This is a genomic window from Elstera sp. (assembly GCF_044372965.1).
GTDB lineage: Bacteria > Pseudomonadota > Alphaproteobacteria > Elsterales > Elsteraceae > Elstera.
Genome location: NZ_JBILQX010000009.1, coordinates 1 through 46387, shown reverse-complemented (window position 1 = coordinate 46387; position 46387 = coordinate 1). Strand labels below are relative to the sequence as shown.

General features: G+C 62.0%; 49 protein-coding genes and 1 tRNA gene. 25 read left to right on the top strand and 25 right to left on the bottom strand.

All coding sequences use genetic code 11. The features are described from left to right. Both ACIQ36_RS02730 and ACIQ36_RS02725 read left to right on the top strand, forming a co-directional pair. Nucleotides 1–2382 (top strand): DEAD/DEAH box helicase (locus ACIQ36_RS02730; RefSeq protein WP_395825481.1); only part of this gene is annotated, 2382 nt, incomplete at its 5' end. A gap of 96 nt (nucleotides 2383–2478) precedes the next feature. Beyond that, complete coding sequence (locus ACIQ36_RS02725; RefSeq protein WP_395825478.1) at nucleotides 2479–2862, top strand: HNH endonuclease; 384 nt, start codon at nucleotides 2479–2481, stop codon at nucleotides 2860–2862. 197 nt (nucleotides 2863–3059) lie between these two features. Here ACIQ36_RS02725 and ACIQ36_RS02720 read toward each other — a convergent pair. Beyond that, nucleotides 3060–3136: transfer RNA gene (locus ACIQ36_RS02720), tRNA-Arg, on the bottom strand. A gap of 330 nt (nucleotides 3137–3466) precedes the next feature. On the opposite strand from ACIQ36_RS02720, the gene ACIQ36_RS02715 reads away from it, so the two are divergent. The 4 genes from ACIQ36_RS02715 to ACIQ36_RS02700 all read left to right on the top strand — a co-directional run bounded on the left by ACIQ36_RS02715 (nucleotide 3467) and on the right by ACIQ36_RS02700 (nucleotide 6914). After that, nucleotides 3467–4597 carry a hypothetical protein gene (locus ACIQ36_RS02715; protein WP_395825474.1) on the top strand — a complete coding sequence of 377 codons (1131 nt, stop codon included), beginning with the start codon at nucleotides 3467–3469 and terminating at the stop codon, nucleotides 4595–4597. 73 nt (nucleotides 4598–4670) lie between these two features. After that, a complete protein-coding gene (locus tag ACIQ36_RS02710) occupies nucleotides 4671–5114 on the top strand; it encodes a DUF4864 domain-containing protein (protein ID WP_395825471.1) in 444 nt (147 codons plus the stop codon). Between the two features lie 103 nt (nucleotides 5115–5217). Next, nucleotides 5218–5712, top strand: coding sequence for a xanthine phosphoribosyltransferase (gene gpt / locus ACIQ36_RS02705; protein ID WP_395825468.1), 495 nt, complete (start codon nucleotides 5218–5220; stop codon nucleotides 5710–5712). Then, nucleotides 5709–6914, top strand: a complete 1206-nt coding sequence (locus ACIQ36_RS02700; protein WP_395825465.1) for a class I SAM-dependent rRNA methyltransferase — start codon at nucleotides 5709–5711, stop codon at nucleotides 6912–6914. The genes gpt and ACIQ36_RS02700 overlap by 4 nt, the downstream gene beginning before the upstream one ends. Before the next feature lie 163 nt (nucleotides 6915–7077). On the opposite strand, the gene ACIQ36_RS02695 is transcribed toward ACIQ36_RS02700, so the two are convergent. From ACIQ36_RS02695 to ACIQ36_RS02680, 4 genes are all read right to left on the bottom strand, one after another. Continuing rightward, on the bottom strand, nucleotides 7078–8019 hold the full coding sequence (locus ACIQ36_RS02695; protein ID WP_395825461.1) for an ornithine cyclodeaminase family protein: 942 nt from the start codon (nucleotides 8017–8019) through the stop codon (nucleotides 7078–7080). Nucleotide 8020: 1 nt separating this feature from the next. Further along, nucleotides 8021–8317: a lipopolysaccharide assembly protein LapA domain-containing protein gene (locus ACIQ36_RS02690; RefSeq protein ID WP_395825458.1), complete on the bottom strand. Its 297-nt coding sequence runs from the start codon at nucleotides 8315–8317 to the stop codon at nucleotides 8021–8023. Nucleotides 8318–8350: 33 nt separating this feature from the next. Next, nucleotides 8351–8671, bottom strand: a complete 321-nt coding sequence (gene ihfB / locus ACIQ36_RS02685) for an integration host factor subunit beta (protein ID WP_395825456.1) — start codon at nucleotides 8669–8671, stop codon at nucleotides 8351–8353. Between the two features lie 106 nt (nucleotides 8672–8777). Then, nucleotides 8778–9359, bottom strand: coding sequence for a DNA-3-methyladenine glycosylase I (locus ACIQ36_RS02680; protein WP_395825453.1), 582 nt, complete (start codon nucleotides 9357–9359; stop codon nucleotides 8778–8780). A 66-nt stretch (nucleotides 9360–9425) separates the two neighbouring features. Between ACIQ36_RS02680 and ACIQ36_RS02675 the strand changes: the two genes are divergently transcribed. Continuing rightward, nucleotides 9426–9569, top strand: coding sequence for a hypothetical protein (locus tag ACIQ36_RS02675; RefSeq protein WP_395825451.1), 144 nt, complete (start codon nucleotides 9426–9428; stop codon nucleotides 9567–9569). Nucleotides 9570–9665: 96 nt separating this feature from the next. Here ACIQ36_RS02675 and ACIQ36_RS02670 read toward each other — a convergent pair whose 3' ends face one another. From ACIQ36_RS02670 to ACIQ36_RS02640, 7 genes are all read right to left on the bottom strand, one after another. Continuing rightward, a complete protein-coding gene (locus ACIQ36_RS02670; RefSeq protein WP_395825448.1) occupies nucleotides 9666–10073 on the bottom strand; it encodes an EVE domain-containing protein in 408 nt (135 codons plus the stop codon). Nucleotides 10074–10088: 15 nt separating this feature from the next. After that, the gene (locus ACIQ36_RS02665; RefSeq protein ID WP_395825446.1) at nucleotides 10089–11108 is read right to left on the bottom strand and encodes an NAD(P)H-dependent glycerol-3-phosphate dehydrogenase; all 1020 of its coding nucleotides are present in this window, start codon (nucleotides 11106–11108) and stop codon (nucleotides 10089–10091) included. After that, complete coding sequence (gene tsaD / locus ACIQ36_RS02660) at nucleotides 11108–12136, bottom strand: tRNA (adenosine(37)-N6)-threonylcarbamoyltransferase complex transferase subunit TsaD (protein WP_395825443.1); 1029 nt, start codon at nucleotides 12134–12136, stop codon at nucleotides 11108–11110. Before tsaD ends, ACIQ36_RS02665 begins: the two co-directional genes overlap by 1 nt. Before the next feature lie 50 nt (nucleotides 12137–12186). After that, nucleotides 12187–13425 (bottom strand): multidrug effflux MFS transporter, encoded by a 1239-nt coding sequence (locus ACIQ36_RS02655; protein WP_395825440.1) that lies wholly within the window; start codon nucleotides 13423–13425, stop codon nucleotides 12187–12189. Further along, nucleotides 13418–14149, bottom strand: coding sequence for a M48 family metallopeptidase (locus ACIQ36_RS02650; protein WP_395825437.1), 732 nt, complete (start codon nucleotides 14147–14149; stop codon nucleotides 13418–13420). The genes ACIQ36_RS02655 and ACIQ36_RS02650 overlap by 8 nt, the downstream gene beginning before the upstream one ends. Before the next feature lie 20 nt (nucleotides 14150–14169). Further along, nucleotides 14170–15279, bottom strand: coding sequence for a flavodoxin-dependent (E)-4-hydroxy-3-methylbut-2-enyl-diphosphate synthase (gene ispG, locus ACIQ36_RS02645; protein ID WP_395825435.1), 1110 nt, complete (start codon nucleotides 15277–15279; stop codon nucleotides 14170–14172). 85 nt (nucleotides 15280–15364) lie between these two features. Then, nucleotides 15365–16510, bottom strand: coding sequence for a helix-turn-helix domain-containing protein (locus tag ACIQ36_RS02640; RefSeq protein WP_395825432.1), 1146 nt, complete (start codon nucleotides 16508–16510; stop codon nucleotides 15365–15367). A gap of 125 nt (nucleotides 16511–16635) precedes the next feature. On the opposite strand from ACIQ36_RS02640, the gene ACIQ36_RS02635 reads away from it, so the two are divergent. Beyond that, nucleotides 16636–16953: a type II toxin-antitoxin system HigB family toxin gene (locus tag ACIQ36_RS02635; RefSeq protein WP_395825429.1), complete on the top strand. Its 318-nt coding sequence runs from the start codon at nucleotides 16636–16638 to the stop codon at nucleotides 16951–16953. Further along, on the top strand, nucleotides 16950–17318 hold the full coding sequence (locus tag ACIQ36_RS02630; protein ID WP_395825426.1) for a type II toxin-antitoxin system HigA family antitoxin: 369 nt from the start codon (nucleotides 16950–16952) through the stop codon (nucleotides 17316–17318). The genes ACIQ36_RS02635 and ACIQ36_RS02630 overlap by 4 nt, the downstream gene beginning before the upstream one ends. 7 nt (nucleotides 17319–17325) lie before the next feature. On the opposite strand, the gene ptsP is transcribed toward ACIQ36_RS02630, so the two are convergent. From ptsP to ACIQ36_RS02615, 3 genes are read right to left on the bottom strand one after another with little or no spacing between them, the layout of a single operon-like run. Next, on the bottom strand, nucleotides 17326–19596 hold the full coding sequence (ptsP, locus tag ACIQ36_RS02625) for a phosphoenolpyruvate--protein phosphotransferase (protein WP_395825423.1): 2271 nt from the start codon (nucleotides 19594–19596) through the stop codon (nucleotides 17326–17328). Between the two features lies 1 nt (nucleotide 19597). Then, the gene (locus tag ACIQ36_RS02620) at nucleotides 19598–20656 is read right to left on the bottom strand and encodes an NAD(P)H-dependent flavin oxidoreductase (RefSeq protein WP_395825420.1); all 1059 of its coding nucleotides are present in this window, start codon (nucleotides 20654–20656) and stop codon (nucleotides 19598–19600) included. A gap of 18 nt (nucleotides 20657–20674) precedes the next feature. Next, nucleotides 20675–21898 (bottom strand): aspartate kinase, encoded by a 1224-nt coding sequence (locus tag ACIQ36_RS02615; protein WP_395825417.1) that lies wholly within the window; start codon nucleotides 21896–21898, stop codon nucleotides 20675–20677. Nucleotides 21899–22056: 158 nt separating this feature from the next. Here ACIQ36_RS02615 and ubiG point away from each other — a divergent pair, with 158 nt between their 5' ends. Together ubiG and ACIQ36_RS02605 are read left to right on the top strand one after the other, a co-directional pair. Then, entirely contained in the window at nucleotides 22057–22818 is a 762-nt protein-coding gene (ubiG, locus tag ACIQ36_RS02610) for a bifunctional 2-polyprenyl-6-hydroxyphenol methylase/3-demethylubiquinol 3-O-methyltransferase UbiG (protein ID WP_395825414.1), read from the top strand. Between the two features lie 22 nt (nucleotides 22819–22840). Continuing rightward, the gene (locus ACIQ36_RS02605; RefSeq protein WP_395825412.1) at nucleotides 22841–23056 is read left to right on the top strand and encodes a hypothetical protein; all 216 of its coding nucleotides are present in this window, start codon (nucleotides 22841–22843) and stop codon (nucleotides 23054–23056) included. Nucleotides 23057–23092: 36 nt separating this feature from the next. Here ACIQ36_RS02605 and ACIQ36_RS02600 read toward each other — a convergent pair whose 3' ends face one another. From ACIQ36_RS02600 to ACIQ36_RS02585, 4 genes are read right to left on the bottom strand one after another with little or no spacing between them, the layout of a single operon-like run. Then, nucleotides 23093–24346, bottom strand: coding sequence for a glycosyltransferase family 4 protein (locus tag ACIQ36_RS02600; RefSeq protein WP_395825409.1), 1254 nt, complete (start codon nucleotides 24344–24346; stop codon nucleotides 23093–23095). A gap of 5 nt (nucleotides 24347–24351) precedes the next feature. After that, nucleotides 24352–25335, bottom strand: a complete 984-nt coding sequence (galE, locus tag ACIQ36_RS02595) for a UDP-glucose 4-epimerase GalE (protein WP_395825406.1) — start codon at nucleotides 25333–25335, stop codon at nucleotides 24352–24354. Continuing rightward, nucleotides 25332–26549, bottom strand: a complete 1218-nt coding sequence (locus tag ACIQ36_RS02590) for a glycosyltransferase family 4 protein (RefSeq protein WP_395825404.1) — start codon at nucleotides 26547–26549, stop codon at nucleotides 25332–25334. Before ACIQ36_RS02590 ends, galE begins: the two co-directional genes overlap by 4 nt. Continuing rightward, a complete protein-coding gene (locus ACIQ36_RS02585; RefSeq protein WP_395825402.1) occupies nucleotides 26546–27655 on the bottom strand; it encodes a glycosyltransferase family 4 protein in 1110 nt (369 codons plus the stop codon). The genes ACIQ36_RS02590 and ACIQ36_RS02585 overlap by 4 nt, the downstream gene beginning before the upstream one ends. Nucleotides 27656–27805: 150 nt before the next feature. Here ACIQ36_RS02585 and ACIQ36_RS02580 point away from each other — a divergent pair, with 150 nt between their 5' ends. After that, nucleotides 27806–28624 (top strand): hypothetical protein, encoded by an 819-nt coding sequence (locus ACIQ36_RS02580; protein WP_395825399.1) that lies wholly within the window; start codon nucleotides 27806–27808, stop codon nucleotides 28622–28624. A gap of 67 nt (nucleotides 28625–28691) precedes the next feature. Here ACIQ36_RS02580 and ACIQ36_RS02575 read toward each other — a convergent pair whose 3' ends face one another. From ACIQ36_RS02575 to ACIQ36_RS02565, 3 genes are read right to left on the bottom strand one after another with little or no spacing between them, the layout of a single operon-like run. After that, nucleotides 28692–29846: a Fic family protein gene (locus tag ACIQ36_RS02575; RefSeq protein ID WP_395825396.1), complete on the bottom strand. Its 1155-nt coding sequence runs from the start codon at nucleotides 29844–29846 to the stop codon at nucleotides 28692–28694. A 43-nt stretch (nucleotides 29847–29889) separates the two neighbouring features. Beyond that, nucleotides 29890–31035 (bottom strand): glycosyltransferase family 4 protein, encoded by a 1146-nt coding sequence (locus ACIQ36_RS02570; protein WP_395825393.1) that lies wholly within the window; start codon nucleotides 31033–31035, stop codon nucleotides 29890–29892. Nucleotides 31036–31081: 46 nt separating this feature from the next. Next, on the bottom strand, nucleotides 31082–31729 hold the full coding sequence (locus ACIQ36_RS02565; protein ID WP_395825390.1) for a substrate-binding periplasmic protein: 648 nt from the start codon (nucleotides 31727–31729) through the stop codon (nucleotides 31082–31084). Between the two features lie 280 nt (nucleotides 31730–32009). Between ACIQ36_RS02565 and msbA the strand changes: the two genes are divergently transcribed. From msbA to ACIQ36_RS02520, 9 genes are all read left to right on the top strand, one after another. Continuing rightward, complete coding sequence (gene msbA, locus ACIQ36_RS02560) at nucleotides 32010–33782, top strand: lipid A export permease/ATP-binding protein MsbA (RefSeq protein WP_395825387.1); 1773 nt, start codon at nucleotides 32010–32012, stop codon at nucleotides 33780–33782. Continuing rightward, nucleotides 33779–34513: a lysophospholipid acyltransferase family protein gene (locus tag ACIQ36_RS02555; RefSeq protein ID WP_395825384.1), complete on the top strand. Its 735-nt coding sequence runs from the start codon at nucleotides 33779–33781 to the stop codon at nucleotides 34511–34513. The genes msbA and ACIQ36_RS02555 overlap by 4 nt, the downstream gene beginning before the upstream one ends. A gap of 3 nt (nucleotides 34514–34516) precedes the next feature. Then, nucleotides 34517–35497 (top strand): tetraacyldisaccharide 4'-kinase, encoded by a 981-nt coding sequence (lpxK, locus tag ACIQ36_RS02550; protein ID WP_395825381.1) that lies wholly within the window; start codon nucleotides 34517–34519, stop codon nucleotides 35495–35497. Beyond that, on the top strand, nucleotides 35494–36384 hold the full coding sequence (locus ACIQ36_RS02545; protein WP_395825378.1) for a lysophospholipid acyltransferase family protein: 891 nt from the start codon (nucleotides 35494–35496) through the stop codon (nucleotides 36382–36384). The genes lpxK and ACIQ36_RS02545 overlap by 4 nt, the downstream gene beginning before the upstream one ends. Nucleotides 36385–36496: 112 nt before the next feature. Continuing rightward, nucleotides 36497–36850, top strand: a complete 354-nt coding sequence (locus ACIQ36_RS02540) for an AtpZ/AtpI family protein (protein WP_395825375.1) — start codon at nucleotides 36497–36499, stop codon at nucleotides 36848–36850. Nucleotides 36851–36855: 5 nt separating this feature from the next. Continuing rightward, a complete protein-coding gene (locus ACIQ36_RS02535) occupies nucleotides 36856–37584 on the top strand; it encodes a F0F1 ATP synthase subunit A (protein ID WP_395825372.1) in 729 nt (242 codons plus the stop codon). A 62-nt stretch (nucleotides 37585–37646) separates the two neighbouring features. Continuing rightward, a complete protein-coding gene (locus tag ACIQ36_RS02530) occupies nucleotides 37647–37871 on the top strand; it encodes an ATP synthase subunit C family protein (RefSeq protein WP_045776850.1) in 225 nt (74 codons plus the stop codon). A gap of 89 nt (nucleotides 37872–37960) precedes the next feature. Then, nucleotides 37961–38455 carry a F0F1 ATP synthase subunit B' gene (locus ACIQ36_RS02525; RefSeq protein ID WP_395825369.1) on the top strand — a complete coding sequence of 165 codons (495 nt, stop codon included), beginning with the start codon at nucleotides 37961–37963 and terminating at the stop codon, nucleotides 38453–38455. Then, nucleotides 38455–38961, top strand: coding sequence for a F0F1 ATP synthase subunit B (locus ACIQ36_RS02520; protein ID WP_395825366.1), 507 nt, complete (start codon nucleotides 38455–38457; stop codon nucleotides 38959–38961). Before ACIQ36_RS02525 ends, ACIQ36_RS02520 begins: the two co-directional genes overlap by 1 nt. 101 nt (nucleotides 38962–39062) lie before the next feature. On the opposite strand, the gene ACIQ36_RS02515 is transcribed toward ACIQ36_RS02520, so the two are convergent. Genes ACIQ36_RS02515 through xth form a run of 3 tightly spaced genes read right to left on the bottom strand, consistent with a single transcriptional unit; the run spans nucleotide 39063 to nucleotide 41543 of the window. Continuing rightward, nucleotides 39063–40256 carry a phosphoglycerate kinase gene (locus tag ACIQ36_RS02515; protein ID WP_395825363.1) on the bottom strand — a complete coding sequence of 398 codons (1194 nt, stop codon included), beginning with the start codon at nucleotides 40254–40256 and terminating at the stop codon, nucleotides 39063–39065. Between the two features lie 13 nt (nucleotides 40257–40269). Next, entirely contained in the window at nucleotides 40270–40743 is a 474-nt protein-coding gene (locus tag ACIQ36_RS02510) for a hypothetical protein (RefSeq protein ID WP_395825361.1), read from the bottom strand. Further along, nucleotides 40740–41543, bottom strand: a complete 804-nt coding sequence (gene xth / locus ACIQ36_RS02505) for an exodeoxyribonuclease III (RefSeq protein ID WP_395825358.1) — start codon at nucleotides 41541–41543, stop codon at nucleotides 40740–40742. Before xth ends, ACIQ36_RS02510 begins: the two co-directional genes overlap by 4 nt. Nucleotides 41544–41814: 271 nt before the next feature. Here xth and gpmI point away from each other — a divergent pair, with 271 nt between their 5' ends. The 4 genes from gpmI to ACIQ36_RS02485 all read left to right on the top strand — a co-directional run. Beyond that, on the top strand, nucleotides 41815–43371 hold the full coding sequence (gene gpmI, locus ACIQ36_RS02500; RefSeq protein ID WP_395825355.1) for a 2,3-bisphosphoglycerate-independent phosphoglycerate mutase: 1557 nt from the start codon (nucleotides 41815–41817) through the stop codon (nucleotides 43369–43371). Between the two features lies 1 nt (nucleotide 43372). Continuing rightward, the gene (locus ACIQ36_RS02495) at nucleotides 43373–44608 is read left to right on the top strand and encodes a murein hydrolase activator EnvC family protein (RefSeq protein ID WP_395825352.1); all 1236 of its coding nucleotides are present in this window, start codon (nucleotides 43373–43375) and stop codon (nucleotides 44606–44608) included. Between the two features lie 8 nt (nucleotides 44609–44616). Then, nucleotides 44617–46023 (top strand): S41 family peptidase, encoded by a 1407-nt coding sequence (locus tag ACIQ36_RS02490; protein ID WP_395825349.1) that lies wholly within the window; start codon nucleotides 44617–44619, stop codon nucleotides 46021–46023. 35 nt (nucleotides 46024–46058) lie between these two features. Beyond that, nucleotides 46059–46387: hypothetical protein (locus tag ACIQ36_RS02485; protein ID WP_395825346.1), on the top strand; the 329-nt coding region annotated here is incomplete at its 3' end.

Here is a 46387-nt window from a genome sequence, read left to right as displayed (position 1 = left end):
CCCTTTTCTCCCCGCCGGGATGGAAGCAATCGGCCTGTGCCGAACGCGGTGCTGAAGGTGCCGACCGGCGGCGGTAAAACATGGCTGGCAGTTTCCGCCGTCTCGCGCATTCTGGGGCGTTACCTAAACCGCAATACCGGGTTTGTGCTGTGGGTTGTGCCGAACGAGGCGATCTATTCCCAAACCTTGAAGCGCCTGAAAGACCGGGAGCACCCTTACCGGCAAGCGCTGGATAGGGCGGCGGCGGGCCGCGTGCGCGTTCTGGAAAAAGGCGATAGCCTGAACCGCCGCGACGTGGAAGAGCATCTCTGCGTCATGCTGCTGATGCTCCAATCGTCCAACCGGGAGAATCAGGACACGCTGAAAATGTTCCAGGACCGGGGCGATGTGCATGGCTTCGTTCCGGCGGAAGGCGAGCAAGACAAGCATCGGGCGCTATTGGAGGCAATTCCCAACCTATCTGCCTATGAGGGGATGTTTGCCTGCGTCAAATCCTCGCTGGGGAATGCCTTGCGGATTATCCGCCCGTTGGTGGTGATGGACGAAGGCCACCGCGCAATTTCCGACCTCGCCTTTAGCACGCTGTATGGCTTCAATCCCTGCTTCGTTCTGGAGTTGACCGCAACCCCCCAGGATGTGCAGCCTCGCGGTGGCAAAAGCCCCCGCGAGGGCCGCTATGCTAATGTGCTGGTGGAAGTGACGGGCCGGGAGTTGGACCGGGAGGGCATGATTAAAATGCCGCTCAATCTCGATCCTAGGCAGGGCACCGATTGGCGGGCGACGCTGGAAGCCGCGCTTACCCGGCTCAATTCGCTTCAAGCCGAGGCCGAGCGGTTGCGGGCTGATACGGGGCGCTACATTCGCCCGATCATGCTGATTCAGGTGGAACGAACCGGGGCAGACCAGCGGGAGAGCACTCACATTCACGCCGAAGATGTGAAAGAGTGGCTGCGCACGGCGGGCCTTGATGAGGCTGAAATCGCCATTAAGACCGCTCAACAGAATGATCTAAACGACCCAGAAAACCAAGACCTGCTCGCGCCCATCAACCGCGTGCGGGCGATCATTACCAAGCAAGCGCTGCAAGAAGGGTGGGATTGCCCCTTTGCCTACGTCCTGTGCGGGCTCGCGGCTAGTTCCAACCTCAAGGCGATGACGCAGCTTGTCGGGCGGATTTTGCGCCAACCCGGCGCGGCAAAAACGGGTATCGAGGCGCTGGACGAATGCCACGTTATCACTCATCACGCCAAAACGGCGGATGTGGTGGATGCCATTAAGAACGGCTTGGAACAGGATGGGCTAGGGGATTTGGTTCTGCATGTGACGCAGGCCGATAGCAGCGGCGGGGGGAAGCAGGTCCGCAAACTCAACCGACGCCCCGCCTTTCAATCCGACAAAATCTATTTACCGAAGGTGCAAGTGGTCGCGGGAACCGAGGTGCGCGACCTTGACTATGAAACCGATATTCTCGCCCGGATCGACTGGCGCGGCTATGACCCGGCGGAAACTGCCGCCCGCATTCCTGAGAACGCTCAAGCGGCAGAAAGCCAACTTCAACGCATTCGGTTGGCTAATGAGGGCGATACGCGCTTCATTGGCGAGACAATCGCGCCAAACCGTGAAGCCTTGCGGTTTGATCCGTCCTATGTCGTGCGGATGATCTCCGACATCGTTCTGAACCCCTTCGTGGGGTGGGAAGTCGTGACGCAGTTGGTTGCCGCTTTGCGGGAGCGGGGCTTTGATGACGCGCGCCTGGGCTCCCTCTCAAGCTTAGTTATCGAAGAGTTGCGGCGCGGGCTGGATGCCGAGCGAACCCGGCGCGCGGAAACCCTGTTTAAGGCCGATGTTGCTGCCGGGCGCATTCAGTTCCGCTTGCGCCTGGATGGGCGGAATTGGCAGATGCCCCAGACTATCGACACGGCGGAACCCGAAACCGCACGCCAACTTCTCAACGGCGCGGGCGGACCACTGGAACGCAGCTTGTTCGCGCCCGTCTATGAAAGTGAGTTAAACCGCGACGAACGCGATGTTGCCGTTTATCTCGACGGTGAGGCCGCATTGATCTGGTGGCACCGAAATGTCGCCCGTAGCCAATATGGGATTCAGGGGTGGCGGAAAGCAAAAATCTATCCTGACTTCATTTTCGCGGTGAAGCAGGAAGGCGACGCAAAGCGGATCACAGTCCTGGAAACCAAAGGCGACCAGTTAGATAATCTCGATACGGCCTATAAGCGGGAGGTTCTATCGTATCTCTCCGAGCATTTCCAATGGGATGACACGAAGCCTGTGGGTGAGCTCGAGCTGGTGAAGGGTGGGGAAACGGTTCAGGGCACACTGATTCTCATGAGTGAGTGGCGGGCAAAGTTACCGGAGTGGCTATAAGCCCGTTGCCGGTTATTCGTGTCTCTTTTTTATAGACGCCAAAAACCCCCTAGGTCGGGTTTTTGGAATACCCCTAGATAAGGGAGAGGCGAAAAAATGCGTTCTGGCAAGACCCGCGCCTTATGCCGGGAGAAGCACGCCGTGATCTGTGCGATCTGTGGTTTTACCCAGGAAGCGGCGCTGCAAGCCTGTCATATCGATAACGTGCGTAGCAATGACGATGCCGATAACCTCGTGTGGCTGTGTCAGACCCATCATGTGATGATGGACCGGGGCATGTATCCCCTACCTCTCGTAAAGGCGCTTCGGGATCATTGGAACGAGTGGTTTCGAACCGGGCAGCAGCCGAAGCCCATTAGCCGGATACGGGACGGGGCGATACGCGCGGGGCTGACCCGGCACAAAAGTGCGATTGCCCGTCGCGCCTGGGCAACCCGCCGGGCGGCGCAAACAGGCCCCGACAGCGAAAGCGACGGCTGACCCGTCATTCAGAAATCAGAAGGATGCCGATTAATTTGCTCTCGGGGGATGCCCCGCTGGGGTGAAGCGGCGCTTTATCGTCGCAGCGTCCAGCGTCTGCGAAAAGCCGATTGGTGGAACCCCGGTGGAACCTCAAAATCATCTTTTTAGAATTTCTCAAACGGCGTGCGGCCAACCCTTTGATATTTAAGGGAAAATGGCGCGCCCGGAAGGACTTGAACCTCCAACCCCCAGATTCGTAGTCTGGTGCTCTATCCAGTTGAGCTACGGGCGCCCGCCGTTGAGGTGGCGGAAATTAGCGAGAGCGCGCGGGCAGCGCAAGAGGAAAAATGAATGGCGCTGCCAATCGTTCAACAGAAGCGCTTGGAAGGCGGTCTCGACCCCGTAAATCCACCAGAAGCTTTAGGAATCGGTGCGGTGCGGTGCAAGGGGGGCTTGGAATGGGCAAAACCTTCCGATAGTATCCCGACCCATTAGGGTACCTTCCGTTTATCCAGTTGGTGCCGTTTCAAGCCCCCGATCCTGGCGACAGGATTGCGGTTGAAATGGTTCAGGGTCGCAAGGGGGTACCATTGTATCTGTCCGGGGAAGGTGCTCCGACCACATGCCCGTGTTTATGGCCGCTCATCCGTTCCGCAAAGTAGCCTTCTCGCTGCTTTCCGTCGCGCTTCTCACCGCTGTCTCGGGCTGCGGCAGCCTTAACGGCTCATCGGGGTCTGCTGCCTCCGCGGTGCCGGCGCCGTCCAGCAATCGGGTTGCGGCGACTTTGCCGCCCGCGCCCACGGTAGCCGTGCCGTCCTCCACGCCGGTTGGGGAAAAGGCGGCGCAACTGCGGGCCGATTTGACCCGTTTGACTGGCCAGTTGGACGATCGTCAAAGCCTGTTGGCCTCGATCCGCAACGGCAATATGGAAAACGGGCAGCTTTATTATGCCCTGGTCGCGGCGATGAACGCGCGTCTCCAGGTCGGCACCACGCCCGGCAATCCGATTGTCACGCAGCAGTGGGACCAGGCGCAAACCACGCTGGATCGGTTGAACGAGGATGTGGGGCGCTTGAACAAGCTCTCCACCGTCGTTGCCGCCGATGCGGCCCTGGCGGCCTATATCGTCGATTCAACGCGGGCGGCCTTCGGCATTTCCGGCGCGCTCGACGAAGATCATCAGGCGCTCGCCAAGCTGCTCGACGATTCCAACCGCGCCCAGGTGGCGATTGATCGCATGCTGTCGGATATTTCTGACGATGTGGCGCGCCAAAGCACCTATATTGGCAACGAACGGCGCAATCTCACGGCCCTGTCGGTGGCGGTGAAGAATGGTCAGCCGATTGGCGGGGCGCTCTCGGGCCGGGTTCAACAGGCCGGCCTCGGTTCAGCCGTTCCGGCGGCGACGCCCTCCGGCCTCAGCAATGCCGCCGGGGTTGTGCGCCCTGACGGTCGCCGTCCGCTGGTGGTGATCCGGTTTGACCGCCCGAATGTGGTTTACGAACAAGCGCTCTATAATGCCGTGTCCCAGGCACTCGAACGCCGCCCGGACGTAAGCTTCGATCTCGTTGCCGTCAGCCCGACGCGCGGCGGGGCCGGGCCTGCGGCTTTGGCGGCAAACCAAGCCCGGCGCAGTGCGGAACAGGTGATGCGCTCGCTCACCGATATGGGCTTGCCGCCCAATCGCTTGGCGCTGTCGTCCTCCAACTCGCCGACCGTGGACGCGAACGAAGTTCAGCTTTTCGTTCGGTAATCTTTCTTCCCACTGGAAGAAGCTTGAAAACGCGCTATCCTCATGAGTCCTATCCCCTCATGAGGAGGCGGTCATGGTCTTCTCGGCGCTAAAATCTCGTTTCTTCCTGCTGCTCATGCTGTTGGGCCTGAGTTTCGCGGGTCCGCTGCACGCCCAGACTTTCAGCGATGCCGACCGCACCGCGATTCGCGGCGTGATCCAAGCCCAGATGGATGCTTTCGCGCGCGATGATGCGCCCGCTGCCTTTGGCTTTGCGACCACCGCCCTTCAAACGCAATTCGGCTCGCCCAGTCGCTTCTTGGCCTTGGTGCGCGAAGCCTATGCGCCCGTCTATCGGCCCGGCTCAGTCTGGTTCGGTGCGCTGAAATCCGCAGACGGCACGCCGGTGCAAATGGTGCATCTCACGGACAGTAAGGGCGCGTCGGTGCTCGCAATCTACTTCATGGAACGCCAGAAAGATGGCGGTTGGCGCATCGCCGGGTGTCGGTTGCTGCAAGACCCTGGTTTGGATAGTTGAGCTGGGCGGGGCAGTATCCCGCTCCAAATCATTGTCGGCGCGCATGGGATCGGCTACACAGGCGGCTTCTTTTTGATCGTCACGCCTAAAGGAGCCCGCCGCGATGGCCGATTCCAATCCGTCCCCCAAAACCTTCCCTGTGTCTTGGGAAGAGTTGCACCGTAACGCCAAGGCGCTTGCCTGGCGTTTGATCGAAGGCCGCTCGTGGCACGGGATCATCGCCATTGCGCGCGGTGGCCTTGTGCCCGCCGCGATCATCGCACGCGAGCTTGATCTGCGCGTCGTCGATACGATCTGCATTAAAAGCTACTCCGACGACCATTCGCGCGGCGACATTCGCATTCTGAAGAATATCGTCAACCCCGGCGATGGCGACGGCTGGCTGATCATCGATGACCTCGTCGATACGGGCTATACCGCCAAAGCCGTGCGCGAACTGCTGCCGAAAGCCCATTTCGCCACGGTTTACGCCAAACCCGCAGGGAAACCGATGGTTGATACCTATATTACCGAAGTGAGCCAGGACACCTGGATCTACTTCCCCTGGGACGTGGAGCCGCAGTTCGCGCAACCGCTCGCCACCCAGCGCCGCGGATGACCCAACCTATCGAACTGCCCGTTCTGCGCTTGCAGGAAGGCCGCGACCGCCGCGTGCGCAATGGTCATCCCTGGATTTACTCCAACGAAATCCAGATGACCCCCGCCGCCAAAGCCCTGCCGCCTGGCCAATTGGTGCGCGTGGTGGATGCCGGGGGCACTAACCTCGGCATCTTCGGCTTCAATCCGCATACGCTGATCGCCGCCCGGCTGATGGCCCATGATCCGCGCGTGGTCATCGATACCGGCTTGCTCGCCACCCGCCTGCGCCGGGCGTTGGAGTTGCGTCAGCGCTTCTTCCCCACCCCGCACTATCGGTTGATCCATGCGGAAGCCGATGGGTTTCCGGGGTTGGTGGTGGACCGCTACGGCGATGTTCTGGCGGTGCAGCTCAATACGGCGATGATGGAAGCCCTGCGCGCGCCCCTGCTGGTGGCCTTGCAGGAAGTGTTGCAGCCGCGCGCCATCGTGCTGCGCAACGATAGTTCGTCGCGCACGCTCGAGGGCTTGGCGCTCGATACGGAAATCGCCAAGGCCGATCCCGAGTTGGACCTGACGAAACCCATCGAGATTCTGGAAAACGGCGGGCGCTTCCTCGTCGATGTGCTCGACGGCCAAAAGACCGGCTGGTTCTACGATCAACGCGACAATCGCGCCGCCGCCGCCCATCTGGCCAAAGGCGCGCGCGTGCTCGACGTTTATACCTACGCGGGCGGCTTCGGCGTGCAGGCGGGGCTTGCGGGCGCGAGCGAAGTCGTGTTGGTCGACCGCTCCCGCCCAGCGCTGGACCGGGGCCTTGCCGCCGCCGAACTGAACGGCGTCGCCAATGTTAGCGCCATGCAGGGCGATGGCGTCTTCGTGATGGATCAGCTTTTTACCGATAAAGAGCGCTTCGGCCTCGTCATCGCCGATCCGCCCGCCTTCGTGAAGTCGAAAAAAGACCTCAACGCGGGTCTGCGCGGCTACCGCAAGATGATCCGCTCGGCCGCCTCCGTGGTCACGCCCGGCGGTTTCCTGCTCGCGGCCTCCTGCTCCCACGCGGTCGACGTCGAAGCCTTCACGAATGAAATGCGCGCGGGCCTCGCGAAGGCCGGGCGCACGGGCCGTATTCTTCGGCAAGCGGGGGCCGGGCCGGATCATCCGGTGCATCCGTTCTTGCCGGAGTCGGCGTATCTGAAGGCGATTTTGGTGCAGTTGGATTAGGGAAAAAAGGTTGGGGACGCCGTCCCCAACCCCCTGGTGAAGGGGCTTGCCCCTTCACCATCCCACTTATTTTAAAGACTAAGCCCGATTGGGTGCAGAACATCGGGTTCCCTAAGGGGCCGTAGCCCCTTAGGCGGGGGCTCGGGGGCAGCGCCCCCGGTCTTTACTCGACCGCCAATTCCGCCGCCGCCAGATCTTCAATCGCGGTGCCGACCGATTTGAACAGGGTGATCGCTTCGGGGCCGGAGCGCAGGCGGGCGGTGCCGCGCACCAGATCGAACAGATCGCCGCGAATGCTATCTTCCGAAATCAGCCCCGCGCGCAGGGGCTGGCAGAGGTCGCCCGCTTCATGGAGCGCGCCCGCGCGGGTGTCGCAATACAGCTCGGCGCGGGTGATGGCGGCATCGTCGGCCTCGCGCATCGTCGGGGTGAAGCCACCGACAAGATCGACGTGGGTGCCGGGGGCGAGCCATGCGCCGTGGATCACGGGCTCCTGGGCGAGGGTGGCGCAGGAGACGATATCGGCACCGCGCACGGCGGCGGCGACATCGGTGGTTGCGTCGATGTGGGGGGCGAGCCCGTGCAGGCTGGCGGCGGTTTGCTGCGCCTTGCCAAGATCGCGCCCGACGATGGTGATATGGGAGATATTCCGCACGCTGGCGTGGGCTTCGGCCAGATGCGGGGCGAGCGCGCCGGTGCCGATGACGGTCAGCTGATGGGCGTCGGGCCGCGCCAGATAGCGCGCGGCGAGCGCCGAGGCGGCGGCGGTGCGGCGCACGGTGAGCATCGGCCCATCCAGCAGGGCGACGGGAACGCCGGTTTCGCCCGAAAGCAGCAGATAGACGCCCATGATCGAGGGCAGGCCGACGCGGCTATTGCCGGGGAAAACCGTGACTGATTTTAGCCCGACGTGTTTGCCGGTGCGCCACGCGGGCATCAGCAGCAAGGTGGCATCGGGGGCACCGGGCACCGGAACCGTATGATGGTGGCGGACGGGCACGACCATATCGGGGTCGGCAAAGGCTTGGGCCAAACGATCGACCAGCGCGGGAAAACTTAAGCGCGCACGAACGGCATCGGCATCGAACCAGCGGGGGGCGGTCATATCACGGGGTCTCGGCAGATTTCTGGGAAAGACTGGCTTCGAGCTTTTCGATTTTAGCGCGCGCGCTGGTGAGCGCGCGGCGCGTCAGCAGCAGCGGCAACCACGTGAGCAGCGCGCCCAGCAGACAACCCAGCGCCAACGTTCCTAACGCAAGCCCGTAAAGCGGCACATCGACGGCCAGCGCAAAGGGCCAGAAATCGACCGTTACGGGGCCGCGATTGGCAACGGCGAACACCACCACCGCCAGCGTGACCGGCAGGGTGATGAGCAGCGACAGCAGCCGAATCAGGCGGGGCATGAAACGGCCCGCGCGCCCGATTCAGCGGCTCGGTTAAATATCGTCGTCGTCATCATCGTCTTCGGGCGTATCGACGCCGCCGTTTAACCTGTCGCGCAACTGTTTGCCGGTTTTGAAGAAGGGGACGTATTTTTCCGCCACCTCCACCGCCGTGCCCGTGCGCGGGTTGCGGCCGATGCGCGCATCGCGCCGTTTCACGGAGAAGGCGCCGAAACCGCGCAGTTCTACCCGATGCCCGGCGGCGAGCGCTTCGGTAATTTCGTCGAAGATCGTCGAGACAATCCGCTCCACATCCCGTTGATAGAGATGCGGGTTGAGGGCTGCCAGCCGTAGGATTAATTCTGATTTTGTCACCCGGGAGACTCCCTTTGCGCCCGTGCCCACGCTGCGCCCCTACCGTGCCCGGCTCCTGCCCCTCCGTCAAGGGGCAAGTCCTTTGGTTTATTAGGCTTTTTATGGTTTAGCACCGAATCGGCCAGGGCGGCAGGCTGCTATCGTGCGCCGTTAGGCCGTCGAGCCGCGCATAGAGGCTTTGGCCGATGGGGCAAGAAACATCGTGCGCACCCGGTAAAATAGAAAGCCCCATCAAGAATTCATTAACGATTTCGCCGCCCGTGAAACGGAAATGCTTTTTGAAGAGCTTCACCCAGGCGGTGCGATCTTTCGGGCCATCGGGGGCCGAGGCCCAGCGCCCGAGCCACGCCGCAAAACCGCCTTCGGCCCGGAAGGCCTGAACCTGCCGAGCGTTGTGGACATAAGCTTCAAGCTTCAGGCGATTGCGGATGACGCGCGGGTCCTGCATGAGCCGGGCGATATCCTCCGGCCCATAGGCGGCAATTGTATCGATATGATAGCAATCGAGCGCGTTGCGCATCCCGGCGCGGCGTTTTAACGCAGTCTCCCACGAAAGCCCCGCTTGGGCGATTTCGAGGCAGAGGCGCTCGAACAGACTGGCCTCATCGGTCACGGGCAGGCCATGATCGGAATCATGGAACGGCCCGTGGACCGGGTGATCTTTTGAAATCGCGCAATAACCGCTCATCGCCAGCCCCCGGAGACGCGGGGCTGGGAGAAGAAGTTACGCCGCGCGCCGGGTTTGGCGCTCTTTATGCCAGCTCCGAAAGCGGCGGCTGTCGCTGACATGGCGCGCCCGCGCCCGGACCCGTCCGACCATCCCGATAATTGTTTGCAGCTTCTGCATGATCTGACCCTCACCGTCTCCGGGCGGGTTTCGGCGAAACCCGCTGCATGACAATAGCGAGGCATGCTTATCACTGACTCATGACAAAGGAATGACGGCAGTGCAGCAGAATGCTTACAGCGCGCGGGACGGCGGTTCGGCACGGGCTTAGAGGCCACCCATCTTACACAGCAAAACCCAGGCGTCGTCGGGCACCGGGCTAACCGAAAGGCGCGATTGCCGTACTAGCGGCAATTCTGCCAGCGCCGGTTCGGCTTTAATCGCGGCCAGCGTTACGGGGATGGGAACGCTGCGGCGCGGCGCGACATCGACCATGCCAAATTTTCCAGCGGGATCGGAGGGGTCTGGGTAATATTCCTTCACGATCTCAACGATGCCGACAATCGCGAGCCCCTCGTTGGAATGGTAGAAGAAGCATTCATCACCAAGCCGCATGGCTTTGAGGTTGTTACTGGCTTGATAGTTGCGCACGCCATCCCAATGGGTCCGCCCGTCCTTTTGCATCTGCTCCCAGGAATATTTGAACGGTTCGGATTTCATCAGCCAATGGGCCATACTGCACCTTAAAAATTAGGTCTCGCGCGTCAGTGGGCGGGCGAGGAGTTTGGCGATTACGTCCTCCACCCCGGCGTGTCCAGCCAGAATTGAATCCACCGCAGCGACGATAGGCATGTCAACATCGGCCTTCAAGCCGATGCGGTGCAAGGCAGCGGCGGCATAGACGCCTTCCGCCACACTGCGGCGCTGGGCCAGTATATCGGGCAGCTTCATGCCTTCGCCCAGCGCGATTCCCAGGGTGTAATTGCGCGATTGCAGCCCGTTGCACGTCAGCACGATATCGCCGAGGCCCGACAGACCCATGAGGGTTTCCGTCTGAATACCCAGCGGCCTTGCGAGACGCATCAACTCCGCCATGCCGCGCGTAATCAGGGCCGCGCGGGCGTTATCGCCCAGATGACGGCCCTGGGCGATCCCGCAGGCAATCGCCAGCACATTCTTGAATGCGCCGCAGATTTCCACACCGAGCGGGTCGGAGGAGGCATAGGGCCTGAAGCTGGTGGAGCCGATTTGTTCGGCCAAACTTTGCGCCAGCGCCACATTCTGTGCTGCGATAACGGTGGCAGCGGGGAGCCCGACCGCGACTTCCTTGGCAAAATTCGGCCCGGACAAGACCGCGACAGGATGCGCCGGGATAAGGTCTTTCACCAGGGCGGACAGCGGTTGATCAGAGTCGCCGTCGAGCCCCTTTGCCGCCACCACGAGCGGCACAGCCCGGTGCGGATCGAGAAAGGGCGAGAGGTGTAGACAGGCGGACCGCAATCCCTGCGCGGGCGTTACCAGCAGGATAGCGTGTTGGGCTTCGGCGATTTCCGAAAGGCGGTCGGTGAACGAGATCCCGTCGAGCAGCGGAATGCCGGGCAGGTAGCGCGTATTCTCCCGGAGGCTGTTCAGAATGCGCACGAGGGTCGCATCGCGCCCCCACAGCAGCACGGAGCGCCCGGCGCGGGCGAGGGTTTGCGCCAGCGCGGTTCCCCAGGCTCCCGCGCCAACGATGCCAAATTCTGGCGGTGGTGTTACATCAGGTTCCACTACGCGGCCTCATCTAGCGGCCAGCGCGGGCGGCAGGGGGAATCGAGCCCATGGCTCTCCCCCCGGCGCAAATGCTCCAGCCCGGCCCAGGCAATCATCGCCCCATTATCGGTGCAAAGTTTTAGCGGCGGTGCGACAAGGGTTAACCCGTGTTCGGTGACGGTTGATTGAAGCCGCGCGCGCAAGGCCTTGTTCGCCGCAACCCCACCCGCGATCACCACATGGGCGCCGCTGGGGTGAGTGGCGCGGAAGGTGGCGAGGGCGTTCTTCAGCCGGTCGGCGAGCACGTCGCCCACGGCGGCTTGAAAGCTGGCCGCAAGGTCCGACAGGTCTTGGCCCGAAACCGGCGCGGGCAGTTTTTCGGCGGCGAGGCGCACGGCGGTTTTCAATCCCGAAAGCGAGAGGTCGGCCCCCGGTCGTCCAACGAGCGGACGGGGCAGGGCAAAGCGGGCGGCATCGCCGGTCAGCGCAGCCTGTTCAACCGCAGGGCCGCCGGGAAAGCCGAGGCCCAGCATTTTGGCGGTCTTGTCGAAGGCTTCGCCGACGGCATCATCCAGCGTGCCGCCGAGGCGCGTATAGGCCCCAACGTCGGCGACGGCGAGGAACTGGCTATGCCCGCCCGAAACGAGTAGCAGCAAAAACGGAAACGGCACATCGTCGGTCAGGCGGCAGGTCAGCGCATGGCCTTCGAGATGATTGACGGCCAGGAACGGCTTGCTGTGGACCATCGCTAAGCTTTTCGCCACAGTCGCGCCGACGATGACGCCGCCGATCAACCCCGGCCCCGTGGTTGCCGCGACCCCGGCCAGATCGCCGAAGCTAACGCCTGCCGTCTGCATCGCCTCGTGAACGACCCGCTCGATATGGTCGAGATGGGCGCGCGCGGCAATTTCCGGCACAACGCCGCCGTAGGCGCGATGGTCCTCAAGCTGCGAGAGCACGATATTTGAGAGAATGCGCCGATCCTCGCCCACAACGGCGGCGGCGGTTTCGTCGCAACTACTCTCGATCCCTAGAACTAAACGCATGTCATAGACTTAGCGAGCGATAGACCAAGGAAACAAGGGAAAAACCCATTCTAAGCTTGGCTTTTTGCGGGGGAGGCCGTTTCACCGGCCCGGCGCAATCGGAGCGTAGCGAACAGGCTGCCGAGGGCCGCAACCGCTATCACTGCCATTAACGGCACCTGATCGGCCCGGTTGATGTGCGCAACCAAATATGAGAGCACGGCAGACATAGCCATCTGCGTGAAGCCGACGAGGCCCGACCCGGCCCCCGCCAAATGCGGCGCGGCGGCGATTGATCCCGCAAACCCAGCGGGGATTAAAATCCCAAGGCCCAGCAGGAAGGTGAAAACGCCGGAGATAACGCCCGGCACGGTCAGAATACCGCCCAACGCCTGGGCCAGCAGCCAGCCCCCGCCGAATACCGAAATGATCGTGCCGAAGTTGGCGAGGCGCGCATTGCTCCAAGCCCCCGCCTTCCGGCGCGCAATCAAGCTGCCGGACATGAAGCCGAGGGCGTTGAACATGGTCAACATGCCAAACTCGGCGGGGCTGAGGTGAAAGCTGCGGATGAAAAGGAACGGCGAGCCGGTGATATAGGCGAACATCGCGCCAAAACCGAGGGCAATCGCGATATTATAGGTCATGAACGTCCGATTGCGGATCAATTCATGGTAGCTGCGGCGCATAACACCGAAGTTGAAGACGTGAACGCCCTTCTGCGGGTTGGTTTCGGGCAACCAGCGCCAAATAATGAACAGCAGCCCCGCGCCCATGACGGTGAGCAGGGCGAAATTCGCCTGCCAGCCAAAGGCGGTATGCAGAAGCCCGCCGATGGTCGGTCCAATCGCGGGGGCAAGGGAAATCCCCGCCGCGACGCTGGCCATCACCGTTGCCGCCCCGGCAATACCGAAAGCATCGCGCACAACGGCACGCGAAACGACGGGGCCAACGCAGGCCCCCAGGGCTTGCACGATCCGCCCGACGATCAACTGCTCAATGCTCGCCGCTGTCGCGCAGATTACATTCCCGACCACGAACACGCAGAGCCCGGCCAACAGCGCCGTGCGCCGCCCTTTTACGTCCGAGAGCGGGCCGTAGACCAACTGCATGACGGCAAACCCGACCAGAAAAGCCGTCATCGTCACCTGAACCATGGCGGCATCGGTCGCCAGGAACTGTTCGAGATCGGGCAGGGACGGCACGTAAATCGAGGTCGAGAGCGCGCCTAAGGCTGCGAGCATCGTCACCAGGGCCGTCATCATCCCGCGCGAGAGCGGCAGGGTCCAAGAAGCGGCGGAAGCACTATCCATAACGGTGTAATCCTGTTCCGTAAGTCTTCAGCCAGTGCCGGGCCGTGTCGGGATCGGGGTGCAGCCGGGCAACGAGCGCCCAAAAGCGGGGGGAGTGATTGAGTTCGACTAAATGCGCTGCCTCATGGGCCGCGACATAGTCGAGAACCGTCTGAGGCGCGAGAATCAGCCGCCAGGAGAAATTCAGGCTGCCCCGCGCGGTGCAACTGCCCCAGCGGCTTCTCGTATCGCGAACTGTAACCGATGTTACGGTTTTGCCAAGCTCAAATGCATAGGCCTCCGCCGCCTGGGTGAGATGCTTTGCAGCTTCACCGTGCAGCCACGCCTGGATGCGGGCGGGGACGCGCTCAATCGGGCCGCCGACCCAAAGCGCGCCCTCTTCGTGGCGCGGTTGGCGCAAACCCTTAGGATCGTGGCGAATGAGGCAGGGGACGCCCCGAAACGGAATCTCCGCCCCCGGCACGAAAGCGATCCGCTCCGCCGCTTGCTGGGCTGCGGGCCGCGCAAGGCAGGTCTGCATCCAGCCCCGGTGCGCGTTGAGAAACTCCAGCGCGCGCGGCAGCGGAAACTGCGGCGGCAAGGTTAGGGTGAACCCCTGCCCAACGGCATCGAAACGCAAGGATAGGCGGCGCGCGCGCGGATTATGGCGCAGGGTGACGGGCCGCATCTGCCCGCCAACCTCGATTTCAGTCGCGCTGAGGGTGATCTTTTGGGGCGCGCGCATCTTTTCGCCCCAACCGAAAATCAGGATGCGGCCTTTGCCGCTTCGATCTCGGCGGCTTTGCGTTCGATCAACTCAGCCAGATGCTCGATGATATCCGGGTCTTTGAAGCGATGGTTCGGGACGCCCGCGATATAGACCTGATGGGTGCCCGCGCCACCCCCCGTAAAGCCAATATCGGTTTCCCGCGCCTCGCCCGGCCCGTTCACCACGCAGCCGATCACCGACACGCTCATCGGCGTGGTGATATGGGCAACGCGCGCTTCAAGGGCCGCCACTGTCTCGATCACGTTGAACTGCTGGCGGGCGCAGGAGGGGCAGGAAATGATATTCACGCCGCGATGCCGGAGGTTGAGGGATTTGAGCATCTCAAACCCAACCTTCACCTCTTCCACCGGATCGGCGGAAAGCGAGACGCGGATCGTGTCGCCAATGCCCGACCACAGCAGCATGCCCATGCCGATGGAGGATTTCACCGTCCCGGTGCGCAGGCCGCCCGCTTCGGTAATGCCGACGTGCAGTGGATAGTCACACGCCTCGGCCAGCGCCTGATAGGCGGCAACGGCGAGGAAAACGTCGGAGGCTTTCACGCTGATCTTGAAATCGCGAAAATCGTTATCTTCCAGAATGCGGGCGTGGTTTAGCGCGCTTTCCACCATGGCTTCCGGGCAGGGCTCGCCGTAGCGCTCCAGCAAATCCTGCTCCAGGCTACCGGCATTGACGCCAATGCGCATCGAACAGCCGTGGTCTTTAGCGGCGCGGATAACCTCGCGCACTTTGGCTTCGCTGCCGATATTGCCGGGGTTGATGCGCAGGCAGGCGGCCCCCGCCATGGCGGCTTCAATCGCGCGCTTATAGTGAAAGTGAATATCGGCGACGATGGGGATTTGCGCCGCGCGGACGATTTCCTTCAACGCGGCGGTCGATTCCACATCAGGGCAGGAGACGCGGACGATATCGGCCCCGGCCTCTTCAATTCGGCGAATCTGCTCGATGGTCGCAGCGGCGTCGGCCGTCAGGCTATTGGTCATGGTCTGCACCGAAATCGGCGCATCGCCACCCACAGCCACCGACCCGACCATGACGGTACGGGACTTCCGGCGTTGAATATCGCGGTAGGGGCGAATGCTCATGACCATCTCAATCCATAAAACGACACAAGGCGACACATAGGAGTGTCGCCATCGAAAAGCTAGGGTTATGGCAGACGGAGGTGCGTTACTCCAACGTGCCTTGCTTCAGCCGATCCGGGTCGAGCGGCACGGCCCGGCGAACCATCCCCGTCGGACCGAGGGCGGGGGCGGGTTGGCCGTCGACGGTGACTTCCAGGGCCCCGGCATTGCCGGTCATCAGTGTTAGGCCGGGACGGTTCGGCACGCGGTACTGATCGCCCGCGCGCAACACGCGCGTCATCACGGCCTGATTATCGGCGTCGCGGACCTGCACCCAGCTTTCGCCCTTGGAGCGAATGATAACGCGGACGGTATCATTGACGGCACCGAACACCCGCCCATCGGTCGGAGGCGCGGCGACTGGCGGCGGCGGCAGTGGGGCGGCGGCAACGGCGGGACCGGCCACCGTATCTTCGGGCGGCGGCGGCGGCTGATCTTCCGGCGCTTGCGCCACCGGCGGCGGAATCGGGGCGAGATGCCGCACAGGCTCCGCCACGGCGGGGATCGGCGGTTGCGGCGGCACCGGCGGGGCTGGAACGGCGGCGGGCGGGGCCGCGGCCACCGTCGGCGCGCTGGTTACGGCTGGGGGAAGGGCGACGCTGCTACCCGCCGTTGGGGCTTGCGCCGAAACGGTCGGCGGCAGGATTGCGGCACCGCCTGCCGGGGCCGGTGTTCCTTGCGCCTGGGGCGGCGTTTCGGCCCCCGGCCCGGTCACACTCTGCACCAGGGCCATCAGCCGTTCGGGCACTTCCGGCACGCGGGAGAGCAGGCTTTGCGCCTCGCTGCGCCACAGGAACCAGGCACCGATAATGGCGGCCGCAGCCAAAAGCGCAATGAGCAGCGGCATCACGCCGGGCACACGCCCGCGCGGAGCTGGGGAGGGGAAAGTAAGGGTCGAGCGCGGACCCTGACCCCCGGTGGATTCGGTCTTGAAGCGTTGAACGGCATCAGGGCCGTTCAGGCCAAGATATTCCGCATAGGTGCGCACAAACCCAAGGGCGTAAGCGGTGCCGGGCAATTGTTCGAACTGCCCGACCTCCAAGGCGGCCAAATAGGTGGCCTTGATCCGCAAGGTAGCGGCAACGTCATCGAGCGAAACCCCATGGGCCTCGCGGGCTGAACGCAGCGCCTGTCCTAGGGTTAACTGCCCATCCAACGAATCGGAATTGTGGATATTAGAAGCGGGCGACACGATCCCTACCGATAGTTCTAAAATCTGACGAAAGGCCAAACGTGATGCCTACTGTATCAGCAGCCGGGGATCGCGGGGAGTTTTTTACGTATTGTTCCAAATTTTGGAACGCGCTATAACGGTGCATGCTTATTGTGGGGCGCAACCTTCTTTCGGAACTGGTCGAGCGTGAGAAACGCCTACGTCCGGCCCAGGGTAAAACCTTGGAACGGCGCGTCGCCGCATGGACCCAGGAAATTAGTGCCGCGACATGGAAGCAGCCGACCGACGTGAAGCAGGCGTTCGGCAGTGCCGATATCATTGGAAACAATCGAATTGTATTCGATATATGCGGAAATAATTATCGAATCATCGCTCAGTTCAATTATGTCGCGGGAGTAGCGCTTATTCGTTTTGCTGGAACCCACCAAGAGTACGATAAGATTGACGCGAGGACGATATGACCGTGCTGCACCCCATCAAAACCCCCCAACAGCATCGCGCGGCCCTGGACCGCATTGGCCTCTTAATGTCGGCCGAAGTCGATACGCCCGAGGCGGATGAACTGGAGGCGCTCGCCATTCTCGTTCAGCATTATGAGCGCGAAGCCTTCCCCATCGATCCGCCAACGCCGCTTGATGCGATTGAGTTTCGGATGGAGCAGATGGGCTATCGCCAAACCGATTTAACCCGTTTGCTCGGGAGCCGAAGCCGCGCGTCGGAAATTCTTTCGGGCAATATCAATAGGCTTTCGATCACAATGATCCGGAAGCTGCATAAAGAATGGCACATTCCGGCAGAGGCGCTGATTCGGGAACCCGCGTCGTAGAGCAAGGCTATAGAACAATCCCCCGGTCGCGGGCATAGCCGCGCAAGGTTCCGCGAAGGGTTGCGACCGGGTGATGCATGATTTGATCAAGCAGTGGGCGCAACTGCCGGGCATCGAGCGAGCGCGTCATCATTTTCACCGGGCCGATGGACGCGGCGGTCATGGAGAGGGCGCGGAAGCCGAGGCCAATCAGCATCATCGCTTCCAGGGGCCGCCCGGCCATTTCACCGCACAGCGTGATGGGGACGGAGGCGGCGCGGGCTTTGCGCACCAAATCGTCGAAGAACGCCAACACGCCGGGGGTTAGCGTATCGTAGCGGTCCGAGAGGCGCGGGCTGCCGCGATCCCAGGCGAAAAGGAACTGCAGCAAATCGTTGGAGCCGACCGACAGAAAATCGACCCGCGCCAAGAGTTGCGGCATCTGCCACATCAGGCTTGGAACTTCCAGCATCGCGCCGACTTTAACGCGCTCCGGCATCGCCTCCTTTAGGTCTTCGGCGCGGGTTAGCTCTTCGTCCAGCAACGCCCGGGCGCGGAGATATTCTTCGACCGTGGCGACCATCGGGAACATCACGCGCAACTCGCGGTCGGTAGCCGCCCGAATGAGGGCGCGCAACTGTTGGCGCAGCATGATCGGCCGATCGAGCCCGATGCGGATAGCGCGCCAGCCCATCGCCGGATTCTCATCCTCGCCCGCGTCGAAATACGGAAGGGCCTTATCACCGCCAATATCGAGCGTGCGGAAGGTCACGGGGCGCGTATCGGTCGCTTCCAGAACTTTGCGGTAGATATCGGTTTGGGTGGCAACATTCGGGTAGGAGGAGCGGACCATAAACGGAATTTCGGTGCGATAGAGCCCGATCCCATCGGCCCCGGTTTCCTCCAAATGCTGAAGATCGATCAGCAACCCGGCGTTTAGGAGCAGCGAAACCGATTGCCCGTCGCGCGTCATCGCTGGCAGGTGGCGGGTGGCGGCGTAGCGCAGTTTCAAATCGGCCTGGGCCTGCATCGATACGCGCACCGCATCGAGCACATCCTGCCCTGGGCGGATGAAGACCTGACCATTGTCGCTATCCAAAACCACTAGATCGCCGGTTTCCACCCGGTCGAGCACGTCCGAGACGCGGCCCAGAACCGGAATATCGAGCGCGCGGGCGACGATGGCGACGTGGGAGGTGGCCGAGCCTTCTTCGAGCACCAGCCCTTTCAGCTTCGTGCGGTCATAATCCAGCAGTTCCGCCGGTCCCATGGCGCGGGCGAAAACAATCGCATCCAGCGGCATTTCGGAAGTGTCGAGCACCGCGCCCGACAGATGGGTAAGCAGGCGGCCCGTGAGGTCTTCAAGGTCCAGTAGCCGTTCGCGCAAATAAGGGTCCGTCACTTCGCGCATGCGGGCGCGCATATCGTTTTGGACCTTCTGAACGCCCGCTTCCGCCGTAAGGCCGGTATTGATCGCCTCGCGGATGCGCCCGAGCCACCCCCGGTCTTGCGCGAACATGCGGTAGCTTTCCATCACGTCTTGCAACTCGCCGCTCGCCATCACGTCCGAGCCGGTGAGCAGGGTGTCGAGCTGGGTGTGCATATCCGCGACGGCGGTCTTCAGGCGCTCCAACTCTTCGACCGGATTTTCCGCCACCATTTGCCGAATGGTGACGCGCGGCGAATGCAGCAGAGCCGTGCCGATGGCAAGCCCGGCATTGAGCCGCAGCCCATCCAAGCGGCGCGGCACGATCGCGGTGGCATCGGCCATGATTGCTTCGGACGGGTTGACGAGATCGCCCGAGGCAATCAATTCCGCCAGAACCATCGCCACGGTTTCGAGCGTTTCCAGCTCTTCTTCCGTATAGAGCCGTTGCGCCTTGTTCTGGACCGCGAGAACCCCGGCCACGCGCCCGCCGCGCATGATCGGCACGCCCATCAGCGAGCGGAACAGATCTTCGCCGGTTTCCGGGCGGTACGAGAAGTTTGGGTGTGCCCACGCGTCCGACGCGGCAATCGCGCGCGCGTGGGCGGCAATATCGCCGATCAAGCCTTCGCCCACCCGCATGCGGGTTTTATGAACGGCGTCGGGGTTCAAGCCTTCGGTGGCGAAAAGCTCCAGCACTTCGCCCGCGCGCATGATGTAGACCGAGCAAACCTCGGCCACCATGTCGGAGGCAATGAGGCGGACGGTTTGGTTCAGCCGCTCTTCCGCCGCCGTGCCCGCCGCCATCAAATCGCGCAAGCGCCGCAATAGGCGGCGCGCCCCACTCCAACCGGCGGACGGGGGCGACTGCATGCTAGCCTCCTAACGCGCGGGACAGCGCCCGCGCGCGTAAGGCCGCTTCGGCCTGATCGATCAGATCGGTGATGATTTCGGCGGTGGCCTGCTCCTTATTGACGAAGCCAACGCTTTGGCCCGCCATCAACGAGCCGTTCTCCACATCGCCTTCCACCACGGCGCGGCGCAAGGCCCCGGCCCAGAAATGTTCGATATCGAGTTGCGCCTGTTTCTGATCCAAGCGCCCCGCATCGACCTCGGCAATAATCTCGCGCTGACACTCCTGAAACGCCCGCGTCGCCTGATTAATCAGTGCGCGCACGGGGATCACCGGAAAGCGCGGATCAAGCTGAACCGACGGCTGGGCTTCGCGCGCGGTGGCCCGAACGAAGGCTTTCTTGAAGTTGGGGTGGGCGACGCTTTCGGTGGCGCACACGAAGCGCGTGCCAAGCTGCACGCCCGCTGCGCCCATTTCCAGATACGCCAGCATGGCTTCACCGCGCCCAATGCCGCCCGCGACGAAAACGGGGACTTCGCGGATAACCGGCAGAATTTCCTGTGCCAAGACCGAGGTTGAAACCGCGCCGATATGGCCGCCTGCCTCCGAGCCTTCGATAATCAGCGCATCAACGCCCACCCGCACGAGCTTGCGGGCGAGCGCGTAAGTTGGGCCGAAGGCGATGGCTTTGGCCCCGCCGTCCTTAATCTGGCGAATCGTCTCGCTGGGTGGAATGCCGCCCGCCAACACGATATGCGATACGCCTTCTTCCAAACAAACTGCCGCGAGAGCCGACAGTTGCGGGTGCATAATGATCAGATTAACGCCAAAGGGCTTATCCGTCAGCGCTTGGGTCGCTTGAATTTCGGCGCGGAGCGTCTCCGGCGGCATCGATCCGGAGGCGAGGACGCCGAAGCCCCCCGCCTCCGAAATCGCTGAAACCAAATGGCGTTCCGATACCCAGGTCATCGCCCCGCCCAGAATGGCCGTCGGCGTGCCCAAAAAGGTGCAGCCGTCCGCCCACAGCGCCGAGAGCGCTGGCGAAGGATCGCGGAAGAGAGAGGCGAGACCGTCCTGCATTAAACCAACCGTACCTTGTTACGCAGTCGCATCAAGCCCGAACACAGTATGCAGGGCCCGCAGCGCCAATTCCGTATATTCCTCGGCAATCAGCACCGAGACTTTAATTTCCGAGGTGGTAATCACCTGGATGTTAATGTTTTTCGCCGCGAGGGTTTCGAACATTTTTAAGGCAACGCCAGCATGGCTGCGCATGCCAACGCCGACCACCGATACTTTAGCCACAGCCGGATCGGGAATAAGCTCAGAATATTCGATGGTTTCCTTGGCATCGCGCAGAACCTGCAAAGCGCGTTCCAGATCGGCCCGGCCAATCGTAAACGTAAGGTCGGTGGTTTTACCGTCGGCCGAAACATTCTGAACGATCATATCGACGTTCACGGCGGCGTCGGCGAGCGGGCCGAAAATCGCAGCGGCCACGCCGGGCCGGTCGGCCACTTTGGCGAGGGTGATTTTGGCTTCGTCCCGGCTATAGGCAATACCGCTGACCAGATGTTGTTCCACGATCTCGTCCTCATCCACAACTAAGGTTCCGGGCAGGTCGGCAAAGCTGGACAGCACTTGCACCCGCACCCGATGCTTCATCGCCATTTCAACCGAGCGCGGTTGCAGAACCTTAGCGCCCAGCGAGGCCATTTCGAACATTTCTTCGTAGCTGATCTTATCGAGCTTCCGGGCTTTCGTCACGATCCGGGGATCGGTCGTGTAAACCCCATCCACATCGGTATAGATGTCGCAGCGGTCGGCCTTGATCGCCGCCGCAATGCCCACCGCCGACGTGTCCGAGCCACCGCGCCCGAGGGTGGTAATCCGCCCGTCGGGGCTCACGCCCTGGAAACCGGCGATCACGGCGACTTCGCCCAAATCGAAAGCGGCATTCAGATTGTCGCCGGGAATATCGGTAATGCGGGCTTTGCCGTGCACATCGTCGGTATAAATCGGGATTTGCCAGCCCAGCCACGAGCGCGCGGGAATGCCAAGCTCTTGCAAGGCAAGGGCGGTCAAACCGGCGGTCACTTGCTCGCCCGACGCCACCACCGCGTCATATTCCTTGGTATCGTGCAGCTTAGAGATGCCGTTCACCCAGGCAACGAGCTGGTTCGTAGTTCCGGCCATGGCGGAAACGACAACGGCAACCTGATTGCCAGCATCCACTTCGCGCTTCACGCGCTGGGCCACATTGCGAATACGGTCGAGATCGGCCACCGACGTGCCGCCGAACTTCATGACGATACGGGCCATAGTGGCCTGCTTCCTTTCTTCTTGAGGGCCGACGTCTCCGCCCCCCTGGCTTCGAAGGAGAAACCTTGGGGGGAGGGGTTGCCAGCGCTTGGGCCGCTATTCATACTCTGTGGAATGGGCAAGGCCAAGCGCTGACCCCGCATCGTCAAGAGGAATCTATGGTTCATCCCCAAACCGCGCCCGCGTCCAGTATCGATGCGCGCGAAGTGGCCCAATTCGCAGCCCTTGCCGAAACCTGGTGGGACCCGACCGGCCCGATGCGGCCGCTGCACGCGCTGAACCCGGTGCGGGTGGGGTATATTCGCGATCAAGCTCTAGCCCGTTTCGGAGGCGAAACAAATTCGCTACGCCCGCTTTTGGGCAAGCAGGTGCTCGATATTGGTTGCGGTGGCGGGCTTGTGGCTGAGCCCCTGGCGCGGTTAGGCGGGCAGGTGACGGCGATTGATGCGGCGGCCGAAAGCATTGCGGTGGCGCGCACCCATGCGGAGGAAGCGGGGCTGAAAATCGATTATCGCGTAACCACGGCGGAAGATGTACTCGGCGAAGGAAAACAGTTCGATATCGTAACGGCGCTTGAGGTCGTTGAGCATGTCGCCGATCCGGCGGCGTTTCTCGCGACCTGCGCCGCCCTCGTCGCCCCTGGGGGGCTGCTGATTCTCTCGACCCTCAACCGCACGCCGCAGGCGTTCGGGCTCGCCATTGTCGGCGCGGAATATCTGCTGCGCTTGCTGCCGCGCGGAACCCATTCTTGGCGGAAATTCCGCAAGCCCTCGGAACTCGCCGGGCCGTTGCGCGCGTCGGGCCTCGCGGTGACGGACGTGAGCGGGCTGGCCTTCAGCCCCCTCACCGGGGAATGGTCGCGATCCCCGTCGCTGGCCGTGAATTATATCCTCTGCGCCGCGCGCCCCGCGCTCGCTTGATCGCCGAAGAAGGAGGCTCCCGATGCCGCGTTTTGAAATCGCCGTCTATAACGCCGAGGTTGCCAACATCGTTAGCCGGGGCGAGCATCATAAGCGCCTCGATGACGGTTGGGCCGAAACCCGCTATATCGAAATGAATGCCCCCAGCCTGAGCGAAGCCCATTTGCGGGCCCAGTCGAAATACCCAACCAGCGCGGGCTTTGTCGTGCAGAGCGTGACGCCGCTGGAGCAGGACTAAGACGGCAGTTTGAGGGGCGCGGCCCCCGAACGAACTTTAACCGATCCCCAATAGCCCATCGAGCAGCGGCCCCAGCCGGTCGCGGTAATGGCCCCAGGTGAAACCGAGGGCGCGGACGCGGGCCGCCCGACCCAAGGCCCCGCGCAAATCGGCGTCGTTCTTCAAGGTTAGGATCGCCTCGGCAATCGCGTCCACTGACCGGATCGGCACGATTTTGCCTTCGATGCCGTCGCGGACCATCGAGCCCGAATTAAGCGTGGTGATCACCGGCAGGCCCGTCGCCATCCCTTCGAAAATCGCCAGTGCCGAGCCTTCGTGCAGGCTAGGATAGACGAACACATCCGCCGACTGAAACAGGCCTTGGACCTCGTGATGGGGAACATTACGGACGTGGCGATACCAACCCTCATAGGGCTTCAGCCCGCGCCCTTCGCCGACGAGCCCGCCGACGAGCACCAGTTCAATCGAGCGGTCGCCGATCTGCTTCACCGCTTTCAGAACATATTTCAGCCCCTTGCGCTGGCTGATTTGGCCGACGTAGAGCAGGCGGAAGATGCCGTCGTCGCGCGCGACTTCCGGCGGTTTGAAGCGGTCCACCCGCACGCCGAAGGGCTGAAGATGAATGCGCTCGGGCGCAACGCCGACCTCGATCAAGGTTTGGGTGACATAGTCGGAGGGCGACAGAATCGCATCGGCCATCCGCGCTTCGGCAAGGCATTGCTCTATTTCCGCCTGCGGGGCACCCGCGTGCAGCGAATCGGCCCAATCGGGGTGCAATTCGGCTTCTTCGCGCAAAATCCGGTCGCCGACCGCCAAATGCCCGATCATCTGGTTGAGCACCGTCAGCGTTCCGCTCGCCTTTGCCGCCTCGAAACTGCGCAGGGCCGAGGTATCGTGACCGATAAAGAGGCGCGGCCGTTCGCGGCGAATCCGATTGGCAATCGCGCTGTCGATATACCGGTTCCGCCAGGCCATCACCGCCTTCGGCACCGCAGGCCGGTGATTGGCGAGGCGGGCGGCGGCCACATAGGCGAGTTCCGGGACCGGATGCACCAGCACCCGGCGCGCATCGATACTATCGAAGCTGCGGCGCTTTAACTCGCGTTCGATCTTGCCGCGCTGGCGGGCGGGCACCAGTGCCAGTAGCCGCGCCCAAATTCCCTGCGGATCATAGTAAAAGCCGGTTTCGAAGCGCGAGTCGAACCCCAGCGCTTCCACCGCTGCCACCATTTCATAAATGAAGTGGGCCGCCCCCGGATGGCCAATCAGAACCGGCGTTTGCACGCGCATGCCGCTCACCGATTATGCTGGCGGCGCGCCCAGGCGGCGGCGGTGCGCACAATCGTTTCGATGTCGGAATGTTTTGGAATCCACCCGAGCACATCCTTGGCTTTTTCGGCCAAGGCTACCAGACTGGGCGGATCGCCAGGACGGCGCGGGCCGAACTGGTGCGGCACGGGCACGCCCAGCACGCTTTCAATCGCCGTCAAAATTTCCCGGATCGAAAAGCCCGCCCCGGTGCCGAGGTTGATTTGCGTCGTCGCCCCGCCTTGTTCCAGATAGCCGAGGGCGCGCACATGGGCGTCGGCCAAATCGGTGACGTGGATATAGTCGCGAATGCAGGTGCCGTCCGGCGTCGGGTAGTCATTGCCATTGACCTGCAAGGCCGGGCCGAGGCCGAGGGCGGCATTGATGGCAAGCGGCAGCAGATGGGTTTCCGGGTCGTGATTCTCGCCAATCTCGCCCTCGGGATCGGTGCCGCTGGCGTTGAAATAGCGCAAGGCGACCGAGCGCAGCGGCGTGACCGCGCCGACATCTTGCAACATCTGCTCCACCATCCGCTTCGACCGCCCATAGGGGTTGATCGGCACCTGCGGCGTTTCTTCATCGATGGGCAGCACCTTCGGCACGCCGTAGGTGGCGCAGGTGGAGGAGAAGACGAGTTTATCCACCCCGGCGGCCAGGGCGGCTTCGATCAGCACCAGCGCCCCCGCCGTATTATTGCGGTAATAGAGCAGCGGATCGGCCACGCTTTCGCCCACATAGGCCATGGCGGCGAAATGCAGAATGGCGATGGGCTGATGCTCGGCCAGCGCCGCATCCACCGCCGCCCGGTCGCCGATATCGCCGATCACTAGCGGCCCGTACCGCACGGCATCGCGAAAACCGCGCGTCAGCGAATCATAGGTCACGGGCGTATAGCCCGCCTTTGCGAGCGCTTTACACGTATGGCTACCGATGTACCCCGCGCCGCCCGTTACCAATACCGTCCGCGTCATGGCCGAATCTCCACACCCGTCACCTCGCGCAGGGCGCGGCACAGGCCGTCAATATCTTGATCAAAGCTCCACGCATTAATGCGCTCCAGGCTGGCCCGCCCCATGGCAGCCAACCGTTCGGGATCGATCAAACAATCCCGCAGCGACGCCGCCAGCGCCTTATCATTCCCGAAAGGATAGATATGGCCGTTCAGGCCGGGAACGATCAAATCCGGAGCCGCGCCGATGCGGTCGGAACAAACAATCGCGCGGCCCGCATTCATGGCTTCGTTGACAACGAGGCCCCAGGCTTCCCGTTCGGACGGCAGCACGAAAATATCGCACAGGTCATAAAGCGCGGCGAGGTCCGCCTGACTTTTGAACCCCAGCACTTTGACCGATTTGCCGAGGCCCGAAACGGCGATGGTTTTCTCCAACGCCCCCCGCTGCGGCCCGTCGCCCGCGTAAATCAAATAGGGGTTGCGCGCGTCGGCATCATGCACCAGTTCGGCAAACGCTCCCAGCAAGGGCAGCGGCTGCTTGCGGTCGATGAGCTTTGCGGCAAACAGAATAATCGGGCGGCCCGGCTCTAGTCCCAAGCTTGCGCGCAACAGTTCCCGTTCGGGGGAGAGCGCCGCAATCTTGCCCTGGAAATAGGCGTTATCGACCGCATAGGGCACTGAGATAAGCTTATGGGCCGAAATGCCGAACCCGCGATAATACTCAGCATTTAAGGCGCCAATCGTTAGCCACCGATCGACAAACCGGTTCATCGTGGTGAAGAAGACTTGCTTGGCAATCTGCTTTAACGGCGAGCGCTGGGCGGAAATATCGGTCGATTCATCGCGCATCAGCACTTTAATGCCCATGGATTTGGCCGTCGCCGCCGCCACCCAATGGGAGGCGCGGTTATAGCCGTGAATCCACAGCACATCGAATTTCCCGTCGCGCAGCTTTTTGGCGAGGCCCGTGGAGAAGGGTCGCCAGACGGTGGGAATCTCGTTCGTGCCCAGCGGTGCGCCCCATTGGCCCAGCACTTCGGAGGCATAGCCTTCGAGCAGCGGCACATCCCACTGAATCGCCCGCCCGAAATCGGGATCGACAAAGGCCCGCGCCGAAAAATCCGAGCCGAAGAAAGCCTTGAACTCCAACCCCGGTAGCGCCGCCACCCGGCGCAGCAGCGGCGCTTGATATTGAATCGGATGGGTGACGAAGTAGGCCAGCTTGATGCTCATTGCGCTTCTCCCAGCCGTGCCGCCAGCGGATCGAGGATCATGCGGTTCACGCGCTCGTTATACGCTTGCGCGGAGAAGGTTTCGAGTCCTACCGGCGGTTGTCCCCGGCCTTGGGCCAGCGCGGTTTCGATGCCGCGCGCCAGATCCGCCGGGTCTTTCGGGTTCACGACGGGGCCGAATGTGCCGTCCAGCACCGCTTCCGCACTGGCGTCGAGGTTGGAGGCGATGGCGGGGATACCGCAGGCCAGCGCTTCGATAATGACAATGCCGAACCCCTCGCCCCAGCCCGCCAGCAAAAACACATCGGCGAGCCGGTAGGTATCGACTTTTTCATCCTCCGGCACATAGCCCGCGAAAACGACCTTATCGGCAATGCCAAGATCGCGCGCCTTTTGCTCCAGCCGGGGCCGGTCGGTGCCTTCGCCGCAGATGAGATAGGCGAGGTCCGGATAGCGCGGCAGCAGGCCGGGCATCGCCTCCATCACCTCGTCGAACCCCTTATAGCGTTCGCGCGCCTCAAGCCGCCCCATGCCCATCAGCACGCGCTTATTGGCAAGCCCGTAGCGGCTGAGTAGATCGGCGCGCTTGGGGCCGGGGGTGAAGGCGGCGATATCGACCGCATTCGGCACCACGAGGCCTTTCGGCTCGGGCAGGCCGGTCCATTCCAAAAATCGATCTTTGGTGAATTGGCTGACGGCGAGGAACCAATCGAGCCGCCCAATCTGCCGCCGGGTTTCCGCCCCGCCGACCGGCTGCCACGCTTCCACCCCATGCAGAATAAGCCCCATCGGCACGCGGCGGCGGAGTTCCAGCAGGCGCATCAGCGGCAACAGATTCACATGCCCGCAGATCACGAGATCAAACCCGCGCGGATCGGTGAGCGTCAACAGTTCGCCCGCCAGAAACGCGGCTTTGCCGTGGCGGGTCCAGGTCCAATAGGTTAGCTTTTCCGGCAAGCCTTCGACCGGATCGACGATGACGCGCGGCAGCGCCACAACTTCCGTCACCGCCCGATGCGCGCAGAGCGCCCCCAGCAGATCGCGGTTGAACTTGGCAATGCCGCCCCGACCGCCAAACGCATCATGCAAAAACACCAGAACGCGCATCGCGCTCCCACCCTTGGGCTATTCGTCCGAGACCGGCTGTCTAGCACAGGCGCGGGCGGGCAGGGGGTGAAAACTTGGTAAGGGTGGATTGGGTGGGAAGGCTGTAGTATATTCTATTTTAAGATGTTCGAGAGATTGAGGGGCGCAAAAATGGCAGAGGGCAAGCAGGGTTTTTTAGAGCGTTACCCATTGCCATCAGCGTTGATGGTTGTATTGATTTTCGTAGTAGTGTGTCTTTTGGGTGCCTATTTTTCTTTAGAAAATTGCAAATCATTTTTCGAAATTTTCCCAAATAAAGTGAACGAATGGGGAGATTTTTTAGCGGGCATATTTGCTCCTGCGGCGCTGTTTTTTCTTGCGCTGAGTGTTCGTATTCAAAGTAGGGAGTTGCGCGCAGCGGTGGCCGCTCAAAAAGCTATGAAAGATGAGATGGAGTCTCAAGTCTCTCAGATGAGATTTTCTGGAATGGCGCCTTTTTTTTATGCCCAAGCTGAACATTTTTATAAAAAATTATCTGAGGCAGGAATTGACGAGTATTTTTTATCGAATTTCGGAATTTTTAATGTTGATGCGTCAATTTCAGATTTCATCGATTCAAAAAAAGGTGTTATAGAGCATCAGCTAAGTAATGATTTGGATATATTAAAAACAATTGTATCGCCGCAATGCAAGTCCGTAATTAAGAGTATTTGGGGCAGGGATGTTTTGTATTTATATAAGACTTTTTATTCACACCAAGAATATATCAATCAATTTTTGAATAACTATAAATCTTTTGAAATATTATTTAATGCTTCAAATCCTGAGAAGGAACTTCAAGTTAATTTTCTAGGAACAAGGTATAGTGACTTTGCAAGTAAAATAATTTATCTTCAATTAAATCATAAAAATAAAATAGATGAAATAAATGAGATGATAAATAATATTTTCGAGAAAACCACTGGCTCTCGACCAAGGAAAGTATTTTAATAATTGCACGCAAGTGATTTTGAGATACTTATTGGATTATTATGTGGCTCGTAGCAACCCTCCCCCCTCAAAACAATAGCGGCGTCTGCTTCTCCCGCGCCAGAGCATAGGGATCGTCCGAGCGGCGGCGGTGGAGTGTGTCGGACCAAAGGGCGCGCAGAGCCGGGGCGGCGACATAGGTGCGGCCCCGTTTTTCGCCTTTTGGGATGAGCAGGTCCAAGTCGCACAGGCGTTTCAGATCGCGGGAGGCGACCACGTCAGAAATTTCGTTTTCCACCCGGTAGCGGTGATTGCGCAGCGTGTAGCCGAAGGCGGCTTCCACCAGGGCGCTTTCGGTGCGCTCGGGCAGTTTATGCGCGGCGACCAGTTGGCTGACGCGCGCCCACACTTGGCCCATATGGGCGTTGCGCCGCAGCAGCGTCGCGGCCTGCTGGTAATGGGCACGCAGGCAGAAGCGCACCCAGGGTAGGGCGGAGTTTTGCGGGCTCCAGCGGCCCTCGCCCACCTCCTTCAACAGCGCGTAATAAGCGGGGGTATTGCGGCCCAGCCATTCTTCGATGCTGCTGAACACCGGCGAGCTTGCGTCGTTGCGCGAGATAATCAGCGTTTGCAGTGCCCGCGCCATCCGCCCGTTACCGTCTTTGAACGGGTGGATCATGGCGAGATTCAAATGGGCCATCGCGGCTTGCACGATGGGCGGGCTGTCGGCGCGGGTTTCATTGATCTGCCGAACTAGCGCCTCCATCAGCGCCGGAACCGCCGCCGCCTCTGGCCCCTCATAAACGATCTCTTGGGCGACCTCATCGAGAACATAGATGGGATTGGGCCGCCACTGGCCGGGGAGCTTGGTGAGATCGTAACTTAGCATCATATAATGTAGGCTGCGGATAAGCTCTAAGGTGATCTGCGTGTAGGGATCATCATGCACCGCCATAATATAGGCCATGGCGGTTCGATAGCCTTGCAGAGCTTTTAAGGTTTCCTCCTCCAGCGTTTCCGGGCGCTCTTCATCGATAATCGCCACGGCTTCGGTCAGATTGGCGGTATAGCCTTCGATACTATTGGAGCCTTGCAGGGCGCGGGCAAAAGTGTTCTTGCGAATAAACCCCCGCCACCGGGTTGGATTCTGCCCGACGTGGTGGCGCAAAAGCTGCCGTTGCGCTTGGATCAGGCCGAGGACTTCGTGATCCAACGCCTCAAGCGCGGGGCTGTCGAAAATCATGTCGGTTATCCTGATTCATTCCGTCGTTACGACGATATATAACCTACTTTTCGACCCCCTCATACACCTCCCGCAACCGCGCCCCATGCGCGGCAAAGGAATAGAGCCCCAGCGCCGTCCCAAACGCCTTTCCCGCCATCGCGTGCAACCGCTCGCGGTTCTGGTCTAGGTCGCGCAGGGCGACTGCAATCGCGTCCGGGCGCGGCGGAATGATGATCCCCGCGCCCGCTGCGGCAATATCATCGGCCACGCCGACGGTGGGGGAGAGCAGCACGGGGGTTCCCTGCACCAGGGCTTCGGTGGCCACCAGCCCGAAGCATTCGAACTGGGAGGGCACGGCCAGCAGGTCGATGGTGCGCAGGAAGCTGGCTTTTTCCTCCCCGCCGATGAAGCCAAGGAAGCTGACGCGGCCTTCGATCTTGCGGCGGGCGACGCGGGCGCGGAGCTCGTCCTCCAATTCCCCGCCGCCCGCGATTTGCAGGCGGACGCCGGGGGCGTCGGCGACGGCGTCGATTAGCAGGGATAGGTTTTTTTTCGGATGGAACCGCCCGAGGAAGCCGACCGTGAGCGGCGACCAATCGGGCTCCGGCCCTTGCAGGCGGCGCAGCGGCTGCGGTTCGGTTTCATCAAAGACCGGGTGGGGGATGATTTCGGTGCGCGGGTAATCGGCCAGCAGCGAATCGCGCGCCTCTAGGTCCGACGACACGATGATCTTATCCAGCCGCTTCACGTACCAGTCGCGCAGCAGCCATTTCGCCCAGCGCAAGGGGGTGGAGGAGGCATTGCCGATGTCGAAGCGCGTTAGGCTTTCGTGGGGCATCAACACCACCGGCTTTCGCGCGGCGCGCGCGGCGCGGACCGCGGCAACCGAGGTCCAGACCCAGCAGGAATGGGCGTGGATCACGTCGTAAAAGCGCGCGTGTTTGAACAGCCAAGCGTTGAGTTCCGCCGAAATCCCCCAGCGCACGGCGCGCTTGTAGCCGCTGAAGGGGAAGGCGCGGACGGTCACGCCCGCCGCTGCTAGGAGCGCCACGGTCGGCCCCAGCAGCGGTTCGACCTCCCGCTCGACCGGGTAGAGCAGATCGACCTCCAGCCCCGCCCGCCGGGCGGCGAGACAAACGGAAACCGCCGCCGTGGCCGTTCCCCCCGTGCGCGGATCGAGCCCGCTGGAGACGAATAGAATACGCATAGGCCGACACTATAAGGGGCGGTGCGGGCGGCTCAAGGGTGCAAGCCTAGTATTTCTGCAAAATCGCGTCATACAGGCCGGAGGCTTTGATCGCGGCAAGCCCGGCGTTGAAATCCTCGGCAAGCGCCGGATCGCGGAAGATCACGCTATAATGGGTTGGCGCAAACAGCGGGTGCTCCACCGTTTCGATGGTCTTATCGATGCCCGTTGCCGGATCGTTGATGAGGTGGCGGAAAATGCGCCGCTCGCCGATAATCAAATCTGCCCGGCCATTGAACAGAACCTTCACCGAAAGCGGCTGGCTCGATTCTTCCCGGTAGCCATTATTGTTGGCGACCGCTGCCGCAAACTCCGGCCCCAGGGCGTTGCGCGCATTCTGAAAAGCGATGATTTGGAGATGGCTAAGGTCCGCCAGCGTGGTGACGCTGAGATGCGCTTGGGCGAGGGACAGGCCGATATTGCGATAGGTTATGAAAGGCTCGGTTAGCGTGCCGGTGAGATTGAAGCGCGGTACCACCGGGGCTGCGGCTTCGATTTCCTTATTCTCGTTGAAGGTCGCGATCAACCGGGCGAAAGGATAGAATTTTACCGCAAGATGATGGCCGCGTTCGGCCAAAGCCGCCGCGATGATTTCAGTATCAAGACCCGCAGCACCAGTTTCGGTTTTAATGGCGTAGGGCGCGATTTCGCGCATACCGAAACTAATCTCTTTGGCTTCTATAGGTGTGCAAACAATAAGGCTCGGCACGACTGAAAAAAGGGCGAAAGAGGCGCGGTTTTTTAGCATTTCTCCCCTCCGGTCAGGTGTTTCTTTTAAAAAGATACGGCATAATTTTTCCATAATCGAGATGGTCTTTCGTATTCGGTGGAACCTTTGGGCAGCGGGCGCGTGGTGCCCCCAAGGTTCCGCCGTTTTGCGCTTTTGCCAAAACATGCTAAGCGTGCGGCGTTTTATGTAAGAGAGCCTGCCCCCCGTGTCTGCAACCCGCCCCGCCCCGCAAACCAGCCGCGCGCTGCTGCTTCGCCTGATGCGCGAGCATGTGCGCCCTTACCTGCCGCGCTTCGCGCTGGCGGTGCTGATGATGATGCTGGTGGCGGGCACAACGGCGGCGCTGGCGAAGCTCATCCAGCCGGTGCTGGACGATGTGTTCACCAATAAAGACCGCAGCCTTTTGTGGGAAATCGGCGGGCTGATTCTGCTGACCTTTTTTGTCAAAGGGCTGGCGAGCTACGGCGAATCGGTGGTGATGAACACCACCGGGCAGCGGATTATCTCGGATATCCAGCAGCGGCTTTTTGCCCATGTGGTCCATGCCGATCTGGCGTTTTTCCACGGGCAGCCGACCGGCTCGCTGGTGAGCCGCTTCACCAACGACGTTGGGCTGATGCGCAATCTCGTCTCCTCCACGCTCACGGGTTTGGGGAAGGACGTGCTGGGCGTGATCTTCCTCGTCGCGGTGATGGTGCAGCAGGATTGGGTGTTGACGCTGGTCGCCTTTGTCGGTTTCCCGACCGCCATTCTCCCCATAGCCCGCCTGGGCAAGCGCATGCGCAAGGTGTCGGCCAATACTCAAGTGGAGATGGGGCAGTTCACGACCCTGCTCGAACAGGTGTTCATGGGCGCGCGCCATGTAAAATCCTATGCGATGGAGGAGTATGAGACGGGCCGCGCGGCGACGCTGATTAATCGGCTGCACCGCTTGATTGCCAAAGCTTCGCGCGTGCGGGCGATTTCGAGCCCGGTGATGGAAACCCTGGGCGGCGTTGCCATCGTCGCCGTCATCGTCTACGGCGGCAGTCAGGTGATCGACGGCACGCGCACCACGGGCACCTTCTTTAGCTTCATCACGGCGCTGCTGTTGGCCTATGAGCCGATCAAACGCCTCGCCAATCTGAATGTCTCGATGCAAGAGGGGCTGGCGGCGGCGGATCGGGTCTTTACCCTGATCGACACGCCCCCCGCCATTGCCGACGCCCCCGACGCGCCCGCGCTGGCGGTGCCGCGCGGCGAAGTGCGGTTCGAGGGCGTGCGCTTCCATTATGCCGATCCCGAAGCCTCGCAGCTCGACGGGCTCGATCTGGTGATTCCGGCGGGGCAGAAGGTGGCCTTGGTTGGCCCCTCGGGCGCGGGCAAATCCACCATCCTCAATCTCATTCCGCGCTTTTATGATGTGACGGCGGGGCGCATCCTTATCGACGGGCAGAACGTGCGCAGTGTAACGCTCGGCTCGCTGCGCCGCTCGATTGGTCTTGTCAGTCAAGAAGTCAGCCTGTTCGACGATAGCGTGCGCGCCAATATCGCCTATGGCCGCCCCGAGGCGAGCAAGGCTGAGATTATTCAGGCGGCGCGCGATGCGGCGGCCCATGAGTTCATCACCGAGCTTCCCCAAGGTTACGATACGGTGGTCGGTGAATTCGGCGTGAAACTGTCGGGCGGGCAGCGCCAGCGGCTGTCTATCGCCCGCGCGATGCTCAAGAACGCGCCGATTCTGCTGCTCGACGAGGCGACCAGCGCGCTCGATACCGAATCGGAACGGCTGGTGCAGGCGGCGCTCGACCGGTTGATGCAGGGGCGGACGGTGCTGGTGATCGCCCATCGCCTTTCGACAGTGGTCGATGCCGATCTTATTTATGTGCTGGAGCGCGGCAAAGTCGTAGAACGGGGCAGCCACACCGAGCTTCTGGCCCGGACGGGGCTTTATGCGCGCTTGCACGCGCTGCAATTCGCGGAGCCGGTGGCCGGATGAAGAAACTCGCTAAATCGGCCATGGTGCAACGGCTGCTTGTCAGCTTCGCCTTCGCCTATATCCGCTTCGTTTGGTGGACCAGCCGGGCCGAGCGCGATTGGCACCCGGAGGCCGATGCGCTGCTGAAGGCCGGACGGCCCTTTATCGCCGCCTTCTGGCATAGCCGCATTCTGCTGATGGCCTATCATTGGCCGCAAACCGGCGCTTTGGTGCATGTGCTGATCTCCCAACACCGCGACGGCGCGATGATCGCTCGGGCGGTGCGCCCGTTTGGGATCGAGGCGATTGCAGGTTCGTCTCGCCGGGGGGGTAAGGAGGCGCTGCATGAAATCGTGCGCCTGCTCGAAGCGGGAAAGATCGTCGCCATTACCCCAGACGGGCCGAAAGGGCCGCGCCAGCGGGCGAAATTCGGCGTTGCCTATGCGGCAATCACGGCGGGCGTGCCGGTCATCCCCATCACCTATAGCGTGAAGCGCCGGAAGCTGATGGGCAGTTGGGACCGGTTCGTCCTGGCCTTGCCGTTCAACCGCGTTTTGTTGCGGGCCGATGCGCCGATTTCGGTGGCGGGCCTCTCCATCGAGGCGGCGCGGGAGCGGATCGAAGCGGCGATGAATGCGCAACTGGAGGCGGTCGATACCCATTTCGGCTTCTCCCCCGTGCCGCCCGGCCCACCGCTTGAAATCGACGGGCGCTCGGATACGCCCCCCCCAGAAATGGCTTCTGGGGCCTAACCGATGCACGCGCCTGGCTTTTGGCAGCGGGACGGAGTTCTGCCCCGGCTGCTCGCCCCTCTTGCGGACCGTGTCGCGGCGGTAACGGCCCAGCGGCTCGCGGCAACGCCGGGCTTCAACCCCGGCTGTCCGGTTCTGTGCATCGGCAATCTCACCGTCGGCGGGCAGGGGAAAACGCCGACCGTGTTGGCGGTGGCCGAACGGTTGCAGGCGGCGGGGCGGCAGGTTTTTTGCCTCACGCGCGGCTATGGCGGCGCGCTACCGGGGCCGACCTGGGTCGATCCCGCTCAGCATACGGCGGCGGAGGTTGGGGACGAACCCCTGCTGCTCGCCGCGCTTGCGCCAACGATTATGGCGAAAGACCGCGCCCTCGGGGCCAAAGCCGCGCGGGCGGCAGGGGCGCAGATCATTGTTATGGACGATGGGTTTCAGAATCCGGCGGTCTGCAAAAGCCTATCGTTGATCGTCGTCGATGGGGCAACGGGCTTCGGGAATGGCCGCGTGCTACCCGCGGGTCCCCTGCGCGAGCCTATCGCTGCCGGGCTGGCGCGGGCGCAGGGCGTGGTTTGCGTTGGCCCCGACAGGGTGGGGCTGGAAAAGCTGCTTCCCCCCGGTCTGCCGCTGCTGAGCGCCACGCTGCAACCGACGCCGGAGGATGCAGCGCGCTGGCGCGGGCAAAAGCTTGTGGCCTTCGCCGGAATTGGCCGCCCGCAGAAATTCTTCGAAACGCTGGAAGCCCTGGGGGCCGAGCTTGTCGGCACCCGCGCTTTTGCCGATCATCGGCCCTACCGGGCAACCGATCTTGCCGCTTTGCGCCAACAGGCGGCGCGGGAGGGGGCGACGCTGATAACGACATCTAAAGATTGGGCGCGCTTGCCGTTTACCGACCGGGCGGGCATTGCAACCTTGCCCGTGCGCCTTGTGTTCGAGGACGGGGCCGTGCTCGACGGGTTGCTCGCGCCGTATCTGGAGCCCAGCCTATGAGCCGCTCGCGTCTACGCCATCTTCTGCAAGATCCGCTGGAAGCAGGCTTAGCCTGGGGCTTGTATGGGCTGCTGCGGGCCTTGCCGCTCGATATGGCCTCCGGTCTCGGCGGCGGGCTGGCGCGGGCCGTGGGGCCGTGGCTACCGGTGCATCGGGTGGCGGAGCGGAACCTGGACATCGCCTTTCCCAACCTGCCCGCGCCGGAGCGTCGCCGCCTGCTGCGCGATGCGTGGGACAATCTCGGGCGCACGCTGTTCGAATATCCCCATCTCACCCAGATCATGGCCGAGCGGGTGGAGATTATCGGCGGTGAGCATCTGGCCGCGTTTCGGGACGATGGCCGCCCCGGAATCGCCTTTTCCGGTCATCTCGCCAATTGGGAAATTCTCCCTGCCGCCGCCGGGGTGGCGGGGGTGCCGCTCACCAATGTGTATCGCGCGCCGAATAACCCCAAAATCGATGCGATCATTCGTCACGCCCGCCGCCTCAGCGGCCCGCATCTGGTGCCAAAGGGCGCGCCGGGGGCCAGGATTCTGCTGAAAGCGCTGAAAAGCGGGGCGCATTTAGGGCTTCTGGTCGATCAAAAAATGAACGACGGCATTTCGGTGCCCTTCTTCGGCGAAGCTGCGATGACGGCCTCGGCTTTGGCCGATCTGGCGTTGCGCTTCAAAACGCCGCTGCTGGCGGCCCAGCCGATCCGGCTGACGGGCGCGCGGTTTCGCTTGATTATCAGTCCCTTGATCGAGCCCGAAACCCTTGCGGACGGCCAAACCGGCCTTTTGGCGCAGCAGGCTTTCATGGGCGCGATCAACCGGCAGCTTGAAGCGTGGATCCGCGCGAATCCGGCGCAATGGCTCTGGTTTCATCGCCGATGGCCGAAATCTTAACCAAACCCCGCCTTTCGGCCCCCCTTATTCTTGACAGGGGGCGGGGGTCTTTTTATGGTGCGGCGCAATTTGCCGGTTCGCTTGAACCGGGCGATCAAGAAAGGCCGTGCCTATGACCGGGCCTCACGAGGGGGAAGACACGCGCGACGATGCGTTCGCGCAGCGCCTCGCCTCCTTGGAAGCCGAGCGGCAGGGGAAACCCGCCGCGAAAGGGACGGGCAAGGGCGACTTAGGCGTTGGCGCGCGGGTCGGGGTCGATCTCGTGTCAGGGGTTCTCTTAGGGGCCGGTCTCGGGTATGGGATCGATCTCTATGCCGGAACCAAGCCGTGGGGCTTGATCGTCTGCTTCATGTTGGGCGCGGCAGCCGGGTTTTTGAATGTGTATCGGTTTCTGAATGGGCAGGATGCGGGCGTCGGTTATCGGCGCAAGACTCCCGATCAGCAACCGCCGAAGCGAGAGGAATAGGCATCGTGGCAGGTCCGCTGGCGCAATTTGAAGTCCATTCTATCGGCCCGGAACTCTCGCTGGCCGGCTTCAATGTGCCGTTCAACAATTCCGCGCTGTGGATGGTGATTGCCGTCGTCGTGGCAACGGGCTTGATGATCGCTGCTACGGCGCGTCAGGCAGTTATCCCCGGTCGACTTCAGTCCCTGGCCGAAGTGCTGCATGGGTTCGTCGCCAATATGGTGCGCGAGAATGCGGGCCAGGAAGGGATGAAATATTTCCCCTTCGTCTTCTCGCTGTTCATCTTCGTGCTGTTCGGCAATCTGCTGGGCATGATCCCCTTCAGCTTTACCTTCACCAGCCACATCATTGTTACCTTCGGCCTTGCGGCGACGGTTTTTGTGGTGGTGACGGTGATTGCGCTGATGCGCCATGGCCTGCACTTCTTCAGCTTCTTCCTGCCCCATGGCACCCCTTGGTGGATGGCGATTATCGTTATCCCCATCGAAGTCCTCTCCTATTTCGCCCGCCCCGTGAGCCTGTCCATTCGTTTGTTCGCCAATATGATGGCGGGCCATACGATGCTTAAAGTGTTCGGCGGGTTCGCTGTGTCGTTGGGGATCATTGGCGGTCTTGCGCCCTTGGCGCTGATCGTCGCCCTCACCGGCTTTGAAATTCTGGTCGCGTTGCTGCAAGCCTATGTGTTCAGCATCCTGACCTGCCTCTATCTCAAGGACGCGATCGAGCTTCACTAAGCCCGGCCAACTTCTGAGACTGTTTTCAACACCACCACTTAGTTACCGCGAAGGATCCTAACATGGACGCTCAAGCCGCCAAGTTCATCGGTGCCGGTCTCGCCGTTATCGCCCTTTTTGGCGTCGGCATCGGCCTTGGCAACATCTTCTCGACGCTGATTGCTTCGATCGCCCGTAACCCGGCCGTCGAATCCAACCTGCGTAGCGTTGGTATCCTTGGCTTCGCACTGACGGAAGCCGTGGCGCTCTTCGCGCTGCTGATCGCCTTCCTGATCCTATTCTCGTAAGCCTTATCCGTGCATTCTGGGCGCGCTTCCCTTAGGGGAGGGGCGCCCTTCGGGTTCCCGGAATCGGGCACCCAAGATCGGGGACTCCAATGCCACAACTGAACCCCGGCGTTTTCTCGATGCAGCTTTTCTGGCTGGCAATCACTTTTGGCCTTCTGCTTGTGCTGATGGCGAAAGTGGCCCTGCCCCGGTTAAGCCGTATTCTGGACGCCCGCAGCAGCCGCATCGACGGTGACATCGCCGCTGCCAAGGCAGCCCGGGCGAGCGCTGAAGAGCTTCAGGCCGCTGTGCAGAAACAATTAGCCGACGCGAAAGCTTCGGCGGCGGCCACGCTGAAAGCGGTGCAGGATTCTGTTTCGGCGGAAGCCAAGCTGCGCGAAAGCGAATTGGTGCAAAAACTGACGGCGGAAACGGCGTCGGCAGAAGCCCGGATTGATGCTGCTAAGTCTGCCGCGCTCGCAAATGTGCGCTCGGTTGCGTCCGAGGTTGCCCAAGCGGCGGCCTCCAAGCTGCTGAACGTTGCGGTGAGCGACGCGGACGCAACGGCGGCCGTTGCCGCAACGGCGCAAGGAGGGCATGCCTAATGGCTACCGAACCTACCGGCGGGCTGCTCCAAGATCCGAATACTTGGGTTGCGATTGGCTTTGTCGTCTTCGTTGCCTTCGCGGGCAAGAAGCTGTGGACGGCCCTTGGTGGCATTCTCGACACGCACGCCGCAACGGTAAAACGTCAGATCGACGAAGCCTCCGCCCTTCGCAAAGAAGCCGAAACGCTTCTAGTCGAAGCGAAGGCTCAAGCCGATAAGGCGAAGGCCGACGCGGCACAACTCACGGCGGATGCCCATGCCGCCGCCGAGCGCCTGAAGGTCGAACTTCAGGCCGAGTTGGAAGCAACGCTGGCGCGCCGTCAAAAAGCCGCGCTCGACAAAATCGCGCAAGCCGAAGCCTCGGCTTTGGCCGACGTGAAGAATGAGACGATCCGCATTGCCATTCAGGCAACCGGTGCCTTGCTGGCGGCGAATGCCACCGGCGATGCGGCGGCGCGGCTCGTTGATCAAGCGATTGCCGATCTGCCGAACCGGTTGAACTAATCGGGCGGTTTGAAAGACTAAAAAAAACCCCGGTTCGGAAGAGCCGGGGTTTTTGTTTTGAGAGATTTTAAGGACGGGGCCGAAGCCCCACCCCCGAAGGGTTAAATTTCCAGTGCGGCGACGCCCGGAAGGGTTTTGCCTTCCAGCCATTCGAGGAACGCGCCGCCTGCGGTGGAAATATAGGTGAACTTCTCCACCACACCGGCAGCGCCAAGGGCCGCTACCGTATCACCGCCACCCGCCACCGAGATGAGCTTTCCGGCCTGGGTCAGTTCGGCAGCAGCTTGGGCGAGTAGGACCGTCCCAGCGTCGAAGGGCGGAATTTCGAAGGCACCCGCCGGGCCGTTCCAAACCAGGGTCGAGGCGGCTTCAAAAGCTTTGCGGGCTTCGGTGACGCTGGCGGGGCCGATATCGAGGGCCATTTTGCCATCGGGGATCGCGCCCGAAGCGACAATGTCGAAAGCGGCACCAGCTTTAAACTCTGACGCCACGGCAAGATCGACCGGCAGAATGATTTTGCAGCCCACCGTCGCGGCTTTCGCCAGGATCGACCGGGCCGTTTCGGCCATCTCTTTTTCGCACAGGGAGGCCCCAACCGGGTGGCCTTGGGCATAAAGGAAGGTATTCGCCATCGCCCCGCCGATCACCAGCGCACCGACGCGGGTGACGAGATTGGTGAGAATATCGAGCTTGGTCGAAACCTTCGCGCCGCCAACCATGGCGACGGTCTTTGCCTGCTCGCCGCCGCCGAGGGCCTTGGTCAGCGCCTCAAGCTCGGCCTGCATCAAGCGCCCGGCGACGGCGGGGAGCTTGCTGGCAAGCCCTGCCGTGGAGGCGTGGGCACGGTGGGCCGCCGAAAAAGCATCATTCACCCAAAGATCGCCCAAGGCGGCAAGGGCGTCGACAAACGCCGGATCGTTCTTTTCCTCACCCGCGTGGAAGCGCAGATTTTCGAGCAGCAGCACACTGCCCGGCTGAAGGGCCGCCACGGCAGCTTCGGCTTTCGGGCCGATGCAATCCTCGGCAAACGCCACCGGACGCCCGCCCAAGGCTTTGGCCAGGGGACCAACGAGGTGCGACAGGCTGTTTTCGGTATCCGGCCCTTTCGGACGCCCAAAATGGGAGAGCACAATCACCTTCGCGCCCTTATCGGCCAGTTCGGCGAGGGTGATCGCGGCACGCTCGATGCGCGTGGCATCGGTCACGACCCCGTCTTTCATCGGGACATTGAGATCGACGCGCACGAGAACGCGCTTGCCCCCAACCTCAACCTGATCGAGTGACCGAAATGCCATAGCCGTTTCCTTTCTAATAAATGCGCAAAGCCAGCAAATTGGCCTGCGTAATCGCGTTCATCGTCAATTGATTGGCTTTCGCCGCCACATGGGCACGGCGAACGATGGTGACGAAGTCCTCCAGGCGCGAATCGAAGGTAATTTCGCGCGTGCCCGATTTCACCGTGAGTTCCATCCAACCGTTCAGCCGGTCGCGGCGCAAGGAATAGTAATTGAGGTTGAAGCGCGACAGTTCGGTCCAACGGAACGAGACCGTATGGAGGCCGCGCATGAAAATGCCTTCGTCGTCAATCCCGACAACCGTGCGGTGCCGGATATAGGTTTGGGCGACGAAATAGAAACAGAGCAACCCGATGGAGCCCAACATCATGGCAATCGGCCAATCGGGGCGCACGAACGCAATGGGGGCGATCGTTGCGACCATCCCTAGCCCGGCTCGGATATAATCGCCGTAGAGCGCGCGAATGTCGTAGCGATGAAGACTCACGCGGGCACCGTTAGACGCACGAGAACGGGAACATGGTCGGAGGCTTTCTCCACCCCGCGCCAGGGGCGCTGAATGTCGGTCGAGTGCAGCCGATCTTTGAGGGGCGGCGTAACCCACACATGATCCAATCGCCGCCCCTTATCGGCAAGGTCCCAATCCTTGGCGCGGTACGACCACCATGAATAGAGCTTTTGGTCGGCGGGCACGAAATGGCGGACAGCATCGGTCCACTGCAGTCCGTTTTGCCACGCGGCCATGCGGTCCACTTCAATTGGCGTGTGGCTCACCACATCCAAAAGCTTCTTGTGCGACCAAACATCATGCTCCAGCGGGGCAATATTGAGGTCGCCGACCAGCATCATCGGATGATCGGGGCTACGGTTCTGCGCGAACCAATCGGTCACTTCGTCCAAGAAACGCAGCTTATGGGCGAATTTATCGTTCTGTTCGGGGTCGGGAATATCGCCGCCCGCCGGAACATAGAAATTATGCAGCTCAATCCCGGCCACTTCGGCGGAAACATGCCGGCTATCGGTCCGCTCGCACCAATCCAGCATTTGGGTGCGGGTGAGTGGCAGGCGCGAGAGAATGGCAACGCCGTTATAGGCTTTCATGCCCTTGACCGCCTGATAGGGATAGCCTGCCTGGGTAAAGGCGGCCCCAGGAAAAAACGCATCCTCGGTTTTAATCTCCTGCAAACACAGAACATCGGGCGCGGATTCGGCCAAAAACCGCAGGACGGTTTCAAGGCGTAAGCGCACGGAGTTGATGTTCCAGGTTGCAACGGTCAGCGTGGTCATGGGGCAGTCCGGCAGAAGGTCAGCGGGCGAGCGCAAAGAGAGAAGCGGGACATAGCACACCAATGGTGCGTAAGCCCGTGATCTTTAAGGAACCTATGCCCAGCATACGGCCTACCCCCAATGCGGGATTGTCGAGACGCTAAAAACACCTCTTTATGGCGCGTTGCACCGCATCCGTCCATAGCGGTGAGCGCGTTTTGCTCTTATATAGAGGCAGATACTGCGCGGGGCCGCCGCCCTACCTGTACCTTTTGCCAGAAGGAAGCCGAATATGTCCCAGCGCCCTGTGATCCTGTGCATTCTCGACGGCTGGGGCCTGCGGTCCGATCTTGATAATAACGCGATTGCCCAGGCCAATACGCCGACCTTCGACCGGCTGATGCAAACGTGCCCGACCGGGCGTCTGAATGCCTCCGAGCGGTTCGTTGGGTTGCCGGAAGGCCAGATGGGCAATTCCGAAGTGGGGCACATGAACCTGGGCGCGGGCCGCATCGTCGTGCCGGACCTGCCGCGCATCGATAATGCTTTGCTCGATGGTTCTTTGGCGGCAAAACCCGGCCTTCATCAGTTCATTGCGACTCTGAAAGCCTCGGGCGGCACGGCGCATCTGCTGGGGCTGATGTCTGACGGTGGGGTGCACAGCCATCAAGATCATATCGTCGGCGTTGCCAAGCTGATCGCGGCCCAGGGCGTGCCGGTTATCGTCCACGCCTTCACCGATGGCCGCGATACGCCGCCGCAGAGCGCGTTGGGCTTTTTGAGCCAAGTCGAAGCCGCCCTTGGCGGCGTTCCGGGTGTGCGGTTCGGAACCCTCAGCGGGCGCTTCTTCGCGATGGACCGCGATAAGCGCTGGGATCGGGTCGAAGCCGCCTATCAGGCCATCGTTTCGGCGCAAGGCAAAATGGCCGAGAGCCCGAAAGCGGCAATCGAAGCTTCCTATGCGGTGGGCGAATTAGACGAGTTCTTGCAACCGACCGTGATCGGGGCTTATGCCGGCATGGCCGACGGTGACGGGCTCATGATGGTCAATTTCCGCGCCGACCGGGCGCGCGAGTTGCTGACAGCGCTGGTCGATCCAGCCTTCGACGGGTTCGCGCGCAGCCGGATGCCAAATTTCACGGCGACCCTCGGCATGGTCGAATATTCGAGCGCGCTGAACCCGTTTTTCCCGGCGCTGTTTCCGCCCGAAGATATTCCCGACACGTTCGGCGAAGTTCTGGCGAAGGCGGGCAAGACGCAGTTGCGCATCGCCGAGACCGAGAAATACGCCCACGTCACTTTCTTTTTCAACGGCGGTGTTGAAACCGTGTTTCCGGGTGAAGAGCGCATTCTCGTGCCAAGCCCCAAGGTAAAAACTTACGATCTTCAGCCCGCCATGTCGGCGGTAGAAGTCACCGATAAGCTGGTCGCGGCGATTGAAAGCGGCACCTTCGACGCCATCGTCGTGAACTACGCCAATACCGATATGGTCGGCCATTCCGGTATTCTGAGCGCGGCGATTGAAGCGGTTGAAACCGTCGACGCCTGCCTTGCCCGCCTGGAAGCCGCCGTGCGCACAGCCGGGGGGGCGATGCTGATCACCGCCGACCACGGCAATGCCGAACAGATGATTGACCCAATCACGCGGGAGCCGCACACGGCCCACACGCTCAATCTGGTGCCGACGATCCTCGTCAACGGCCCCGCATCGGTCAAAAGCCTGCGCGAAGGCGCGCTCGCCGACGTTGCTCCAACGCTGCTCGCGTTGATCGGCCTGCCGCAACCCGCCGTCATGACAGGCACGAGCCTGCTGTCCGATGTCGCCTCGGCCCAGGCAGCGGCGGAGTAGCATGACCGGGCGGCGGGGCCGATCGGGATGGGGCCGGGCGGGGGCGGTTGTGGCCCTTACGCTGGCTCTCGCTCTGCCTACGGCCGCCCAGCAACGCAGCGCCGAAGAGCAAAAGGCGCAGGAGCTTCGGCGGATCGAAAGCGAGCTTGCCGCGACCCGCGCCAAGCAGCAGCAGTTAGCCCAGCAACAGAAGGCAATCCAGGCCGAGGTCGAGCAGTTACGCGCCCAACTCACCGTCTCGGGTCGGTCCGCCAGCGAGAATGAAAAGGCGCTGACCGACCTTGAAGGCGCACTGCGCGATCTCGAAACCGACGCCGAAGACAAGCGCGTCACGATTGCGCTCCGCCGGGCCGAACTGGTGGAACTGCTCGCAACCAGCCAGCGGCTTGCGCAGTTTCCCCCGGTGGCGATGCTAATGCAGCCGGGCGACCCGCAGGACGCCATCCGCGCCGGACTGATTATCGGCGGCACCGTTCCGGCGGTTCAGGAGCGGTTGCAAGTCTTGCGCGGCGAGTTGGACGAGTTGGCGAAGGTGGATGATACTATCCGCCGCCAGCGCGACCGGGTTTCGGCGCAGGTGCGCGGCCTTGCGCAGGAGCGCACGCAAATCGCCGCCCTACTAAAGCGTAAAGAGGCGCTGGAAGAACAGCTTGATACCGAAGCCGATAAATCCGGCGCAAAGTTAAAGCAGCTTGCCGGGTCGGCGAAAGATCTGCGCGATCTGCTGGAAAAACTCATCGCCGACCGCCAGGCCGACGAGCGCCGCCGGGCCGAAGAAGCGGGCCGAACCGCCGTGCGGCGCGAGCAGGCGGCAGGCAATATCGATCTCGGTGATGCGCTTATCACACCTAAGGCCGGGCGCACGTTGCCAGTGAGCGGCAAAATCACCGGGGCCTATGGTCAGGCGACCGATGTGGGGGCTACGTCGCGCGGCCTTTCCATCGAAACCCGCAAGGGTGCCCTTGTTTTGTCACCGGCGGCAGGCAAGATCATTTTCTCCGGCCCCTTCCGGGGGTACGGGCTGATCTTGATTGTGGAACATAGGGATGGCTATCATAGCTTGCTTGCCGGTTTAGGCCGACTCGATGCGACCGTTGGGCGCGCGGTCGATCCGGGTGAGCCGATTGGGGCTATGGGTGAGGGTGGCGACCATGCGCCGGTGCTCTATTTCGAACTGCGTCGCCAAGGGCTGACTTTGAACCCCCAGACCTGGGTTTCGGCGCAACGAGCCAATTAGGAGTGGTAATGGAACGACCTGGCCCCCTTTCTTCCGTCCCGCAAACGCCAGCGGCCCCGTCGCGGCTGCGCTATCTTGCGCGCGGTGCCGCCATCGGGCTGCTGATCGGCGCGGGCGTGGTGATCGGTCAGGCGATCAGCATCCCCGAGACTTTGGCGCAAACCAAAACGTCCGACACTTACCGGCAGCTTGATCTGTTCAGCCAGGTCTTCGAGCGTATTCGTGCCGATTATGTGGAAAAGGTTTCGGATCAAGCGCTGATTGAAGCCGCCATCAACGGTATGCTCACCTCGCTCGACCCGCACTCCTCCTACATGACCCCCAAGAGCTTCGAGGAAATGCAGGTCCAGACCAGCGGTGAGTTTGGCGGTTTGGGCCTTGAAGTCAGCCAAGATCAGGGCGTTATCAAAGTCGTCTCCCCCATCGACGATACCCCCGCCAGCAAGGCCGGGCTGAAGCCGAACGATCTGATCACCCATATCAATGGCGAAGCGGTTCTGGGGCTGACGCTGCAAGAATCGGTCGAAAAGATGCGCGGGCCGGTCAATAGCGACGTGCGCCTGACCATCCGCCGCGAGGGCCGCGATGCCTTCGACGTGACCCTGACCCGCGCCATCATCAAGGTCGAGAGCGTGCGCTCGCGGCTTGAGGGTGACGATATCGGCTATCTGCGCATCACCAGCTTCACCCAGCAGAGCGATGCGGGTGTGCAGGCGGCGATGAAGAAGTTCAAGGAACAGGCCGGCTCGAAGCTCAAGGGGATTGTGCTCGACCTGCGCCGCAACCCCGGCGGTTTGCTCGATCAGGCCGTTGCGGTTTCCGATGAGTTTTTGGAGCAGGGGGAAATCACCTCCACCTCCAGCCCGCGCCGCCCGGAAGGCGCAACCCGCTTCAACGCCAAACCCGGCGATCTCGCGGGTGGCCTGCCGATGGTTGTGCTGATCGACGATGGCTCGGCCTCCGCGTCGGAAATCGTCGCGGGTGCACTGCAAGACCATAAGCGCGCGGTGATTATGGGCCAAAAATCCTTCGGGAAGGGCTCGGTGCAAACCGTAACGCGCCTTGGCCCCGGTAATGGCGGGATTCGCCTCACGACGGCGCTTTACTACACGCCGTCGGGCCGCTCGATCCAGGCGAAGGGCATTGAGCCGGATATTATTGTTCCCTTGGCGCGCGTCGAAACGCTGAACGCAGGCGAGCGCCGCAGCGAAGCGGCCTTGCGCGGGGCGATCCGCAATCCGAACGAGCGGGCCAATCCCAACGCCCCGGGCACGGTTGCCCCCGCCGCCCCGACCCCCGCCGCCAATGGCGAGCCCGCCCCGCTGGTTTTGGGCTCGTCCGACGATTATCAACTCGCCCGCGCCGTCGATCTCATTCGCGGTATTTCGCTTTACGTCAACCGCGTGCCGAACTGAGCCGCGTCTCCAGCAGCAGAGGTATTGCGCCCGCCATGACCAGCATGACCGATCCTCGCGGCTCGCCCCAGAACCGGGGCGGCGGCATTCTCGCCGCCGCTTGGCTGCTTGTGATAGCCCTTTTCGCCGGAATGGGGGCGTGGGTTTTCGCCGTGACGCGCGGGGTCGATGCGCCCCCGCCCGCGCGCACCGTTGCCGCGGCCACGCTGGCACTGCCTGCGGCCAAACCGCAGCCGACCCCGACCGCGGCAACCGCTCCTTCGGTCGCGCAAACCGCCCCGGCGGTCGCGCCCTCCAGCCCGGTTGCCGCTAAGCCTCCGGTGGTCGCGGCCAAGCCCGACCCCGCGCCGGTGTTCCAATCACC

What these genes read in the sequence shown, in the direction of transcription:
- ACIQ36_RS02715 (WP_395825474.1), top strand. Translation starts at nt 3,467, where the DNA reads ATGCCCGTGTTTATGGCCGCTCATCCGTTCCGCAAAGTAGCCTTCTCG.
- ACIQ36_RS02630 (WP_395825426.1), top strand. Translation starts at nt 16,950, where the DNA reads ATGACCGTGCTGCACCCCATCAAAACCCCCCAACAGCATCGCGCGGCC.
- ACIQ36_RS02675 (WP_395825451.1), top strand. Translation starts at nt 9,426, where the DNA reads ATGCCAGCTCCGAAAGCGGCGGCTGTCGCTGACATGGCGCGCCCGCGC.
- gpt (WP_395825468.1), top strand. Translation starts at nt 5,218, where the DNA reads ATGGCCGATTCCAATCCGTCCCCCAAAACCTTCCCTGTGTCTTGGGAA.
- ubiG (WP_395825414.1), top strand. Translation starts at nt 22,057, where the DNA reads ATGGTTCATCCCCAAACCGCGCCCGCGTCCAGTATCGATGCGCGCGAA.
- ACIQ36_RS02490 (WP_395825349.1), top strand. Translation starts at nt 44,617, where the DNA reads ATGGAACGACCTGGCCCCCTTTCTTCCGTCCCGCAAACGCCAGCGGCC.
- ACIQ36_RS02695 (WP_395825461.1), bottom strand. Translation starts at nt 8,019, where the DNA reads ATGACCGCCCCCCGCTGGTTCGATGCCGATGCCGTTCGTGCGCGCTTA.
- ACIQ36_RS02655 (WP_395825440.1), bottom strand. Translation starts at nt 13,425, where the DNA reads ATGGATAGTGCTTCCGCCGCTTCTTGGACCCTGCCGCTCTCGCGCGGG.
- ACIQ36_RS02570 (WP_395825393.1), bottom strand. Translation starts at nt 31,035, where the DNA reads ATGCGTATTCTATTCGTCTCCAGCGGGCTCGATCCGCGCACGGGGGGA.
- galE (WP_395825406.1), bottom strand. Translation starts at nt 25,335, where the DNA reads ATGACGCGGACGGTATTGGTAACGGGCGGCGCGGGGTACATCGGTAGC.
- ACIQ36_RS02680 (WP_395825453.1), bottom strand. Translation starts at nt 9,359, where the DNA reads ATGAGCGGTTATTGCGCGATTTCAAAAGATCACCCGGTCCACGGGCCG.
- ACIQ36_RS02495 (WP_395825352.1), top strand. Translation starts at nt 43,373, where the DNA reads ATGACCGGGCGGCGGGGCCGATCGGGATGGGGCCGGGCGGGGGCGGTT.
- ACIQ36_RS02525 (WP_395825369.1), top strand. Translation starts at nt 37,961, where the DNA reads ATGCCACAACTGAACCCCGGCGTTTTCTCGATGCAGCTTTTCTGGCTG.
- ACIQ36_RS02605 (WP_395825412.1), top strand. Translation starts at nt 22,841, where the DNA reads ATGCCGCGTTTTGAAATCGCCGTCTATAACGCCGAGGTTGCCAACATC.
- ACIQ36_RS02600 (WP_395825409.1), bottom strand. Translation starts at nt 24,346, where the DNA reads ATGCGCGTGCAAACGCCGGTTCTGATTGGCCATCCGGGGGCGGCCCAC.
- ACIQ36_RS02725 (WP_395825478.1), top strand. Translation starts at nt 2,479, where the DNA reads ATGCGTTCTGGCAAGACCCGCGCCTTATGCCGGGAGAAGCACGCCGTG.
- ACIQ36_RS02670 (WP_395825448.1), bottom strand. Translation starts at nt 10,073, where the DNA reads ATGGCCCATTGGCTGATGAAATCCGAACCGTTCAAATATTCCTGGGAG.
- ACIQ36_RS02575 (WP_395825396.1), bottom strand. Translation starts at nt 29,846, where the DNA reads ATGATTTTCGACAGCCCCGCGCTTGAGGCGTTGGATCACGAAGTCCTC.
- ACIQ36_RS02615 (WP_395825417.1), bottom strand. Translation starts at nt 21,898, where the DNA reads ATGGCCCGTATCGTCATGAAGTTCGGCGGCACGTCGGTGGCCGATCTC.
- ACIQ36_RS02700 (WP_395825465.1), top strand. Translation starts at nt 5,709, where the DNA reads ATGACCCAACCTATCGAACTGCCCGTTCTGCGCTTGCAGGAAGGCCGC.
- ptsP (WP_395825423.1), bottom strand. Translation starts at nt 19,596, where the DNA reads ATGCAGTCGCCCCCGTCCGCCGGTTGGAGTGGGGCGCGCCGCCTATTG.
- ACIQ36_RS02650 (WP_395825437.1), bottom strand. Translation starts at nt 14,149, where the DNA reads ATGCGCGCGCCCCAAAAGATCACCCTCAGCGCGACTGAAATCGAGGTT.
- ACIQ36_RS02540 (WP_395825375.1), top strand. Translation starts at nt 36,497, where the DNA reads ATGACCGGGCCTCACGAGGGGGAAGACACGCGCGACGATGCGTTCGCG.
- ACIQ36_RS02710 (WP_395825471.1), top strand. Translation starts at nt 4,671, where the DNA reads ATGGTCTTCTCGGCGCTAAAATCTCGTTTCTTCCTGCTGCTCATGCTG.
- ACIQ36_RS02585 (WP_395825402.1), bottom strand. Translation starts at nt 27,655, where the DNA reads ATGCGCGTTCTGGTGTTTTTGCATGATGCGTTTGGCGGTCGGGGCGGC.
- ACIQ36_RS02690 (WP_395825458.1), bottom strand. Translation starts at nt 8,317, where the DNA reads ATGCCCCGCCTGATTCGGCTGCTGTCGCTGCTCATCACCCTGCCGGTC.
- tsaD (WP_395825443.1), bottom strand. Translation starts at nt 12,136, where the DNA reads ATGCGTTTAGTTCTAGGGATCGAGAGTAGTTGCGACGAAACCGCCGCC.
- ispG (WP_395825435.1), bottom strand. Translation starts at nt 15,279, where the DNA reads ATGAGCATTCGCCCCTACCGCGATATTCAACGCCGGAAGTCCCGTACC.
- ACIQ36_RS02520 (WP_395825366.1), top strand. Translation starts at nt 38,455, where the DNA reads ATGGCTACCGAACCTACCGGCGGGCTGCTCCAAGATCCGAATACTTGG.
- ACIQ36_RS02580 (WP_395825399.1), top strand. Translation starts at nt 27,806, where the DNA reads ATGGCAGAGGGCAAGCAGGGTTTTTTAGAGCGTTACCCATTGCCATCA.
- ACIQ36_RS02530 (WP_045776850.1), top strand. Translation starts at nt 37,647, where the DNA reads ATGGACGCTCAAGCCGCCAAGTTCATCGGTGCCGGTCTCGCCGTTATC.
- gpmI (WP_395825355.1), top strand. Translation starts at nt 41,815, where the DNA reads ATGTCCCAGCGCCCTGTGATCCTGTGCATTCTCGACGGCTGGGGCCTG.
- ACIQ36_RS02590 (WP_395825404.1), bottom strand. Translation starts at nt 26,549, where the DNA reads ATGAGCATCAAGCTGGCCTACTTCGTCACCCATCCGATTCAATATCAA.
- ACIQ36_RS02565 (WP_395825390.1), bottom strand. Translation starts at nt 31,729, where the DNA reads ATGCGCGAAATCGCGCCCTACGCCATTAAAACCGAAACTGGTGCTGCG.
- ACIQ36_RS02555 (WP_395825384.1), top strand. Translation starts at nt 33,779, where the DNA reads ATGAAGAAACTCGCTAAATCGGCCATGGTGCAACGGCTGCTTGTCAGC.
- lpxK (WP_395825381.1), top strand. Translation starts at nt 34,517, where the DNA reads ATGCACGCGCCTGGCTTTTGGCAGCGGGACGGAGTTCTGCCCCGGCTG.
- ACIQ36_RS02545 (WP_395825378.1), top strand. Translation starts at nt 35,494, where the DNA reads ATGAGCCGCTCGCGTCTACGCCATCTTCTGCAAGATCCGCTGGAAGCA.
- ACIQ36_RS02635 (WP_395825429.1), top strand. Translation starts at nt 16,636, where the DNA reads ATGCTTATTGTGGGGCGCAACCTTCTTTCGGAACTGGTCGAGCGTGAG.
- ACIQ36_RS02620 (WP_395825420.1), bottom strand. Translation starts at nt 20,656, where the DNA reads ATGCAGGACGGTCTCGCCTCTCTCTTCCGCGATCCTTCGCCAGCGCTC.
- xth (WP_395825358.1), bottom strand. Translation starts at nt 41,543, where the DNA reads ATGACCACGCTGACCGTTGCAACCTGGAACATCAACTCCGTGCGCTTA.
- ACIQ36_RS02515 (WP_395825363.1), bottom strand. Translation starts at nt 40,256, where the DNA reads ATGGCATTTCGGTCACTCGATCAGGTTGAGGTTGGGGGCAAGCGCGTT.